The following is a 57,671-nucleotide window of genomic DNA, read 5'->3' on the forward strand; positions in this document are numbered from 1 at the left end:
GTGCCATACGCTTGTCGCGAGGGCCGGGGTTTCATCCCGTGCCCCCGGGAGGCCCAAGGGCACGCGCAAGGGGCCCCCAGGTCAAGCCGACCCCCAGGCTGGAAGCCCAGCGCCACACGCTGGAAGTTCAGCCGACCCCGCCGGAAGCCCAGCCGTACCCCCGCTGGAAGCCCACGCAAGCTGGAAGCCCAGCCAAAAGCTACCCCGTCACAAACCCAGTCGACCCTCGAACAACCAAATGCGACGGCAACACGACCTCCCCCCGTCCACCCCTCAACAACAAATCAATAGCCGTCCGCCCACAGTCCTCCCGAGGCGAAGCCAACGTAGTCAACGGCGGCGAACAAAAATCAGCCCCAAAAATATCGTCATACCCCACAACACTGATGTCCGAAGGCACCCGCCACCCCCGTTCCGCAAACCGACGCAACGTCCCAATCGCAAGCATGTCGTTGAACGCCACGACCGCCGTCGCGCCCCTACCAATCGCGGCGTCCGCGGCGGCGGCTCCGCCGGAGACGGTGGGGGAGAACGGGCCGATGCGGGTGACCCGCATGCCGAGGCGCCCCGCGGACTCCCGCAGCGCGGCCCAGCGGTTCGCGTTCGACCACGACGCGGGCGGCCCCGACAGGTAGGTGAGCGAGCGGTGGCCCAACGATGCGAGGTGCTCGACGACCTGCCGCGTGCCCTCGGTGTTGTCGATGACAACGCTCGGCACTCCGGCCACCTGCTTGTTGATCAGGACTACGGCGTTTCTCCCCGCAGCGGCGCGGATGTCGGCTTCGGACTGCCGTGACGAGGCGAGCACGAAGCCGTCGACCGCGCGCCCGAGCCGTTCCACGTTGTGCGTCTCGACCTCGGGGGATTCCTCGGTGTCCATCAGGATCAGGGTGTAGCCGGCCGCGTTCGCCTGGCGTTCGGCGCCGCGGATGATGCCGAAGAAGAACGGGTTGGTGACGTCGGGCAGCAGTAACCCGATGGTGGTCGTCCGCCCGGACGGCAGCGCCCGCGCGAGCGGGTTCGGCCGGTAGCCGAGCCGTTCCGCGACGGCGACGATGTGCTGGCGGGTGTGGACGTTCACCCGCCGCGGGTTGGAGAAGGCGCGCGAGACGGTCGACGCGGCGACCCCTGCCTCGCGGGCCACGTCGTGGATGGTCGGCATGCGTTGTCGCACACGACACCTCCCTCTCAGGCGGAAGCTTTCTAGTGGCGCGCGGCAACTTTTGGCAACCGGTTGCCATCACCTTTCGGGCTTCCTAGCGTCGGCCCATGCGGCGACGGCTCTCACTCGGACCGGTGGCACTGGGACTGGTCGCGCTGGTGCTGGCCGCCGGCGTCACCGGGTGCGCGAACGAGGACGACGACGACCTGTACGTGCTCGTCGGGACCATCGCCCAGTACCCGGCGGAGCAGCGCGTGTGGTTGGACCGCATCGCCGCGAAGTTCCGGCAGCGCACCGGAAAGGGAATCACCTTCGACACCTACGCCAGTTCGGCCGAGGAGCAGACGAAGCTCCAGACCTCGGTGATCACCGGCACCGGCCCGGACGTGTACCAGGTCGGCACGACGTTCACCCCGGCCGGGGACGCCGCGCGCGGGTTCCAGGTGCTCGACGAGGCCGACTGGCGGCGGATCGGCGGACGTGAGCAGTTCATCCCCGCCGCGCTCGGCATGTCCGGTCCCGACGCCTCGCGCCAGGTCGCCGTACCGATGTCCACCCGCCCGTACGGCCTGGTCTACAACACCGCGAAGTTCCGCGCGGCGGGCATCTCCGCGCCGCCCCGGACCTGGGACGAGTTCGTCGAGATCGCCAAGCGCCTCACCGATCCCGGCGCCGGGGCCTACGGCACGGCGGTGGCCTACGCCGACTCGTACGACCCGTGGAAGTACGTGTGGATGTTCGCGCTCCAGAACGGCGGACACCTGATCAGCGCCGACCTGAAGCAGGCACGGCTCGACACACCCCAGACCCACGCCGCGGTCGGAGCGTTGTTCGAGCTGCTCACGAAGCACCGCGTGGTGGACCCGGACGCGGTGACCTGGAAAGCCCCGGAAGCGTTGGCAGCGTTCGGCCGCGGCGAGCTCGGGATGCTAGGCATGGTCGCGCCGACCGTGGTGCCGAGCCTGGAGAAGTCGGCGGTCAAAGGTTCCTACGCCTTCGCTCCGATGCCGTTGATCCCGTTCGGTGCGACGGAGCGTCCGCCGGGCGGTGTCGCGGCGGGTTCGATCACGTCCGGCTTCAACCTCGCGATCTCCAGTACTACCAAGAAGAAAGACCTCGCGCTGGAGTTGATCCAACTCCTCGTCAGCCCCGAAGAGCAGAAGCGGTACGCGGAGACCTTCGGCGATCTTCCCGCTACCACGCGCGCCGCCGAGGAAGTTGCCGCGTCGCGGCCCTTGCTGGCGCCGTTCTTGGCGGCGGAGCGCGCATCGGTGCCGACCGCGTTCACCGGCGCGTGGTCGGATCTCCAGCTGGCGCTGACCAACGTCGTCACGCAGTCCCTGCCCGCGCTCGCCTCGGGTGGCTACGATCCCGTTGCCGTGCGCGGCCTGCTCACGGAGGCGAACCGGAAAGTGCAGTCCTCCCTTGACCGGCAGAGGCGTTGACGTGGGGCGAGAGCGACGGCCGCTGTGGCTGATGCTGCCGGGCGGAATCCTGCTCCTGCTCGTCGTCGGGGTGCCGTTCGCGCTGGCCGCGTGGATGGGGTTCTCCGGGCTCGACCAGTACTCGCTGCGCGAGTGGCTCCAGGCCCCGTGGGTCGGACTCGCCAACTTCGTCGAAGCGCTCGGATCGGCGGGCATGCCGCACGCGTTGTGGCTGAGCGTGTCGTTTTCCTTGCTCACCACGGTATTCGCGGCTCCGATCGGCATAGTCGCCGCGCTCACGGTGAACGGGCGGATGCGCGGCCGTGCTCTCGTGCGGTCGATTTACCTTGTGCCGTATGTGATTCCGCAGTTCGTCACCGCCATGTTGTGGCGGGTGATGTTGCAGCCGGACGGCGCGGTCAACCGTGCCCTGGAGTCACTGGGGTTGCCCGCCGGGCAGTGGCTCATCGGCCCGAACACCTTCTGGACGCTGGTTTTCGTCGATGTGTGGGCGTCGTGGGCGTTCATCTACATGTTGACGCTGGCGGGTCTCCAGACGATTCCCGCCGAGCAGTACGAGGCGGCCGACATGGACGGCGTGACGTGGTGGCAGAAGATCCGCTACGTGGTGCTGCCGCAGCTCCGCGGGCCGCTGAGCCTGGCGCTGCTGTTGTCGACCCTGCACCACTTCAACAACTTCACGTTGCCGTTCGTGTTGTTCGGGACGCCCGCGCCGGAGGCGGTGTCCGTGCTGCCGATCGCGATCTACCAGATCTCGTTCCAGGTCTTCCGGTTCGGGCTCGGCGCCGCGATGTCGATCCTGTCGCTGGTCGTCGTCGCCGTCCCCGCCGTGCTCTACCTGCGCAGCGTCGGCCTGATCGGGAGGCGTGACCATGAAGCGTGATCCGCACGCGATCCTGCCTCCGGCCGTGCGCGTCGGCGCCACGGTACTGATCACCGCGTTCGCCGCCGTGCCGGTGTTGTTCCTGCTGCTGATGTCGGTCACGCCGGACCACGAGGTCGCGGGCGGCACGCTGTGGCCGACCCGGTTCGCCTTCGAGAACTACCTGCTGATGTGGGAGACCGTCGAGCTGACGACCGGGTTGGCCAACAGCCTGGTGATCTCGTTGCTGGCGGCGGTGATCGCGACCGTGTTCGCGGTGGGCACGGCCTACTGCCTGACCCGGTTCGTCTTCGTGGGCAGGCGCGCGTACCTGGCGAGTCTGGTGACGCTCCAGTCGGTTCCGCACGTGATGCTGCTGTTGCCGCTGTTCATGGTCTTCGCCTCCGCGGGCGCGTACCTGGGGTTGAGCGTGGTCGGCACCAGGACCGCGATGGTGATCACCTACCTGACCTTCGCGCTGCCGCTGGCGACCTGGGTGATGGTCACCTACCTCGACAAGATCCCGAGGACGTTGGAGGAGGCGGGCCTGATCGACGGGCTGTCGCGGTTCGGCACGCTGGTCCGGATCGTGCTCCCGCTGGCGTGGCCCGGCATGGTCGTCGCGCTCGTGTTCTCGTTCCTGAGCAGCTGGAACGACGTCGTGTTCGCCAGTGTGCTGAGCCGACCGTCCACCCGCACCGCTGCCGTCCAGCTGCACGTGTTCGCCCAGAGCGTCGAGGGCGGGGCGCTGCCGCTCTACGGGCAGCTGATGGGGGCGTCGGTGGTCAGCGCGGTGCCCGTCATCGTCCTGTACCTGGTCTTCCAACGGCATCTCGTCAGCGGGCTGACGTCCGGCGGCGTGAAGAGCTGACCCGACTGGAGGGAAGCAGTCCTATGTGGACTTTGTCCGGATTCGCCGACGAGATCTCGCCCGAGCTGGACGTGCAGTGCCGCGTGCTGCGCGAGCTCGGCGTCGGTCACGTCGAGTTCCGCAGCGCCTGGGACACCAATGTGCTCGACCTCGACGACGTCGAGCTGGAGCTGGTGCGGGAGACGTTGTCGCGCAACGAGCTCGCCGTGTCCTCCATCGGCTCGCCGATCGGCAAGATCGGGGTGCGCGACGACTTCGAGGAGCACCTGCTCCGGCTGGACCGGGCGCTGCACGTGGCGAAGGTCCTGGCGGCGCCGTACATCCGGATCTTCTCGTTCTTCCTGCCCGCCGCCGACGACCCCGCCGCGCACCGCGACGAGGTGCTTCGTCGCATGACCCGGATCGCCGAGCGCGCCACCGGCCACGGCGTGATCCTGCTGCACGAGAACGAGAAGAGCATCTACGGCGACACTCCGGAGCGTTGCCTTGACGTCGTGGAAAGCGTGGGGTCGCCGTCGCTGCGCCTGGCCTGGGACGCGGCGAACTTCGTCCAATGTGGAGTCCGGCCGTACACCGACGGCTACCGGCTGCTCCGCCCGCACGTGGAGTACGTGCAGATCAAGGACGCGATCATGAAGACCGGCGAGGTCGTGCCCGCGGGCCACGGCGACGGCGAGGTCGCCGAGACCGTGCGAGCGCTGCGCGAGGACGGCTTCGACGGGTTCTTCTCCCTCGAACCGCACCTGATCGCGGCCGGGCCGATGGGCGGCTTCAGCGGACCGCAGCTGTACGGCGTCGCGCACCGCGCCTTCACCGACCTGCTCACCAACGAGGGGATCGACTACCGATGAGCATGCGATTCGCGATCATCGGCTGCGGCGTCATCGGAGTGCAGCACGCCGCCGCCATCGCCGCGCTGCCCGACCGCGCCACCCTCGTGCTCGCCGTCGACCCGGTGGTCGAGCGCGCGCGAGCGCTGGGTGCGGAATGGACCACCTCGGTCGAAGAAGCATTGGCGCGCCCCGACATCGACGCCGTCGCAGTGTGCACTCCGAGCGGCACGCACGCCGATCTCGCCGTCGCCGCCCTGGAAGCCGGAAAGCACGTCGTCATCGAGAAACCGCTCGACGTGAACGTCTCCGCCGTCGCGCGGGTCGCCGCTGCCCAGAAGCGCGCGGGCCGCACTGTCACCGTGATCAGCCAGCATCGCTTCGACCCGTCCAGCCAGGCTGTGTACCGGGCGATCCAGGACGGTCGCTTCGGCCGCATCACCTCCGGCGTCGCCAGCGTCGCGTGGTGGCGCGGTCAGGACTACTACGACTCCGGGGCATGGCGTGGCACGTGGGAGCTCGACGGTGGTGGAGCGCTGATGAACCAGAGCATCCATACGATTGATCTATTGGTGTGGATGCTGGGCGAGCCGGTCGAGGTCTTCGCGTGGTCCGCGTGCCTGGCCCACACCGGCATCGAGGTCGAGGACACGGCAGTGGCGAACGTGCGTTTCGCGAGTGGTGCGCTTGGGGTGATCCATGGGACCACTGCGGCTTATCCGGGGTTGAGCGCGCGGCTTCAGGTGCACGGGTCCTTGGGGTCGGCGGTGATCGACAATGATGCGTTGACCTATTTTGGTGATGCGGAGGTGGCTGGTAGGAGTTCGGTTGGGGCGGGATCTGATCCGGCTGCGTTGTCGGATGTGCATATTGAGCAGTATCGGGACTTTTTGGGTGCGGTGGAGGAGGGGCGGGAGCCGTTGGTGACTGTGGGGGAGGGTGGGCGGACGTTGGGGGTGGTTTGTGCGATTTATGAGTCTGTGCGGAGTGGGCGGCCGGTTTTGTTGTAGCTTTCGGGTTTCCGGCTTGTGTGGCTGTGCTTCCAGCGGGGCTGGGCTTCCAACTTGCGCCGGTACCAGCGGTGGAGTCGGCTTGACCTGGGGGCCCCTTGCGCGTGCCCTTGGGCCTCTCGGGGGCACGGGATGAAACCCCGGCCCTCGCGACAAGCGTATGGCACGCGCACCCCAGGTAAAGCCGACCCCGATTTCCAGCGGCGGCCTGCTGTTTCGCTGGGGTTGCGTTGTTTTGGCTTTTCGGGCGCCTGGGAATTCACCCTGTAGGGCCATGATCGACTATTATTACGCGATAGAATGGGGACATGTTTCCTGTAGATCCCGACCACTATTTGAGGGTCATGTTCACCGCGATGGGGAAAGCCTCAGCGGACTTCGCGGTCGCGTTGATCGACTACGTGTCTCGGCTTGAGTTGTGTGATCGTGAGTTTGCCGAGGAAATCCTCATGCGACTGTTGGCGGTCTCGAAGACGAAGGCCGCCCGGCTGTTGCAACGCGCAGAGGATTTGACCGGTCGCCCGGTGGTGTTGCGGGCGCTGGCCGAAGGCCGCGTCGACGAGGGCAAAGCGTTGATGATCGTCGATCTGCTCTCCACTCTGTCTGCTGTGCACGCAGCGATCGCTGAAGAGGACTTCCTCGCTTTCGCTGAGACGCACGACTACACCGCGACTCGTCGGCATGCGGTGCGGTTCATCGACAAGCTGGACCCGAAGGCTGCTGAGCGTCGCCATAAGGAGAAGCGCAAGGCGAGGTTGGTGGAGAAGATCCCCCAAGATGACGGCATGTGCCTGCTGCGGATGTTCTTCCCCGCCCTGCAAGCCTCGTTGATCTACGACCGGATCGACCGCATCGCTAGAGCCCTGCCCAAGGACCACCGCACCCTCGACCAGAAGCGGGCCGATGTGACGATGGATGTGTTGATGGGTAAGGAAACCGGGGCACCCCAAGGCCAGGTCACCGTCTACCTGACCATGCCCATGGGTTCGTTCCTCGGTCTCAGCGACGAGCCCGCGATCCTGCACGGCTACGGGCCGTTGCCTGCGAAGATCGCCAGGGATGTGGCGGCGAACGGGATCTGGAAGCGCATCCTGACCGACCCGGTGACCGGGATCGCTGAGGACGTGACGACGTATCGGCCGTCTGCGAAGCAGCGGGAGTTGATCCACGTCCGCTACCCCACCTGCACCGCGATCGGCTGCAACCGACCCGCACACCGTTGCGATCTCGATCACTGCTGCCCCTTCGACGGGACAAACACCACGGTCGACAATCTGCGGCCGAAGTGCAGACGGCATCACCGGATGAAGCACGAATCCAACTGGAAGTGCGAGAACCTGCCGGACGGTCGGCACGTGTGGACGACACCGAACGGGAAGACCGCCGAAACCGAGGCCGAGCCGATCGCGGAACCGGCACCCTTCTAGTACTCCAGCCGCCCTAAAGAGTATCGCAGATGTCTCACATGTACTCGAAGTACCGGTCGTCCCAGTACGCCTTTCCCAGCTCATCGTCGTCGTCTTCGTCCAGTTCGCCAGCGGCCCTGAGCACCGCCACGAACTCCCGGGGCAGGCGCGCGTCGCCGCTGGGTGCACCCTCCCCGCCACTCATGTGCGCGGTGACGAAAAACCTGCCGAAATTGCTCATCATGCGAAACAGTCCCGCGAAGCATCCCGGTCGAAATCCGCGGGGCGTTCCAGGTTGCGGAAGTCGGGGTCGTCGTGCTCCCGCAGGAGCGCCCGGACCTGGTCCGTCGAGAGCATGTAGTGCCCTTCGGTCAGTTCCTGGCCGATCACCCTGATGAGACGGTGGCGGCAGAGTCGAGCTCATGGCCGGAGTACTCGCTAGAGTCAGAGGCGTGCGGGGGCAAGGCGGGCCGGAGGAGCTGCACAGCGCCACAGAGCAGCTCTGCTGCGACTACGCCTGGAAAGACCCACATCTGCTGAGCAAAGAGGCGAATCGGCTCCTGGTGAGAGCCGATGGCGAACAAGCGGGATGGCTGCACCTCCTCCTGGGCTGCGTGCACTACGACCTGAGGCACAGAGAACAGGCCGAAGCCCATCGCCGCGCGGCCTTTCGGCTGGGGCAGGAAGTGAACAACGGCGAGATCGTCGCGTGGTCCTTCGAGATGAGCGCGTGGTTCGCCCTCACGCAAGGTCGGCTGGACGAGGTCGCGGCCTATGCGGAAGCGGGGAAGCGGGCGGCGCCGAACTCCTCGGTCGCGGTCCAGCTCTGCGCGCAGGCGGCCAAAGCGGCGGCGCGCATGGGCGAGACGGGCGACCTCAGGAAAATCCTCGACGAGGGATATCGGCTCCTCGGACAGCACCAGAACCCGGAGCGGCCGGAAAACCACTTCGTGGTGGAGCCGGGGAAGTGGGACTCGTACGCATTGGACTGCTTCACGGTCGTGGGGGAGGACAAGCTGGCCGAGGAGCACGCGCGGGAAGTCTTGAAGACCGCGGCGAAAAGCCCGATGCGGGCGAGTGAAGCGCACCTCGCGTTGGCGACGGTGGCGTTGCGGCGCGGCGATATCGAAGGCGCGGCGGAGTGGGTGCACACGGCCCTCGCGGCGCCGCGGAAGTCGTTGGACCACCTGGGGATGCTGACGGCCGAGCTGGTGCGCGAGGTGCACGAGCGGTATCCGGGAGACCCGGCGGCGCGGCTGATCACGGAGCCGATCGAGCACCGCTGACATTTCCGGGGTGTTAGGTGCCGGGCGTGGCACCGGGGTTCCGCGCGGGGATACGTTGCGGGAACTGGATTCGACGCCATGAACCCGAACCCAGGAAGGGCAGCGGATCACGCATGGCTCAGGGATATCGACGCTTGTTCACCGTTCCCGGGGCGCGCGGTTTCGTCGCGGCCGGGCTGCTCGGCCGGTTCCCGATGTCGATGCTCGGGTTGAGCGTGGTGCTGATGGTGACCGCGCGCGGCGGATCGTTCTCGATGGCGGGCGGCGTGGTCGCCGCGCTGCTCGTCGGCCAGGCGATCACCGCACCGTGGATAGGCAGGCTCGCGGACCGGCTCGGGCAGGGACGCGTCCTGCGTGTGTGCGTGGCCGTGCATGTATTGGGGCTGCTGGGAATTCTGGCCAGCGGCACCTGGTGGACGGCGGTGCTGAGCGGGTTCTGCGCGGGGATCGCCTTCCCGCCCATCGGGTCCATGGTCCGGGCGCGGTGGGTGAGCGCGGTCGGCGGGACGAACATGCTGGAGACGGCGTTCTCGGTCGAAGCGGTCTCGGACGAGCTGGTGTTCGTGTTCGGCCCGCTGATCACGGTCGCCCTGTGCACGCTGGTCTCCCCGGAGGCCGGGTTGCTGTGCGTGCTGGTGTTCACGGTGATCGGCGGGATCGGGCTGGCGGCGCAGCGGAGCACCGAACCGGCCACGACGACGGCGAAGCCGGAACCGGTGATCACCAGGGACGGCATGCGCGCGCTCGTGCTGGCCTGCCTGGCACTGGGCACGATCGTCAGCTCGCTGGAGCTGGCGCTGGTCGCCGTCGCCACCGAGCGCGGCGGACCCTTCGCGGTGGGCGCGCTGGTCGCGCTCCTCGCCGCCGGAAGCCTGGTTTCCGGTGTGCTGTACGGAATTCTCGGCTGGCAGGCGCCCGTGCACCGGCGGTTCGTGATCGCGGTGGCGGCGATGTTCGTGGGAGTCCTGCCGATGCCGTTGCTGAACGGTCTGACGGTGCTGGGCGTGCTGGTGTTCTTCGTCGGCTTCACGTTGTCGCCCGCGCTGATCGCCTGCTACCAGCTGGTCGAACTGATGGTGCCAGCCCGCGCGCTCACCGAGGGCTTCGCGTGGTTGCAGACCGCGCTCGGCGCGGGCATGGCGATCGGCGCCGCGGTGACCGGCCAGATCGTCGATCTTGCGGGTGGACAACGTGCGTTCCTGGTCCCCGTGCTGGCCGGAGTCGCCGCGACAGCGGCGGTCGGCCTCGCGTACGGGGCACTGGGCCGGTGCAGTGAGGAGCGACATGTCGAGCAGCCCTAGCGAGATCCTGGACACCGACATCGCGATCGTCGGCATGTCGGGCAGTTTCCCCGGCGCGGCCGACGTGCCAGCGCTGTGGGCGAACCTGCGGGCGGGGGTGGAGGGCATCACCCGCTTCACCGCGGACGAGCTGCGCGCGGCCGGGGTGCCCGAGGAGTCCATCGCCGATCCGCGTTACGTGCGCGCGGGGGCGGTGCTGGACGGCATCGACCTCTTCGACGCGGAGTTCTTCGGCTACCCGCCGCGGCAGGCGCAGATCCTCGACCCGCAGCAGCGGTTGTTCCTGGAGCACTGCTGGCGGGCGCTGGAGGACAGCGGGCACGACCCCGCGCGGTTCCCAGGCGAGGCGGGGGTTTTCGGCGGGTGCGCGCTGAGCGGCTACCTGCTCAACAACCTGCTGCCGGACCGGCGGCTGGTGGAGACGGTCGGGGACCTGGCGCTGGGACTGGCCAACGACAAGGACTCGCTGGCCACCAGGGTCGCGCACGCGCTCGGCCTGTCCGGGCCGAGCTACACGGTGCAGAGCTACTGCTCGACGTCGCTGGTCGCGGTGTGCGCGGCGGCGACCAGCCTGAGCAGCGGGGAATGCGATCTCGCGCTCGCGGGCGGGGTCGCGGTGTCCGTGCCGCACCGGGTCGGCTACCGCTACGAGGAAGCGGGGATGACCTCGCCGGACGGGCGGTGCCGGGCCTTCGACGCCGAGGCCATGGGAACGCCGGTGGGCAGCGGGGTCGCGGTCATCGCCCTGCGCAGGCTGGGTGACGCGCTGGCCGACGGCGACCAGGTCTACGCGGTGATCAAGGGCTGGGCGATCACCAACGACGCCGGGCACACGCCCGGGTTCACCGCACCCGGCGTCCGGGGACAGGCCGCGGTGGTCGCGGAAGCGTTGGCCAGCGCGGGTTTCACCCCTGCCGACATCGACTACGTGGAAGCCCACGGAACCGGCACGGCGCTCGGGGATGCGGCCGAACTCGCCGCGCTGCAACGGGTTTTCCGCGGTGAGCGCTGCGTCATCGGCTCGGTCAAGACCAACGTGGGGCACCTGGACCGCGCGGCCGGGGCGACGGGCCTGATCAAGACGGCCCTGGCTCTGCGCAACGAGGAACTGCCCGCGACGCTGAACTTCCGAACACCCAGCCCGCACCTCGGCGACGGACTGGAAGTGGTCGCCGAACTCCGCCCGTGGCCGCGTCAGGACCGGCCGCGCCGCGCCGGAGTCAGCTCGTTCGGCATCGGTGGCACGAACGCCCACGTGGTGCTGGAAGAAGCACCTCTGCCGTCACCGAAGGAATCCACGCGCCGTCATCACGCGCTGCTGCTGTCCGCACGCTCGGAGATCGCCGCAGACGAAGCCGTTGCCAACCTGCGCGCACACCTCGATGACGCGCAGGACCTCGGGGACGTCGCGTTCACGCTGAGCACCGGCCGTGCGCGGTTCGAGCACCGACGAGCGATCCTGTCGTCCACTGTGGACGAAGTGCTGGCGGGCGAAGGAAACGTGGACGACCGGCCGGTCGGGTTCCTGATCGCCGGAGTCGGCGAGCACTTCCCCGGGATGGCGGCGGGCCTCTACCAGACGGAGCCGGAGTTCCGCCGGGTGGTCGACGAGTGCCGTGCGGTGCTGCGCGAGCTGACCGGTGACGACCCAGTCCAGGAGTTGATCACGCCGGGCGAGCGGGGTGGCGGCGAGCTGGCGCGGCTCCTCGGGCGCACGGACACCGAAGCGTCCGGCATGGTGCATCCGGCGCTGTTCACGGTGGAGTTCGGGCTGGCGCGGCTGCTGATGTCGTGGGGCCTGGAACCCAAGGCGCTGGCCGGGTACAGCCTCGGTGAGTACGTCGCGGCGTGCCTGGCCGGTGTGATGACGCTGCGCGACGCGTTGGCCGTGGTCGTCCGGCGGGCCGAGCTGGTCTCCGGGCTGCCCGCGGGCGCGATGCTCGCGGTCCCGCTGGGCGAGCGGGAAGCGGCCGACCGCCTGAGCGCGGGCCTGGACATCGCGGCGGTGAACGGCCCTGAGCTGACCGTGCTGGCCGGACCCGAGGACGCGATCGCGGAGCTGGCGCGGCTGATGACCGAGGAACAGTTGCCGTGCCGGAAACTCGACGTCGGGCACGCGTTCCACTCCCGCATGCTTGAGCCGATCCGTGACGAGTTCGTGGCTTGGTTGCGCGAAAACGTGGAACTGCGGGCTCCCGAGATCGAGCTGATGTCCAATGTGACCGGTCGGCCGATGACGGCGGAGCAGGCGTGCGATCCCGAGTACTGGGGCGAACACCTGTGCTCGGCGGTCCGCTTCCACGACCAGATCGGCGGCCTGCTCGGCCACGAGGACATGGCCCTGGTGGAGATCGGCCCGGGGCAGTCGCTCGGCGCGATGGTGCGCAGCCATCCGGACTGCCCGCGTTCGCGCTGGCCGCTGATGATCCCGACGCTGCCCTCGGCCGCCGATCGCCGCGAGGACGATGCCGTGCTGGCCGAGGCGGTCGCCCGGCTGTGGCTCGTCGGTGCGACGCTCGACTGGGACGCCTACTACGAAGGGCAGCACCCGCGACGCGTCAGCCTGCCGACCTATCCCTTCCAGCGGCAGCGCTACTGGGTCGAGCGGTCCACTGTGGACAAAGCAGCGGACAAAGCAGCGGACAAACCAGTGGTCGAGCCGGTGGACGATGTGGAGCTGCTGGCACCGAGCTGGCGGCCGGAGTCGTTGACCGGCGAGCGCGACCTCGGGCAGTGCGTGGTGTTCGCGGATTCCCAGGGCGTCGCGGACGCTCTCGGAATCGATGCTGTCGTTGTCCGCAGGGGGGAAGCCTTCGCGAAGACCGCGGACGGCTTCACGATTCGACCTGAAGAGCCTGAGGACTACGCGAAACTCGTTGCCGCGCTCGACAAGAACGTCAGCGTTGCCCACCTGTGGGCGCTCGACGGCGGGAATGAGTTCCTCGGGTTGGGTCGGCTGGCCGCCGCGCTCGGCGGCGCGTGCGACTCGGCCACGGTGATCGTCGCTACCCGGCGTGCTCAGCACGTGCTCGACACCGACGTGCCCGATCCGGTGCAGGCGATGCTCGCGCCGTTGTGCGTGGTCACCGGGCAGGAGTACCCGAACCTGGTGTTCCGCCCGGTCGACCTGGACGGCACGTCGGATGCCCAGAACATCGTCAACGAGCTGCGCGGCAAGGCTTCGCGGCTCGGAGTGTCCTATAGGGACGGTCAGCGCCGCGTGCCGGACTACACGGCCGCGACGGGTGGGACACCGCCGCTGGAGGTCCGTGCGGGCGGCACCTACTTGATCACAGGCGGGCTCGGCGAGGTCGGCAAGCTGCTCGCGGCGCACCTGACCCGCCGCGGCGCCGGGCGCGTCGTGCTGACCAGCAGGTCCGGTCGTCGAGACGAAACCCTTGGTGCGCAAGTGGAAGTGGTTGCGGCCGACGTCACCGACGTCGACCGCATGCGCGAGGTCGTGGCCGGGCTGGACCGGCTCGACGGCGTGCTGCACCTGGCGGCAGTGACCGAGCCGTCGACCTTCCGGGGCCTGGGCGAACTGGAACCGGACCTGCTCGCCGCGCAGTTCGCCCCGAAGGTCGACGGAACCCTCGCACTGGAGCAGGTGCTCGCCCAGCGCTCGCCCGACTTCTGCCTGCTCTTCTCCTCCATGTCGGCGGTGCTCGGCGGCATCGGGTTCGCCGGGTACGCTGCGGCGAACGCCTTCCTGGACGCGGTCGCGCACCGCAACCCGGGCTGGATCAGCGTCAACTGGGACACGTGGTCGGTGACGCTGGACAAGCTCGGCGACGGCGTCGGCGCGGAGATGATCGCGAACTCGATGTCGGAGGAGCGGGCCCTCGACGCCTTCGACCGGGTGCTGGCCCAACCACGGCCCAGGCTGCTCGCGACTGCCGGGGACCTGTCCGCGCGGCTGGAGAGCTGGGTGAGCACACCCGCGGTGACGGCCGTGCCGATCCCCAGTGAGCGCTTCCCCCGTCCCGCGATCGCCCAGGCGTACGTCCCGCCGACCGGCGCGACCGAAACCAGGCTGGCCGAGCTCTGGCAGGACATGCTCGGGCTCGACCGCGTCGGCGTGAACGACAACTTCTTCGACCTCGGCGGTACGTCGATGCTCGGGTTGCAGCTGCTGTCGTTGGTGCGCAAGGAGTTCGGCGTCGCGGTCCCGTCGGTGACGCTGTTCGAGGCGCCCACCGTGCACACGGTGGCCGCCTTCCTGGGCGGCGGCGAGGAAAAGCCGGAGGAAGCCCCCAAGGCGGTCGTCGCAGCGCCCAGTGACGCGATCGCGATCGTCGGCATGGCGGGCCGGTTCCCCGGCGCCGCAAACGTTGACGAGTTCTGGGCCAACCTCACCGCGGGCGTGGAGTCGATCAGCTTCTTCAGCGATGAGGAACTGCTCGCCTCCGGCGTCGACCCGAGTGCTTTCGGTGCCCCGAACTACGTCCGCGCCCGGCCGGTGCTGGCCGACGTGCGCGGGTTCGACGCGGCGTTCTTCGGGTTCAGCCCGCGCGCCGCGGCGCTGACCGACCCGCAGCAGCGGATCTTCATGGAGTGCTGCTGGGAAGCGTTGGAGCACGGCGGTTACGGCTCGCCGGAGCACCGCGACCGCGTCGGTGTCTTCGGCGGCACCAACATCAGCACCTACCTGCTGGGGCTGCACGAGCAGTTGCGCGCCGAGGCCGACGACTTCAACGACTACGAGATGGTGATCGGCAACGACAAGGACGCGCTCACCACCGCGGTCTCCTACAACTTCGACCTCGACGGGCCGAGCGTGGCGGTGCAGACGTTCTGCTCGACCTCGTTGGTCGCGGTGCACATGGCGTGCCAGAGCCTGCGGCGCGGCGAATGCGAACTGGCGCTCGCCGGTGGTGTCTCCGTCCGCGTTCCCGACAAGGTCGGCCACCACTACCAACCCGGTGGGATGGAGTCGCCGGACGGGCACGTGCGGACCTTCGACGCCGACGCCCACGGCAGCATGTTCGGCGACGGCGCGGCGGTACTGCTGCTCAAACCGCTGAGCGCCGCGCAGGCCGACGGCGATCACGTGTGGGCGGTGATCCGCGGCTCGGCCATGAACAACGACGGCGCGCGCAAGGTCGGCTACACCGCGCCCAGTGTCGCCGGGCAGGCCCGGGTGGTCGTCGACGCCATGGCCGACGCGGGGGTCAAGGCGTCCGACGTCTCCTACATCGAGGCGCACGGCACCGCGACCGAGCTCGGCGACCCGATCGAGATCGCCGCGCTGACAAGGGCTTTCGGCGATGCGGCCGGAAAGCAGTACTGCGCGGTCGGTTCGGTGAAGACCAACGTCGGCCACCTCGACCGGGCCGCGGGTGCCACCGGGCTGATCAAGACGGCGTTGTCGTTGTGGCACGGAGTGTTGCCGCCGACGCTGCACTACAAGGCGCCCAACCCGGAGATCGACTTCGCGGAGTCGCCGTTCTACGTCAACGCGGACCTGAACCCGTTGCCCCGCCGGGATCGTCCGCACGTGGCCGGGGTCAACTCACTGGGCATGGGCGGCACCAACGTGCACGTCGTCGTCGAGCAGGCGCCCCGTCTCGACGTGGGTGACAGCACGCGCCGCTACCAGGTGCTCGGGCTGTCCGCGCGCACCGCCACCGCTGCCGACGAGGCATCTCGCAGGCTGAAGGCGTACCTCGGCGCGCGGCCCGAGACCCCGCTGGCCGATGTCGCGTACACGCTCCAGGTGGGCCGCGCGACCTTCGAACACCGGCGCGCGATGATCACTTCGTCCACACTGTCCACAGTAGACGCTGTGCCGGTGCTGGAGCGGGTCGACCCCGTGCGCCGCAGGCCGGTCGCGTTCCTGCTCGGCGGGGTCGGCGAGCAGTACCCCGGCCTGGTCAGCGAACTCTACGAGCGCGAGCCGGAGTTCCGCGCCACGCTCGACGAGGCCGCGGCGATCGTGCACGAGCTGACGGGCACCGATCCGCTTCCCCTGTTGACGGGCGGGCGTTCGGCAGCAGGCAGCAGCCTCGCCGCCGCGCTCGGCCGAGCTTCGGACGCCGACCCCCGCTCGGCGGACCTCGCCCGCACGGAGATCCTCCAGCCCGCGGTGTTCATCGCGGAGTACGCGATCGCGTCCACGCTGATGTCCTGGGGTGTGCGCCCGGAGATCATGCTCGGTTACAGCCTCGGTGAGTACGTGGCGGCCTGCCTGTCCGGAGTGCTCTCGCTGCGCGACGCCCTGCGCCTGGTTTCCCACCGTGCCAAGCTGATCTCGGCTTTGCCCGAGGGTTCCATGCTGGCCGTTGGCCGCGCGCGCGAGGAGCTGGGAGAGCTGCCGTCCGATGTGGACTTGGCGGCGGTCAACGGTCCGCAGCTGTGCGTGCTCGCCGGGCCGACCGACGCGATCGGACGCCTGCGCGCGGAGTTGCTGAAAGCCGAGGTGCCGCACCGCGAACTGGAGACCACGCACGCTTTCCACTCGCGCATGTTGGCTCCGGTGGCTGAAGAACTGACCGCTTGGGTCGCGGCGAACATCACGATCAACCCGCCGCGGCTGCCGTACCTGTCCAACCTCACCGGCGAGCCGGTCACCGCCGAGCAGATCGCCGATCCCGGTTACTGGGCGCGGCACATGTGCGAGCCGGTGCTCTTCGCGCAGGGCGTGCACACGCTGCTCACCAACCCCGACATCGCCTTGGCGGAGGTCGGTCCTGGTCAGTCGCTCGGCGCGTTGGTGCGCAGTCACCCCGACTGCCCGCCGGAGCGCTGGTCGCTGGTGTCGGCGACCCTCCCGGGCGCGGCCGACCCGCGCCCCGACGACGAGGTCCTGACGGACGCGCTGGCCCGCCTGTGGCTGGCAGGCGTTCCGGTGGACTGGGTCGCCTACCACGGCCGCAAGGACGCGCGCCCCGGAGTGCGGCCGTCGCGGCGGGTGCCGCTGCCGACCTATCCGTTCGAACGGCAGGAACACTGGATCGAGGCCAAGGCGCCGCAGGTCGACGCGGGCACGGCCCTGTCCGCACTGCCAAGGCTCGCCGAGGAGGACTGGCTCCACTTGCCGGTCTGGCAACAGACCCCGTTCGCGTCGGGGGCCCTTGACCCGCGGGCGAAGTGGCTGGTGTTCACCGACGAAGACCCGCTTGCGGGGTCGAGCATGGGCACCGAAGACCCGGTTCCCGCACTCGGCGGGGGACAGGTCGTCGCGGTGCGGCCCGGTGGGCAGTTCGCGGTGGAGGACGAGGGATATCGCGTGCGGCCCGGCTCGCCGGAGGACATGGTCGCGCTGTTCCGGGAACTCCGCGACCGTGATCTCCTGCCCGACCGGGTGCTGCACCTGTGGTTGATGTCCAGTGAGCGGGACGCGATCGCGCGCGGCCTGAACACGCTGGCTTCGCTCGCGCGGGCTTCTGGCGAGGTCGGCAATGCCGAATGGACGCTCGACGTCGTGGTCACCGGCGCGCACCAGGTTCTCGGTGACGAGGACGTCCATCCCGCGGTGGCGACTGTGGTCGGTCCGTGCCGCGTGATCCCGTTGGAGTACGCGGGTGTGCGCGTCCGGCTGATCGACACCGACGGGGCCGCCGGGTTGCTTCGCGAGCTTGCCGCACCGCCCGCGGAGCCGGTTGTGGCTCTGCGGCGCGGAAAGCGGTGGGTCCGGGCGTTCCGGGGCATGCCGGGGGAGAAGGTCGAGAGCACGATCCGGGAACGGGGCGTCTACCTGATCACCGGCGGTCTCGGCGGGGTCGGCCTGGCGATGGCCGAACGCCTCGCCGAGGACCACCGCGCGCGACTGGTCCTGCTCGGCCGAACCGGGTTGCCGCCGGAGAGCGACTGGGATTCCGTCACCGACGCGGACGTGCGACGCAGGATCGACGGCGTCCGGATGCTGCGCGAACACGGCGCGGAGGTGGAGATCGTCGTTGGCGATGTGGCCTCCGAGTCCGCCGTCGAACGTGCGGTTTCTGTTGCCTACAAGCGTTTCGGTGCGTTGAACGGGGTGTTGCACGCGGCAGGGCTTCCTGGGATCGGTCTGATCCAGCTCCGGCATCCCGACTCCTTCGCCGACGTGCTCGCCCCGAAGGTCGCGGGCACGCTCGCGCTGGAGAAAGCCTTGCACGGAAAGGAAGTGGACTTCGTCGCGCTGTTCTCCTCGATCACCTCCGTCACCGGTGGCGGGCCGGGGCAGATCGACTACTGCGCGGCCAACGCCTTCCTGGACGCGTACGCGCACAACGCCGATCGCGTGGTGAGCATCGGCTGGGGTGAGTGGACGTGGAACGCGTGGGGCCACGGGCTGGACGGTTACGACACCGAGCTCCAGCAGTTCTTCCGCGCGCACCGCGCTCGCTTCGGCATCGAGTTCGACCAGGGGTGGCGATCGCTGCTGCGAGCACTGGCCTCCGGTGAGAACCACGTGATCGTGTCCACACAGGACTTCTCCGCGGTGACCGAGCTCAGTGATCAGTTCACTGTGGACAGTGTGCGACCCGATCAGGGCACCGCGATCGGCAAGCACGCGCGGCCCGACCTGGCGACCGCCTACGCCGCGCCGAACACGCCGACCGAGCACGCGATCGCCGAGATCTGGGCGGCGGCACTGGGACTGGACCGGGTCGGCGTGCTGGACAGCTTCTTCGAGCTGGGCGGTAACTCGCTGATCGGCGTGGACGTGATCGCCCGGATTCGCGGCGCGGTCGGGGTCGCGGAGCTGCCGCCGCACGTGCTCTACGAGGCACCCACGGTGCGTGCGCTCGCGGCGTCCGTCGACGGCGGTCCGGCCGACAGCGCGGACGAGACCGAGGAACGCAGGAAACGGGCGCAGCGCAAGCGGGGCGCCGTGCGGAGGGGGAGAACCTCATGAGCGAGCGCGATCCCGATTCCCTGGTGGCGATCGTCGGCATGGCGGGCCGGTTCCCCGGTGCCCGCGGCGTCGACGAGCTGTGGGCCAACCTCATGGCCGGGCGACCCGGGCTGCGCCGGGCGGCCGGTGAGCACGAAGAGGGCTTCGTCCCGGTGTCCGGGCGCGTCGAGGGCATCGCCGAGTTCGACGCGGGTTTCTTCGGGCTCACCCCGCGCGAGGCCGAGATCACCGACCCGCAGCAGCGGCTGTTCCTGGAGTGCTGCTGGGAAGCGCTGGAGGTCTCCGGGCACGATCCGGCGACGACCGCGGGCCAGATCGGGGTGTTCGGTGGCTCGGGATATCCCGACTACCTGGACCGCTACCTGCTCACCCGGCCCGACCTGGTGGCGTCGGTGTCCAAAATGGAGTTCGGTGCGGGGAACGACCGGGATGCCTTGTGCACCATGGTCTCCTACCGCCTGAACCTGCGCGGGCCCAGCGTGAGCGTGCAGTCGTTCTGCTCCAGTTCGCTGGTCGCGGTGCACATGGCCGCACAGAGCCTGCTCGGTTTCGAGAGCGATATCGCGTTGGCGGGAGGCGTTGCGCTCGATCCCGCGCAGCCGGAGGGATACCAGTACCACGAGGGCGGGATTGCTTCGCCGGACGGCGTTGTGCGCACCTTCGACGCCGAAGCGTCCGGGACTGTGCTGGGCGACGGGGTCGGCGTGGTGGCGCTGAAGCGGTTGGCTGACGCGCAGCGCGACGGTAATGAGATCCACGCGGTGATCCTCGGCTCCGCGATGAACAACGACGGCCGCGCGAAGGTCGGGTACGCGGCGCCGGGAACGGACGGTCAGTCCGCGGTCATCCAGGATGCCTTGCTGGTGGCGGATGTTCCTCCGAGCACCATCGGTTACGTCGAGTGCCACGCGGCGGGAACCACGCTCGGGGACTCGGTCGAGCTGACCGCACTGGAGCGGGCGTTCTCGGCGCTGGACGAGTCGGGTGAGGTCTGCGTTGTCAGCTCGTTGAAACCGAGCATCGGGCACCTCGACCGGGCGTCCGGGGTCACCGGGCTGATCCGGGCGGCTCTGGCGTTGCGGCACGGGATTCTGCCGGAGACCCCGAATTTCCGCACGCCGAATTCGGCTCTGGGCAAGCGATTCGAAGTCCTGACGGAGAACAAGCCGTGGCCATCGAATCCGTGGCCTCGGCGCGCTGGGGTCAGCTCTTTCGGACTCGGCGGGACCAACGCGCACGTCGTCCTGGAGGAAGCTCCTGCGCCGTCGCCACGTCCTGCTTCGTCGGGACCACAGCTGATCACCCTGTCCGCCAAGGACCCTGTGGCTTTGGCGGAGGCTTCGGAGCAGCTTCGCGCTTATGTCGCCGCGAATCCTTCGCTTGATCTCGCCGACGTGGCGTTCACCTTGCAGCAGTCTCGGTCTGGTCATGCCGTGCGGCGCGCTGTCGTGTGTTCGAGCCTCGACGCGTTGGACGGGCCTGTTCACACCGTCTCATCTCCTGATCCGTTGGTGCGGATCGATTTGCCCGCGCCGGACTCCGTGCCCGCGTCCGCGTGGTCGGCGCTGGCCTCGGCGATGAATGTCGACGCGTCGGAACCAGCTGAGATCCAGCAGGCGTTGCGGCGGCTGTTGCTCGATTCGGGTTTGCGGGAAGGGGAAGGCGCGCTCTCGCTTGTGCTCGCGCCGGATGCGGACGACCCGGTCGGCTGGTGGTGGGCACAGCTCGGCAGGTTGTGGGAGCAGGGCGTTCAGTGGGACTGGCCTGCCTTCCACGACGGTCATCGGCGGCGCGTTTCCTTGCCCACGTATCCGTTCCAGCGGCACCGTCATTGGGCAGAGCCGGAAGGGAAGACCAAGCGTGCGGACATCGCCGACTGGTTCTACGTTCCGGGTGCGCGACAGCATCCCTTGCTGGTCACCGATCTCGACGCTCGCTTGCGCGCGGCGGGGCCTTGGTTGGTGGTGTCCGACAATCCGGTGCTCGATGAAGCTGTGACCCAGCTGCGCGCGGTCGGCGCTTCAGTGACCGTCGCCCGGCCCGGCGACGACCTTGCCGGGGTCGCGCCGCGTACGGTGCTGCACGGCTGGACGGCGGAATCCGGGTTTCACGGAGCGCTGGATACCCTTGCGGCGCTTGTGAAAGGGCCGTCCGGTCCGGTCGACCTGCTGCTCGTCACCTCCGGTGCTGTCGGCATCACGCCCGCTGATCTCACCAATCCCGCCGGGGCGACGATGAGCGGTCTGGCGCCCGTGATCAGCCAGGAGAATCCCGAGATCACCTGTCGGCACGTCGACATCGACGGCTTCGGCCCGGCGCCCGAACTGGCGCGACGGCTGCTCGCAGAGGCGTGCGCGGGCAGTGGTGGGCCGGTCATCCTGCGCGGCGGCGAGCGCTGGGTTCGCGACTACACCGCCCTGCCTGTCCCGCCTTCGCCGAGCGACCGCCATCCGGTGCCGGAAGGCGGCGTCGTGCTGATCACCGGTGGGCTCGGCGATGTTGGGCTCGCGCTCGCCGATCACCTCGCGCGCACGCGGCGGGCCAGGCTCGTGCTCACCGCGCGCACCGAACTACCGCCGCGTGACACGTGGTCGAGCCGGGCGGATGGCGATGACCGGGTGGCGCGGCACATCCGCAACATCCTGGCGCTGGAGGAACGCGGTGCCCAGGTGCTCGCCGCCTCCGCCGACGTCGCCGACGCCGCGCGCATGTTCGAGGTCATCGCCGAGGCGCAGCGGTGGTTCGGTGAACTCGACCTCGTCGTGCACGCCGCCGGGGCTTCGGACGCGTCGTACTTCGCCCTGGCCCACGAGACCGAGCGCGCCCAGGCCGCCGCCCACTTCCGGTCCAAAGTGGACGGACTGCTCGCGCTCCGCGAAGTCGTTCCCGCGCAGACACCCGTCGTCGCGGTCTCCTCGCTGTCGGCGATGCTCGGCGGCCTCGCCTTCGCCGGTTACGCCGCTGCCAACGCCGCCCTCGACGCCTACTGCCGCCAGGCCCGCGCGTCCGGGCTACCGTGGTTCGCCATCAACTCCGATGGCTGGCAGATCCGTTCCGAGGAACACTTCATGCCCGGCGACACCATCGCCAGCTACGGCATGTCCGTCGCCGAGGGCAACGCCGTCTTCGACCGCCTCCTCCCACTCATGGGAGAAGTCGGCCAAGTCGTCGTGTCCAGCGGCGACCTCCACGCCCGCCTCTCGGACTGGGCGCCCGCCACCGCCCGTCCCCGCCCCGTCGCCGCGCGGCACCCACGCCCTCCGCTGACTACCCCGTACGTGGCGCCCGCCGGGGAGATGGAGAGTCGCGTCGCGGCGTTGTGGGAAGAGGTGCTCGGCATCTCAGGGGTGGGCGTCGACGACGATTTCTTCGAGCTGGGCGGGCATTCGCTGGTCGCGGTGCGGTTGATCGGGTTGTTGCGGGAGACGGTGGGGGACGCCGTGCCGATCACCGCGTTGGCGGTGTACCCGACTGTGCGGCGTTTGGTGGCCGGGCTGTCGGCTTGAGCTTACGGGGCTGGGCTTCCAGCGTTCGCGGGCTGGGCTTCCAGCGGAGTCGGCTGGGACTTCCAGCGGGGCTGGGCTTCCAGCCCACGCCGGTACCAGCGTGGGGTCGGCTTGACCTGGGGCCCCTTGCGCGTGCCCTTGGGCCTTTCAGGGGCACGGGATGAAACCCCGGCCCTCGCGATGAGCGTATGGCACGCGCTCCCCAGGTAAAGCCGACTGTTTCGTGTGCGGCCTGCGGCGGGGTGGCGCCTGGGTTTTTCCTTGTGGCACAACGGATTTGTGACTGTCAGAGAACACGATATAATGGAGGTATCCATCGAGGGGAGGTGTGATCATGTTGGATACCAAGGCAATCAAGGATCTACTCGCCGCGCAGCTGGCGGCCAACGACTCGTATCAGTTGTCCGAGAACGATCATCTAGAGTTCCTGTCGGAGTTGGAGACGATCGGCAGACTGCTGACCGCCGTGAAGACCGACGCCAATACTCAGGCTGATGAGCGTGTGCTGCACTCCACGTACAGGTGTAAGGACCTGTCGATGTTGTTGTGTAACAAGCTGAAGATCCATCCGGGTGAGGCCAAGCGGCGAACGCGGTTGGTGCGGGAGTTGCCGGGACTGCCCCACACCCGGGAGGCGATGTATGCCGGGGAGATCAGTGGTGAACACGCGCTGGTGATCTCCGATGCCATCAAGCGTCTGCCTGCGGAGCATGTGGAGGGTGCGGAGCGGGTGTTGGCGGATGTGGCGCCGACGTTGGACCCGGAGTTCCTGAAGCGCGCGGGGAAGTATGTGCGGACGGTGGTTGACCCTGATGGTGTCTATCGGGATGAGCGGGAGGCGGTGGAGCGGCGTGCGGCGCGGATGTCCCGTGGCAAGGACGGGAGCGTGCGCCTCAGTGCCACGATGGGTCCGCTCGAGGGTGAGAAGGTCTCCACCTTCCTGCTCGGGATGGCCAAACCCCGGTCCGTGGACGGGGAGAAAGACCCGCGTACCTTCGAGCAGCGGTTGGCCGATGCCTTCATTGAGGCGATGACGATCGCTATGGCCCACCATGACATCCCGGGCTTGCCCCGCTCGCTGCTGGTCATGACGATGAACGCGGACAACCTCAAGGACAAGACCGGGTGCGCCCGAACCGACACTGGACAGCCGGTGTCCCCGGACCTGGCCCAGCATGTCGCCTGTGATGCCGATATCGCTGAGGTCGTGCTCGGGGAGAAGGGTGAACCCCTGGCCTACGGGCGCGGACGACGACTCGCCTCACTCGCTCAGCGGAGGGCGTTGGCGGTGCGGGACAAGGGATGTGCCTTCCCCGGATGTGACCGGCCTCCTTCGTGGACAGAAGCTCACCATGTGGTGCATTGGATCGACGGAGGACCGACCGATCTCGACAACCTCGTGCTCCTGTGCGTGTACCACCATCACGTGATCCACGCACAAGAGTGGGTGATCATCTTCGAGCATGGGATACCGGCGTTCATCCCGCCGAAGTGGATCGACCCTGATCAGGTGCCGTTGCGGAACATCAGGGTGGACTGCCCATTGGTGCTGTAGCCCCGGGACGTCCACAGTGGACGGACGTCCCGGAAGCCACGCAGGAACGTGACGGTTCCAGCGTGGTGCAGGCGCGGGCTGAAAAGGTAAGGGGCACAAGGGAACCGAGGCTTTACCTGGGGTGCGCGTGCCATACGCTTCCCGCGAGGGCCCCAGGTCAAGCCGACCCCACGCCGGAAGTCAAGCGCGAGAGGAGATCGGGATGATCGGCGAGCTCGGCGCGCATGGCTCGGCGGATCGGCTCGGCCAGGGCGGTGGTGTCCACGGTGTTCCAGTCCAGCGGGCCGAGCGGAGGCTCGGGGTCGTACTCGATCGCGAGCTGGACGTGCCGCGCGACCTCGGGCCCGGCGAAGCGCTCGGCCAGGTGCAGCGCGAGGTCGATGCCCGCGGACACGCCGGCGGCGGTGATCACGTTGCCGTCCTCGACCCACCGCTCGGCGACGGGGATCGCGCCGAACGCCGCCAGGGTGTCCCGGACGGCCCAGTGGCTGGTGGCCCTGCGGCCCTCCAACAACCCGGCGGCGCCGAGGATCAGGGAGCCGGTGCACACGGACGCGGCGTGCTCGGCGCCGCGGACGTAGTCGAGCAGCGCGTGGTTCGCGAGCTGGCGGTAGGTGCCGAGGCCACCCGGGACCACGACGGTGTGCGGACGGGGCACGTCCTCGAAGGTGTCGCTCGCGGTGAGGAGCAGCGGAAGGTCGGTGCGCGTGGAGCCGATGCGCTCACTGACGACGACGGTCCGGTACTCGGGCGCGAAAGCGCTCAGCGTCGTGAGCGTCTGGAGCGGCCCCACGAGGTCGAGCGGAGTGAGGCCGGGGTAGAGGACGAAGGCGACGATCTTGGTCATGGGACGAGCCTGACAAGCCGGGGGCCGTGTGCGAGGGGCGATGTCCGGAGCCCTGCGATCCTGGGCCGAAACTGTGCGGTGTGGAAGCTGACAACGCGAGGCGGGTGCTCGTCGTCGCCTACGAAGGCGCGGAGTTGCTGGACATCGCCTGCCCCACGGACGTGCTCGACGCAGCGAACCGGCTCGGGGCGCGGCCGGGGTACCGGATCGAACTGGCGACGCTGGGCGGAGCGGCGGTGCGGTGTTCCTCCGGGCTGGTGCTGACCGCGCAGCAGCGGCTGGAGCTGGTGACCGGGTCGCTCGACACGGTGATCGTGATCGGCGGCTGGGGCCACGAGAACGCGGCGGCCGACCATCGGATGACCACGCACCTGCGCAGGCTCGCCGCGTGCAGCCGCCGCGTGGCGTCGGTGTGCACCGGGGCGTTCGTGCTCGCCGCCGCGGGACTGCTGAACGGCCGTCGCGCCACGACGCACTGGGCGTTCGCGGAACGGCTCGCGGAGACCTATCCCGCCGTGCACGTCGACGCCGGGCCGATCTTCGTCCGCGAAGGCGAGGTCTACACGGCGGCCGGGGTCACCAGCGGACTGGACCTGGCGCTGTCCTTCGTCACCGACGACCACGGGCCGGAGCTGGCGCGCGCGGTCGCCCGATCCCTCATCGCCTACCTGCAACGGCCGGGCGACCAGGACCAGGTCAGCATGTTCCTCACCGCCCCGACACCGGAGAAGGACCTGGTGCGGTCGGTCACCGCCTACGTCGAGGCCAACCCGGCCGAAGACCTCGGAGTCGCCGCGCTCGCCAAGCGCTTCGGCCACAGCGCGCGCCACCTGACCCGGCTGTTCTCCGAACACCTCGACACGAGCCCGAGCCGCTACGTGCGGACGGTGCGGTCGGAACTGGCGTGCAGGCTGCTCGTCGGCACCGGACTGCCGTTGGCGGCGGTGGCGCGCAGGTGCGGGTTCGGCTCGACGGAGACGCTGCGGAAAACCTTCGTCGACCAGTACGGCACCTCGCCGTCGGCCTATCGGAAACTGCGGGCCTGAAGCGCCTCGTCGACGGAGTGGAACAGCGCCAGCTCGCGGTCGAGCCCGGTGATCTCGATCGGCCTGATCACCGCGTGGTTGCCGTCGACGACGATGCGCAGCGAAGCCCGGCGCGCCCGCGCGCGGACGGTCGCGTCGAGCAACGCGGTGAGCCCGGCGGAACCGAGGAACGTCACCTCGGTCAGGTCCACGACGCAGACCTCGTCACGGCACGCGGTGACCGCCTCGTGCAGCGACGGAGCGGTGTCCAGGTCGATCTCCCCGCCGATCGTGAGCACCGCGGCGCCCCCGATCTGGCTCCGCGAGACCTCCAACCCGATGACACCGCGCACGCGGGCCTCCTCAGCTCGAACGCGCCAGGTGCGGAGCCCGGCCCCGCACCCCCGGACGCCCCAGGTCGACCTCGGCCCACACCGTCTTCGCGTGCTCGCGCCGCGTCGCGCCCCAGGCCGAGGCGATCCGGTCGACCAGCAGCAGGCCGCGCCCACCGCTGTTGTCCGGCGGGCGGATCCGCGGCAGATCGAGCGAACCGTCGTCGACCTCGACCCGCAGCCGGTCGCGGCCCACCAGGCTGATGCGGCAGTTCCTGGGCGCCGCACCGTGCCGGTGGGAGTTGCTGACCAGCTCATCGACGACCTGCACGGCGTCCTCGACCGGAACCCCGGTCCCGCCCGCGAGCAGGCCCCGTACCTGGTCCCGGACCTCGCGCATGCTCATCGCGTCGAGATCGCAGGTGATGCTCGCCGAGATGTTCAGCGCGCCCAACGGTTGGGAGCACATAGGCAGACCACACCCTCGCTGTCCTTGTCACGTCCGCCAATCCGATACCCGGTGGCGCCGGACCGGAAACACTGACCACCATCAGGGCATTGCCAAGGGGTGAGGGCCGAATCCCGTAACACCGGTACTCCGGAATGCGTAAAGTCCGCACGGTGTCTTGTTCCTGCTTGATCTGCACGGATCGCACCGGCGGACGTGACGCGGCGACCGCGGAGGTCGTGCGCAAGTCCCGCTGGTGCGTGCTGAGGATTCCCGGGCCGGTGGACTTCACCTACACGGTCGGCCTCTGGCACAGCTTCCGGCAGCCGGAGCTGGTGATGTTCGGGCTGGGCGGGGAGGACATGCAGCACTGGCTCAACACCTGCGTGCAGCGGTGCGTCGAGCACGGCTGGCCCGCCGAGGGGGAGCCGTTCACCGGGGTGATCGAGGGCGTCGCGACGCAGCTGCGCGTCGTGCACCGGGACTGGCACGACCCGCTTTTCGGTACGGCGCACCGGTTCTACGGCGTCGACGTCCCGTTCCGCCAGGTGGTCTGGCCGGACAAGGACGGGCGCTGGCCGTGGGACGACCGGGCCACCAGCAGCTGCCGCACCCGGCAGGCGCGGACCTGGCTCCCGGTGACCGAGCACCCGGCGGGCGGGTGGCGGCTGGTCGGCGAGCTGGAGCCGGGTTTCCCGTTCGCCTCCGGGCCCGACGTGTGGGCGCTGACCAGCAGGTCCGTCCTGAACGGGGCGTCGCCGACGTGGGTGCTCAACGAGTCGGGCTGCTTCGACGTGCTCGACGACCGCCGCTACGACGCGGACGACCTGTGCCTGGCCTACCTCGGGGAGCTGGTGGTCCGGCATCCCGGTTTGGTTGAGCGCGCGGACCTGGCCGAGGGCCATTCGGCCACCGCGGGCAACGCGTGGAAGAGCGTGAAGCTCACCAGCGACGATCTTCGGCGCAGCGAGGACGCCTGGCAGGCCGCTACGCCGTGAGCCTGCTCCGCAGGTACGCGACGGAGTCGGTGACGAGCGCGCCGACGTCCCGGTGCCCCTCGAAACCGTGCCCAGCCCCGGCAATTGCCTGATAGGTCGATTCCACCCCCGTGTCGAGCAGCCGCGCGTGCATGCGGGCGCTCTGCGACGCGGGCACGAGCGCGTCGGCCGTCCCGTGGACGAGCAGGCACGGTGGCGCGTCCGCGGTCACGTGCGTGATCGGGCTCGCGTCCGCGACCCGGTCCGGGTTCGTGGCGGGCCAGCACCCGAGCCACGGCGAGTAGAAGTCGTCGTCCATCGGCATCGCCGCGATGTCGGTGATCGGGTACCAGGCGACCACTGCCCGAACGTGCTGACTTGTCATTCCGGCCGTCAACGCCAACTGCCCACCGGCGGAATCCCCCCACACGCCAAGGCGATCCGCGTCGAGCCCGTACTCGTCGGCGTTCGCGAGGAGGAAGGCGATCGCGGCGGCGACGTCGTCGCGTTGCGCGGGCCAGGTGGCCTCCGCGCTGAGCCGGTAGTCGATGGTGGCGCACGCGATTCCGGCGCTGGTCAGGGACGTGTAGACGGAGTTGCGCGGGAATGTGCGGTGCAGCCGGCGCCGATCGCCGGAGTGGAAGTCGCCGCCGTGGATCCAGATCACGATCGGCGCGCGCTCGGCGTTGTCCGGTAGATGGAGGTCCAACAGCAATGGCCGGAAACCGCGAATGACGGAGTAGGTCAGCTGCTCGTGAATCACCCTCGCATCGTTTCACGGTTGACCCTCACGCGACGTGAGTCCCTAACTTCGTCGGCATGGCAACAGTTATGACGAACATCCGCGTCTTCGACGGCGAGAGCGTGACCGAGGACTCGGCGATCCGTTGGCGGGACGGCTTGATCGTGGCCGTGGGCGGCGCCGAACTGCTGGAGCCGGGGGACGAGCACGTCGACGGCCGCGGTGGCACGGTGCTGCCCGGGATGATCGACGCGCACGTGCACCTGCTGCCGGGCTCGCCTCGGCAGGCGGTGACGTTCGGGGTGACGACCGTGCTGGACATGTTCAGCAAGCCCGATCTCGTGCGCGAGGCGACGGCCCAGGGAGCCGGTCCCGACGCCTCCGACGTGCGCTCGTCGAGCGTCGGAGCGACCGCGCCCGGCGGGCACCCGTCGCTGATGTACGCGCCATTCCCTTACGTCTCGGGCCCGGCGGACGCGGAGGCGTTCGTCGCCGACCGGGTCGCGGAAGGCGCAACACATCTGAAGGTCCTCTACGAAGACGGCACGGTCGGGCCGATGTCGTGGCCGTCGCTGGACGTGCCGACCGTCGCCGCGCTCGTCAGGGCCGCGCACGGTGCGGGGCTCCTGGTCGCGGCGCACATCAGCACGGCGCAGGCCGCGATGGACCTCCTGCCGACCGGCGTGGACGTGTTCGCGCACGTGCCTTTCGACGCGCTCACCGACGAGCAGGTCCAGGCGATCGCCGACGCAGGTATCGCGGTGATCGCCACGCTGTCGATCGCGGACGGTTTTCCCGGTGCGAACGGCCACATGCCGTTGCTGGACGAGCTGACCCTGAAGCCGCGGCTCGGCCCGGCGTGGTCGGAAGTCGTGAAAGCGCAAGGGGAGCGGTGGTTGCCGCCGGAGTTCCCGGACTTCAGCGTGCCGCAGGACAACGTGCGACGCCTGCGCGCGGCTGGAGTCCCGATCCTCGTGGGGACCGACGCGCCGAACCCCGGTGTCGTGCACGGGGCGAGCGTGCACCGCGAACTCCAACACCTGGTGGCGGCCGGTCTTGACCCGTTGGACGCCCTGAAAGCGGCGACCGCGCAGACCGCGGACGTGTTCGGCCTGGCCGACCGGGGCCGCATCCGGCCGGGGCTGCGCGCGGATCTCGTGCTCGTCGAAGGACAGCCGGACCGCTACATCTCCGACTCGCAGTACGTGGCGGCGGTGTGGAAGCAGGGCGCGCGCGTCGACCTCGACGGGTACGTGGGCTCGGCCGATGAGCGCGCGGGCATTGCGTTGCTGCAAGAGATGACCAACAAGGTGATTGCCGCTATGCAGAAGGAGTTTGGCCGATGACCACCGGAACGAGCCCGATCCCCGTGCACCGCGACGACGACGGTGAGGTCCTGGGCCATCTGGTGCCGACGACGGGCGGCTGGCAGCCGATGACGGTGTTCGCCGCGGCGCTCGCCGGGCCATCGGACTTCGAACAGGCCGAGAGCGTCCTCCGCAACGACGGCATGTCCTGCCTCGCCGACCCGTGGTGGGTGGAGCACGAGCCGGGCCAGTGGCGCGAGGCCCGCATCCAGGAGGCGCGGCCGGACCGGCTCCGCGTCTGGTGGGCGGACCCGATGATCGAGCAGTCGGCGCACGGGCAGTGGATCGACCCGCGTGCGATCAAGGTGCAGCGACACCGTCCATAGTGGATATCGCTTGCGCCGCGGTGAATCCTGGTTGCGTGAGCAGCAGATTGCGGGCGATCGCCCGCGAGACCGTGTCCATCGCCGAGCGTGGCTGGTATCAGACCGCGTCCGGTGGCACGGTGGACATCAGCGCCGGTGTAACGAGTGCGGTGTCCGGAACGCGTATCTACCAACCAGAAGACACCGTGTCGGCCCCGCGGGAGGCGGAGCCGTTCGTCGAGGTCGTCAACGAGTCCAGCCTGGACGCCGCGCGGCGCCTCGGCGGGGACTTGGCGTGCCTGGTCTTCGCGTCGGCGCGCAATCCCGGTGGCGGGTTCCTGAACGGGGCCCAAGCGCAGGAGGAGTCGCTGGCGCGCGGATCGGCGCTGTACCCGTGCCTGCGCGCCGCGTGGGACTTCTACGTGCACCACCGCGGCGATCCCGATCTCACCTACAGCGACCGCGTGATCTACTCGCCGGGCGTTCCGGTGTTCCGGGACGACAAGGGGAACCTGCTCGATCAGCCGTACCCGGTGTCGTTCCTGACGTCGGCGGCGCCGAACCTCCAGGCGATCGCGCGCAACCAGCCGGAGCGGGCAGCCGGTGTCCCGGAAGCGTTGCGCCGCAGGGCGATGCGTGTTCTTGAGGTGGCCGCGGACAACGGTCACCGCAGGCTCGTCCTCGGTGCGTGGGGCTGTGGGGTCTTCGGCAACGATCCGTCCACTGTGGCCGATGCGTTCGCCGAGGCGCTGCGGCGTGGCCCCTGGTTCGAGCACGTCACGTTCGCCGTGCTCGACCGGGGCCGCGACGCGCCGATCTACACGGCCTTCCGCGACCGGCTGAACTGAGCGACCCAACGGCGCTGCCACGGTGTCTCGACGGCCTTGGGGTGCAGGTGTTCCCTGGTCCACGCGATCGCGTCGCCGGGTTCGACACCGGCCAGGACGGCGAGGCAGCTGACCACGGTGCCGGTGCGGCCGACCCCGCCTCCGCAGGCGACCTCGACCGCCGCGCCGGAGCGCGCTTTCTCGTGCAGCTCATGGATTTGCCGGATGGCGAAGCCCCTGTCGCGGGGTAGGAGGAAGTCCGGCCACTGGATCCACGTGTGCGGCCAGTGCAGCGTTTTCTCCTTCTCGCGGCGGAAACGGCCCGCGCCCAGGTAGAGGCCGAAGTCGGGCAGGGGCCCGTCCGGCATCGGGCGCCACAGGCCGCGGCCACGAATCCAGCTGCCGTCCGGGAGCTGGATGGCTCCGGTGAGTCGGGTCATGCGATCACGCTCCCTGCCTGGCGTCGTGCTCGGTGGTTGGCGACGTTGAGCCGGTTTCCGCACAGCTCGGGCATGCAGTAGCGGCGCCGCCCGGCCCGGCTCGTGTCGGCGAAAACCCCGCGACAGCCAGGGGCCGCGCACGCGCGGAAGCGCTCGTGGCCGAGGGTGCGCACCACGCCGAGCAACGCGGTGCTGATGAACGCGGCCAGCTCGTCGGCCAGCGACGCCCCCGGGGCGGTCGGCACGTGCCACTGCCACTTTCCTTCGGCGCGGAGCAGCACCGGGGCGAGGCCCGCGCGCCGCAGCAGCACCCGGCCACCGGCAACTGCCTGGTCGGCAGTCTCCGTTTCCATGATGCCGCGCACCTCACGCCGCAGGAGTTGCACCTGGAAGACGTCGTCGGTGGTCGGCGGCAGCGCGGCGTCGAGCCGGAGTTCGTGCGCGGCGAGGAAAGCCGCCAGGGCCTCCGGTGTCGGCAGCGCCTCGCCCGTGCTCTCGCGGACGGTGGGCGAGGTGGTGACCAGGCCGGTCGCCACCGCCGCCCCGGCCGCGTAGTCGTCGATCGGGATGTGCACCGCTTCCTCCACGTGTAAGCGGTGAAAACGTAGCACAAGCCTTACGGAGGGAATGGCCGGACGAGACTGGCGACGCTTCTTCCCCGAGATCACTCCGTTCCCCGGTTGCCTGCCGCCCAGCCGGTGACCGGTCAGCACGTTTCCGGAAGCGCCTCGGGGCTCCGCGCGTGATGCTGGCCCGCATGGACACGACCGTGATCATCGTGGTGGGCGTTTTCTTCCTGGCGATGGGCGGCTACGCGCTGGCCGCCCCCGCGGCGCTGGCCCGCCCGTTCCGGATGAAGATCGACAGCCCGGAGGGCCGCTCGGAGATCAGGGCCGTCTACGGCGGGTTCGGGCTCGCGGTCGCCGGGGTGCTCGGCGCGGCCGCGGCCGACTTCGGCGGGATCCGGACGGGCGTGGTGATCGCGGTCGGCGCCGCGCTCGCGGGAATGGCACTGGGGCGCCTCATCTCGCGCGCGGTGGACACGAGGACCGCGTTCTACCCGATCTGGTTCTACTTCTGCGTCGAAGTCGCCGCCGCCGGACTGCTCTTCACAGTCGCCTAGCCGCTGTCTCCGGAGAACCCCGTTTCGTACTCATAACGGGAGTTGCGCCCTGAAGACCCGCTATGAGTACGAAACGGGACAAGCGCCGCCCCACCCACGCGCACACCCCTCATCCTGTGCTGAGGCCGCCAAGATCTTCCGTTTCGTACTCTTGCCGGGATTTGGGAGCGCTCTCTTCTCCGTTAAGAGTACGAAACGGGGTTACCTAGGTTGCGGCCGCCGGAGGTGGGGTGTGGGGGCGGTTGGGGCGCATGGGTTCAGTTTACGTGGTGCGCGTGGATGTGTTGCAGGACAGGGCGTTAGTCGATGATGAACCAGTTGCCGTCGCGGTAGGACAGCACGACGCTGCCGAGTTCCTGTTCGGCGAACGTGGTGCTGGAGCGGACCGCCTTGACCGGGACGTCGACGTCGCCGTTGGCCTTCTGCCGCACCAGTTTCGGGTCGACGGTCGCGGTCTCCAGCGCCTTGCGCTTGGCCGCCGGGATCATCTGGAAGGTGATCGGGAAGGTCTGGCGGCAGGTCCCGAAGCCCTGCCTCTCGGCCTGCTTCGCCGCGGGCCCGGCGATGTCGCAGACGGTGTCCAGGTCCTGCTTGCCCAGCCCGTGCAGGTACCTCTCGTAGCGCTGGATCGCCGCTTCCACGGTCTTCGGCACACCGGCGGGAGTGGTCGGGGCGGGGGTGGTGGGGGCGACAGTGGTCGTCGTCGTGACCGGCGGTGGCGGCGGAGTGACCGGGGCTTTCGTCTCGTCCTGACAACCCGTGAGTGCCAGTGCCAGCCCGGCCGCCAGGAAGATCGCCGACCTCATCGTGCCCCCGTCATCGTCGTGGAATCGATCAACCCTAGTACGACGCCTTCCGGGCTGAACATGTGTTCAGTATGCTGATCATATGTTCAGGATGAGCGAGGAGACGTGGCGGCGGCACGCCAACCCGTGGAGCGTGTGGACGCGCTTCGCCGCGATCCCGGCCATGCTGCTGGCGATCTGGAGCCGCACCTGGATCGGCTGGTGGAGCCTGCTGCCGATCGCCGTGGTGATCGTCTGGCTGATCGTCAACCCGTGGGCCTTCCCGCCGGTGCGGCCCGATTCGTGGGCGGCGCGGGGGATCTACGGCGAGCACGCGTGGGTCAGCCACCCCGACCGAGTGCCCCCGGACCACCGGCGCGTCGCGCGGCTGCTGATGGCGGTCGGAGCGTGTGGATTCGCGCTGATCACCTGGGGGCTGATCGCATTGGAGGTCTGGCCGACGGTGTTCGGCGCGACCCTGGTCGTCTTGGCGCAATTGTGGCGGATCGACCGATTCGGCTGGCTGTGGGAACGCGTTTCGCAATGAAGTCCATTCGCGTCGAAACAAAAGTCCTTATGTGGCCTCAGGGTTGTCCCCGATACGCGGTAAACACGCGAAGGAATACGGTCGCGATGAATCCGCCGCCGGGCAGTCGCAGCAGGACAACGGAGGACCTTTGACCCGCACAGCATTCGCCGCGTCGGCGGTGGTGGCGCTCGTCGCCACCCTGGTGACGGTGGTACCGGCCGCGTCGGCCGCCCCCGCGCCGGAGTGGAAACTCTGCAAGGAGATCGCCAACGGCTGGCCCGCAGGGGACGCGCGCACCGAGTGCGCCACCGTCGCGGTCCCGGTGGACCACGCGAAGCCGGACGGCCGCAAGATCAAAATCGCGATCAGCCGGATCACGGCGTCCGAGCCGGCCGCGCGCCGCGGCGTCATGGTGTTCAACCCCGGTGGTCCCGGCGGCTCGGGCATCTCGATGCCGCCGTCGATGCTGCAGAGCACCGTCAAGGACATCGGGCGCACTCACGACCTGATCGGCTTCGACCCGCGCGGCGTCGGCTACAGCGACAAGATGACCTGCCCGGTCCTGCCCGGTGACACCGAGCAGCCGCCCGCGTCGTGGTCGGTCAAGGAGAAGGCGCGGTTCATCTCCGCCCGCAACGGCAAGGCCAACCGGCGCTGCGCCGAGACCGACCTCGAGTTCGCCAGGAACCTGACCACCGACGCGATCGCCCGCGATATCGACGCGATCCGCGCCGCCCTCGGCGAGAAGAAGATCAACTACTACGGCATCTCCTGGGGCACGGCGCTCGGGGCGCACTACCGCAGCCTGTTCGACGGCAACGTGGACCGGATGCTGCTCGACTCGGTGATGCTGGCGAACTTCGACCTCAACGAGATCGACAACACCACGGTCGCGGCGAACGAGAACCTGTTCAACGACTTCGTCTCGTGGATCGCGCGCTACGACCGGGTCTACCGCTTCGGCACCACCCACGGCGAGGTGTCCAAGGCGCTGTTCGACCTGCGCAAGCTGCTCACCGAGTCCCCGAGGGTGGTCGGCAGCGGGCCGTCGCAGACCGTCATCGACGGCGAGACGATCACCAACCTGATCACCCAGAACCGCAGCTGGTGGTCCGCGGCCGCGGCCGAGCTGGTCAAGATCCGCGACAACGACGTGCCGGAGCGCGCGCGGCAGGCCGCCACCGCCGCCGGGGACCGGGCCGCCGCCCGATCGGCCTCACGGGGCTTCGAGGGCAGGCCGGAGTTCTTCAGCCGCTTCCTCAACGTCGCGGTGATCTGCAACGAGGCGCTGAGCACCCGGGACTTCGAGACCGCGTGGGGACACCGGATGGGCCGGATCGCCAAGTACCCGGCGGCCGGGGAGAGCGCGTCCTTCGACGGCATGTGCGCGAACTGGCCGCTGCCGGTGCAGCCGTGGCGGCTGAAGTCCGGGGCCAGCGCGCTCCAGCTGGTTGGCCACCTCTACGAGGGCGTCACGCCGATCGACTGGGCGGTGTCGATGCGCGCCAAGATCGGCGGCGCGCTGTTCACCATCGAGGACGACTGGCACGGCTCGCTGTCGCGGTTGCCTTGCGGCGCAACGGGTGTGGAGTTCTTCGCCACCGGAAAGGCCAGCACCGCGTCCTGTACGGGCGCCCCGATCCCCACTCCGGAGACGGCCGCGCCGTCCTCCGGTGACGGTCTCACCGTCGAGCGGTCCCCGTACGACAAGGAGCGCGTCGCCACCTTCGGCTGATGATCCGCGAGCCTGCCCGGTTCAGCCGGACAGGCCGCGCAGGCCGATCTCCACCCCTCGCCGCAGCGCCGCCCAGAACTCCTCCGGCGGCTGGTCCAGCTCCAGGCTCTTCAGCGCCGCCGCCTGCGCCCCGCCGCTCATGGCGCCGACCGCCGCCGCCGCGCTGATCGGGTCGAGCTCGTCCGGGAAGGCCCGCAGCAGGCCGTCGGCGATCTCCCGTTGCAGCTCGTGGCCCAGCTGCAACGCCCGTCCCTGCAACGCGGGCTCCGACATGATCACCCGGCGGAAGAGCTCCATGCCCTCCGGGTCCCGCCGCCCGACGCCCTCGGCGAGGTAGTCCGACACCATCGCCTCGTAGGCCCGCAGCAGCAGGTCCGCGACGGTCTCGCCGGGCTGCCGGTCGGCCAGCACTTCGAGCGGGACCGGTGCCCTCGGGCCGGAGTCGGCGAAGAGCACGTCCTCCTTGCTGCGGAAGTGGTTGAAGAACGTCTTGGTCGCCACGTCCGCGGCCGCCGCGATCTGCGCGACCGTCGTGCGGTCGTAGCCCCGCTCGCTGAACAACCGCAGCGCCGCGTCCGCGAGCTGCCGCCTGACCAGTCGCTTCTTCCGCTCGCGCCGGGACTCCTCTGCCACCCCGCGAACTTTACACCGAGGCTATGGTTACATTCGTTGTAAGTTTGCAGTTGATGTAGACGAGGAGGTCTGATGAGTCGGATAGCCCTGGCGGGGATGCCCGCGGCAGGTCACGTCAACCCGAGCGCGCCGATCGTGCGCGAGCTGGTCGGCCGCGGAGTCGCCGTCACCTACTACAGCAGCGAGGAGTTCCGCGACACCATCGAGCGCACCGGCGCCGAGTTCCGCCCGTACCCGTCGAACACGGTCTCCGCGCGCGCCATCGCCGAGGCCACCACGTCCGGCGGCCCGGTGCGCGTGGTCGCGACGCTGATGCCCGCCACCGAGACCCTGGTGCCGTTCCTGGTCGAGGAGTTCCGGGAGCTCCGGCCGGACGCGGTCGCCTTCGACTCCAACGCGCTGTGGGGCTACATGGCCGCGGCGCGCGCGGAGCTGCCGAAGATCTCGCTCATGACGACGTTCATGTTGGGCACCAAGGACTTCACGTGCCTCACCGCACGCGAGTGGTTCAGCTCGATGGTGCCGATGGTGCCCGACATCCCCGCCGTGGTGCGGGCGAAGCGCCGGTTGCTGAAGCGGGTCGGCAAGGACATCTTCCCGCCCCGCCCGGCCCTGCCGATGCGCGGCGACGTGACGATCTTCCCGATCCCCCGCGAACTCCAGCCGCCGAACCCGTTGCTGGACGAGCGCTGCCACTTCGTCGGCCCCACCATCGACCCCGCGACCCGTCCTCACGAGGCCGATCCCGAGCTGATCGCGTTCCTGGACAGCCCAGCCCCGGTCGTCCTGGTGTCGATGGGCACCCTGCACGCGGGGACGGACGAGTTCTTCAGTACCTGCTTCACCGCGTTCGCCGACCTGCCCGCGCGCTTCGTCCTCGCTGTGGGCCCGCACGCCCGCCCGGGAACTCCGCCGCCGAACATGCTGGTCCGCGAATCCGTGCCGCAGCTGGACATTCTCGCGCGCGCCTCCGCGTTCGTCACCCACGGCGGGATGAACAGCGCGTTGGAAGGACTGTTCTACGGAGTTCCCCTCGTTGTGCTCCCGCAGCAGGTCGAGCAGCTCATCATCGGCCTCGCCGTCGCTTCCCGAGGCGCTGCGGAAGTGTTGCGCCACAACCTTTCCAACCGCGCAGTCCCATCCACCGACCTGCGCGCCGCGGTTTCACGCGCCCTGACCGACCCGTCGATGCGCGACGCCGCGAAGGCGTTGTCCGATGTCATCAGCTCCTCGGGGGGAGCGAGCGCGGGTGCTCAGGTGATTCAGGATTTCCTCGCCGCAGCACGTTAGGCCGGGAAACCGCATCCTGGTACGAAAGCTAACAGCACAACCCCGCTCGCCCGCAATTAGACTCGATGCCACAAAGGGGGTCTGGTGGCGAGTGACCCGGCCGACCGGGCCGTCTGTGTGAGCGGTATGGCGTGGCACACCGCGCTGGGTACCGACCTGAACGACGTCTGGCAACGGCTCCTGCGCGGCGACACCGGCGACAGCACCGCGAGCGCGGACGCGACGGAACAGCTCGTGCGCCTGGCGACGCTGACGGCGAAGGCGGCGCTGCGAAACGCGGGGATCGGTGTCGACCTCCTGGTGCTGGGGAGCAGCCTCGGGGCGAGCTTGGACGGTGCGGCGGGGAACACGTGGACCGGCGAGGTGGCCGAAGCGCTGGGTGTGCGGCAGCCGCCGGTGTCGCTGAGCACGGCGTGTTCCTCGGGTTCGGACGCGGTGCTCACGGCGGCGGCGTTGATCCGGGCGGGCGTGGCGGACCGGGTGCTGTGCGGAGGTGTGGACGTGCTGAGCGAGGCCAAGCGGCTGGGGCACTCCGCGCTCGGCACGTTGTCCCCGACGGAGATCCGCCCGTTCGACGCGGATCGGGACGGCACGGTGCTCGGTGAGGGCGCGGGGTTCCTGGTGCTGGAGTCGCGGGAAGCGGCGCGGGCGCGGGGCGCGCAGGTGTGGGGAGAGGTGCGGGGCTGGGGCTCGTCGAACGACGCGTCGGGGCCGACCGCGCCGGACCGCACGGGCGGCGCGGCCGTGCTCGCGGTGCGACGTGCACTGAAGAAAGCCGGTGCGCGCGCGGAGGACATCGCGGTGATCAACGCGCACGGGACGGGCACGCCGAGCAACGACGCGACCGAAGCGGCCTGCTACACCACCTTGTACGGGGATGGCGCCGCCAAGCCGATTCTGTTCGCCACCAAGGCTTCCTTCGGTCACACGCTCGGCGCGACCGGAGCGATCGAGGTGATCGCGCTGCTGCTCGCGTTGCACCACGGGAAAGTGCCGCCGTTGGCGCGCACGCGCTCGGTCATGGCGGAGCTCCCCCTGCCGGTGGGGCCGTCGCCGGTCGAGGGAAAACTCGGGTTCAGCCTCACGTTGGGCTTCGGCGGCTTCAACACGTGCCTGGTGGTGGCCGCGTGATCAGGATCGAGTCGGCCGACCCCACCAAGGCGCCGCGCCGGATCTCCGGTGTCTACGCGGACCCGGTGGCCTGGTTGATCACCGACGCGGTGGCCGCCGTGCTGAACACGCGCGGGGCCCTCGATCCCACGACGGTCGGCGTGCTCGTGGTCAGCGAGCACTCGACCGAGCACACGCAGCGGCTGGTCGCCGAAACCGTTGCACAAGGCCGGATTTCCCCGATGCGGTTCGCCGCCGCCGGGCCGGGATCGCTGGTCGGAGTGGTGTGCGCGGCATTCGGGTTCCAGGGGCCGACGTTGATGTTGTCCATGTCCGCGGAGCACGCGACGCCGGTCGTGGACGCGCTGCTGAGCGACTGGCTGCACGACTCCGCCGAGCACGTGATCGTCGTGACGCACGACATCGCCGAGGACGGGCGGCATTCCGTGACCTGCTCCGTGGTCGACGGGAGGAGCGAACCCAGGTGAACGCACAGCAGATCGACGACTTCCTCCGCCGCGCCGTGCAGACGGAGCCGGCTCAGCACGAGGGCGACGTCTCCGAGGTGGTGGCGGCCCTGGACGCCGAGCCCGGCTCGGTCGTGATCATCGCGCTGCCCAACGGAATCCGGACGCTGCGAGTGTTCTTCGCGGCCCACCTCGCCGGTTACGTCCCCGTGCTGGTCTCACCGTCCACCCCGCCCGCCCGGGTGTGGGAGGTCGCCAGGTACCTCGGTGCCTGCGCGCTCGTGCGGGCCAGGATTCGGCCCGCGGACTTCGGCGAGCACGAGGTGTCGCGGCTCGCCGGCGTCGAGCTGCTCCGCTTCACCGGTCACCGCATGATCAGGCACGAGCCGGGGCACGTCATCCTGATGAGCTCCGGCACGTCCGGCCTGGCGACCGGTTGCCTGCACAGCATGTCCGCGCTGCTGCGCAACGCGCGCAGGCACACCGCCTCGATCGGCCAGAGCGCCGAGGACACGGTGCTGGTGAACCTGCCGGTGTACTACTCGTTCGCTCTGGTGGCGCAGGTGCTCGGCTGCCTCACCGCGGGCTCGCGGCTGGTCCTGTCCGGGCCGCCGTTCACCGTCTCGGACTACCTGGACGCCGTTACGCGGCACGGCGTCAGCATCTCGTCGCTGACCCCGATCCTGGCGAAGACGGTCGCCACGACGGGGGAGGAGCTGCCGAAGCCGTTGCGGGCGTTGACGATCGGCGGCCAGGCGCTCGATCCGAACTACGTGTCGCGTCTGATCAAGCTCAATCCCGACCTCGGCGTCTACCTCACCTACGGGCTGACCGAAGCCGGTCCGCGAGTGTCCACTTTGGCCGCTCACCTTGAGCAGCTGCACCGCTTCGGCACGGTCGGGAAACCGTTGGACGGCGTGGAAGTGCTGACGCGCGGCGAAGAGTTGCTGGTGCGCTCGGACACCGTCTACCGTGAGCGCGTCGGCGAGCCCGCGCCGTCCAAGCGCGGACAGCTGATCGAGCCCGGCCTGGTCGCCACCGGCGACATCGGGTTCGTCGACGACGACGGCTACGTGACCGTGCGCGGTCGCTCGACGGACTTCGCGGTGGTGCGCGGCGAGAAGGTGTCCATGGCCGGAGTGCGCCGCGTCGCCGAGTCGCTGCCCCACGTGGTGCGGGCAGCGACGCGGATCGCCGAGGACGACGGCACGTTGGAGCTGGACGTCTACGTGGACGATGTCGAGCTTCCCTCGGAAACCGAGATGCACCGACGGTTGCGGCCGTTGCTGACGCGCAACGAGCGCCCAGGCGTGGTGCGCGTGCACCCGTTGCCCGCCGGGGAGTTCCACAAGTGACAGAACCACTTCACGTGTTCTGCGTGCCGCACGCGGGCGGCTCGGCGCGCACGTTTCTGAAGTGGCAACGCACTTTCCCGCCGGAGCTGCGCATCGTGCCGCTGGAGATCGCGGGCAAGGGGCGGCGCAGTCTCGAACCGCGCCACGCGACCGTGCGCGAGGTCGCCGACGACCTCGTCCAGCGGATCGAGACGCCCGGTCGCTACGCGATCTTCGGGCACAGCATGGGCGGGCTGATCGCCTACGAGATGGCGCGGTCGCTCGCACCGGAGTTCGTGGTCGTGGCCGCGACGAGGCCGCCGCACCTGATCCCGTCGGACCACCGCGCGTCCCTGGCCTCGCTTCCCGACGACGAGCTGCTCGACGCGATGGCCTCCGCGGGGACCGTGCCGGAGTCGGTGCGGAACTCGCCCATGCGCGACCTCTTCGTGCCGAACCTGCGCGCCGACCTCGCGCTCGTCGCCACCTACCGCCCGGCTCCGGCCCCCGCGCCGCTACCCGTAGATCTCCACGTCTGGCACGGCACCGAGGACCCCACGACCCCTGCTCCGGTGATGGCCGAATGGCGCCGCTACACCGCGCGCGAGTGCCGGATGCGGGCCTTCACCGGCGACCACTTCTTCCCGCACTCCGCCCCGCACCTCGTCGCCGAAGCCCTCAGCGGGTGACGGGGCAGGTGCCGGGGTCGTGACGGGTGCCGAGGGTCCAGTAGGCCTCCTCGGCGGACCGCCACAGTTCGGGGAACAGCGGCACGTCGGACCGGGTTTCCAGGGTGGAGACCGATCGGCCGCCGAGGCTCTGCGGGAGCGTGGAGCGGCCTTCGTCGCGCAGGCCGGGCTGCCCGCCGAGCTGCGACCACACCATGATCAGGTGGGTGTGCTTCCACGACAGGAAGCCGCTGTCCAGGCGCAGCAAGCCTTCCCGCACGAGGGCGAGGGCTTGCGCCTGCTGAGACTGGCCTGACGTGTCGTCCTGCGCGGCGATCAGGTCGGGCAGCTTCAGGCCCGCGCGGTCGAGCGCGCCCTCGAAGGACTTCGACACCGCGCGCGCGACCCGCTTGAGGTTGCGGTAGCCGGGGGAGTCCAGGCCGGTGGCGTCGTCGGGCAGGGCGTTGCGCATCATCAGCAGGCTGTGCTGCGGCAGGTGATCGCCGATCATCCGCACCGACTGCACGGTGATGTCGCTGAGCCCGACCGCCCGTGCGAGCAGCCGCGACGCCTGCTGCGGGCGCGAGGCGTCGAGGTGCTCGATCACCCGGCGCAGCTCGTAGTGGATCTGCACCCACGCGTACTCGCTGATCAGGTGCACCACTTGGAAGAAGCGGTGGTCGGGGTGGCGGGTGTCGTCCTCCGGGATGAGCGCGGACAGCGCGGTGGTGAGGCGCAGCTCGTCCTCGTAGTTGCTGCCGCGGTCGTACTCGTAGGACAGCTGGCCGTTGGTCTCATTCGGGTTGAGCGAGCGCTTCACGAGCCCTTCCCTTCCGTGGTCACGAGAAAACGATGCAGGGCGACCAAGGTGTGATCGCGGGGATACGGCGACCGGGCGATGATCTCGGCCCGGTCGGCGGTGGTGCGGAACAGATCGACCACAGTGGACAGTTCGTCGCGAGCGGCCTTGATGAAGGAGAGCGGCACCGGTGTGCCGTGCCCGGGGATGATCGTGCCGAGCGCCGAATCGAGGAGCCGGTCCAACGCGGCGGGCCACTGCGCGGGCCAGGAGTCGGCGAACGCGGGCGCCATGCCCTCCTCCAGCAGGTCGCCGGTGAACGTGACGTCGGCGTCGGGGATGTCGACCACCAGGTCGTGGTCGGTGTGCCCGACGCCGGGATGCCAGAGCACGACCGTCCGGCCACCGAGGTCGATCTCGGCGCGCGTGTCCACGAGGTGTGTCGGCGGAGTGATCGTCACGTCAGCGCGGTCCGGCAGCGCCTTCACCACCATCGCCTTCTCCGCCTCGCCTTCCCGCCGCAGCCGCGCGGCGCAGAGCCGGTGGCCCCAGATCGCGGCCGGGAGGAACGCCTCGTTGCCGAAGCAGTGGTCGAAGTGGAAGTGCGTGTTGACCACGTGTCGCACGGGAACCGTTGTCAGCGCTTGGATTTCGGCAAGCATCTCGCGGCCTTCGCGCGCAGAGGACCGCGTGTCGACGACGAGCGCCGCCTCCGAACCCACGACGAGCCCGACGTTCGTGGAGAAGCCGGAGCAGGTCCGGTAGTAGACGCCCTCGGCCACCGAAGTCCACTGGTCAGCCACGGTCGCACCGCCGCGCGGCCAGGGCGCGGACCACGCTGGCGTTGGCCTCGCTGACGATCCGCCGCAGCCCGGCCGGACGATCCGCGGACAGCCAACGCGAAGCCAGGTCAATGGTTTCCTCGTTGACATGCCACTCCGGAAACAGACCGCGCACCACCGTCTGCGCGGACTCGCTGGACCGCCGCGCCCACACGCCGTCGACGTCGTCGAAATACCGCGCCACGTAAGGGCGAAGCAGGTGGGGCTGAGCGGGATGCCAGAAGCCGCCGACGATCGCTTCGCTGGTCGCGTTCGACAAGTTCCCCTGAATCAGCCGCAACCACGCCTTTTCCTTGGCCTGCATGGTCGGGAGGAGCGCGCTCGCCTTCTCAGCCGCCAGGTGACCGGTGGCCGTGGGATCGCGCTTCAGCTCCGCGGCGATCTCCGACGCATCGGCCGCCCCGTGCGCGACGAGGCCGCACAGGATGTGCCACCGCAGATCGGTGTCCAACGAGAGCCCAGGCAACGAGCCGGAAAACCACCCGCGCAGCACCTCGCTGTGCGAAGGGGACAACACGGAACCGGCCAGCGAACGCACGAACGCCAGCTGGTGATCGGAACCCGGCTCAGCCGAAAGGGCCAGCTCGACGAGCCGATCGCTGACGATCTGCCACCCCTGTGCTTCCCAGGCAGGATCGGCGAAGTACGACAGCGACGTGCCCGCCTGCCACAGGACCCGCGCGACGACGCTGACCTCGGTCTCCGCGCCGACGTGCCGCATCACCAGGTCGACGAGATCACGCGCTCGCAGCTCGGCGTCGCGCACCATCTCCCACGTGGCCGACCAGCACAACGCCCGGGTGAGCGGTCGATCGATGCTCGACAGCCCCTCCCGCACCGCCGCCAGCGATCCCGCGTCGAGCCGGATGTCGGCGTAGGTGAGGGCATCGTCGTTGAGCACCACCAGATCCCCGGCCGGAACACCCACCAGCGAGGGGACCTCCGTGCGCGGCCCGCTGATCTCCAGCTCCACCCGGCGCCGCGAAGCCCCGGAGTACACGCCGACCGCGAGCCGATGCGTGCGCGGAGCGGACTCCTGACAGACCGCGAAGCGCGTGTACTTGCCGTCTTCAACCGTGAAGTCCGGCCGCAGCACGGAAACCCCGATCGTCGTCAGCCACTCCGTTGTCCAGGAAGACAAATCGACGTCGGCCGCCTTGGACAGCGCGATGATCAAATCAGCCAGGGTGGCGTTGTCCCAGGCGTGCGCGCGGAAGTACTCGCGCAGGCCCACCAGGAACGTGTCCAGGCCGATGCGGGCCACGAGCTGCCGCAGCACACTGGCGCCCTTGGCGTAGGTGATGCCGTCGAAGTTCACCTCGGCCGCGTAGAGATCCGGTGTGGGACAAGCGATCGGATGCGCCGAAGGCAGCTTGTCCTGCCACCGCGCCCAAGCCTCCTCGTGCACCGCGAAAGTCGCCCACGCCGAGCGGTACTCGGTGGCCTCGACCAACGTGTGGAAGCCGACCCACGTGGCGAAGGACTCGTTCAGCCACAGATCGTCCCACCACCGCATGGTGACGAGGTCGCCGAACCACATGTGCGCCAGCTCGTGCAGCAGCGTCTCCGCGCGCCGCTCGTAGTCGGTGCGCGTGACCCGGCCGCGGAACACGTACTTCTCCGACAACGTCGTGCACGCGGCGTTTTCCATTGCGCCGCCGTTGAACTCCGGCACGAAGCACTGGTCGTACTTCGCGAACGGATACTGCGTGCCGAACGAGCGGGTCAGGAACTCCAACCCCTGCTTGGTTTCGGTGAACAACCGCGACGCGTCGAGGTGCTTGGCCAGCGACGAACGGCAGTACAGGCCGAGTGGCACCGAGCCGCTGTCATCACGGAACTCCGCGTACGGACCGGCCACCAAGGACACGAGATATGTCGGCAGCGGGGGAGTCTGCTCGAAGGTGACCTCGACGAAATCGCCAAGCAGACGCCGTTCGAGCACAGGCGTGTTCGACACCAGTGTCCAGGAAGGCGGCGCGACAACGGTCAACTCGAAGCGCGCCTTGAGATCCGGCTGGTCGAAGCACGCGAACACGCGCTGCGCGTCGGCGGGTTCGAACTGGGTGAACAGGTACACACCGTCATCCACCGGGTCCACGAACCGATGCAGTCCCGCACCCGTCCGCAGGTACTGGCAGTCGGCTCGCACCACCAAGTGGTTGTGCTCCTGGAGATCCTGTAGCAGCAAGTCATCCTGCGACTGTCCATTGAGGACAATCTCGTGCACCGTGTCCGCGACCAGGTCGACGCGGACGGTGGAGCCGGGACGGGTCGCGCGGAACCACACCTCCGTCGTGCTGGCGAAGGTGTGGTCCCCGGTCAGGTCAAGCCTGATCCGGTACTCGTCGACCTCGACCAGGCGGGCGCGCTCGCGCGCGGCCACCTCGGTCAGGTTGGTGCTCACCACCGCAGGACCACCTCTCAGGAACGGACGACGAACTCCAGCAACCACATTCCCGGCGTCTCGAACCGCAGAGTCTCGGTCAGTTCCAGGCCGACGCGCCCGCCGATCTCGCGGAAGTCGTCCGCCGTGCGCTCCCTCGCGCCCAGCAGCACCAGCATCAGCAGGTCGGCGTAGGCGGCCATCACCGGGTCCTTGCCGCTGTCCAGCAGGCGTTCGACGACCACGACGCGGTTGCCGGGACCCGCGGCCTCGACGCAGCGCCGCAGGATCTTCTCGGCGTTGTCGTCGCTCCAGTTGTGCAGGGTGTTGGCGATCAGGTAGACGTCGGCGCCCGCGGGCATCGGGTCGAAGAAGCTGCCCGGAGCCGTCTCGCAGCGGTCGGCAACGGGGGCGAGCACGTCGGCGGCCTGCTCCACCACGTTGGGCAGCTCCAGCAGTGTGCCGCGCAGCTCGGGGTGCTCGCCGAGGAGCTTGGCCAGCAGCGCGCCCTTGCCGCCGCCGACGTCGACGACGTGCTTGACCGAGGCCCAGTCGTAGATGCGCGCCAGCTCCGGCACGATCCGGTTGGCGGTGCGCGCGATGCCCTCGTTGAACGACTTGTCGATCTCCGGGTTCGCGGCCAGGTCGGACCAGAAGTCGCGGCCGTAGACCTTCTCGTAGACCGGCTGCCCGGTGCGCACGGCGTCCAGCAGCTCGTCCACGGCGGGCTCGAAGCGCTTCTCGACCAGGCGGCTGCGCTCCTCGAAGTCCAGCCACCGGCGCAGGCCGCTGGGGTGGTCGTCGAGCAGCACGCGGCCGACGTCGGTCACCTCGTAGGTCTTCTGCTGTGTCTGATCCTGGGCCTCGGTGAACACGCCGAGCAGGCTCAGGTAGTGCATCACCCGGCCCAGCGCGCTCTTGTCGCAGCCGGTCCGCTCCGCCAAGGCGTCCACAGTGGAGTGTCCATCCTGGACGAGTCCGGGCAGGCGCAGCGTGGCGGCGGTCCGCAACGCGACCGGCGTGAACCGGGACCCCAGTGCCATGATCGTGTTCAACGGGTCTTGACGGAACACCGTTCGCTCCTTAGTCGGTTTCGTGTGCGGGACAGCGGGACTCTGGTGCGGGCGCGAAGAACGACAGCCCCTCGCCGAAGCGCAGGATCGCCCTCCTGCCCAGTGAGGCGCAGTCCCCGGAGGCCAGGTACTGGCAGACGTCGTGCCCGAGCATCGCGGCGATGACGCTGTTCGACGGCCCGAAGGAGTACGGGGTCGGATCGGTGAGCGCCTGCCGCAGCTCGTGCTCCAACGGGCTCATCTGCGCTCGCTTCGCGTGGTCGAAGCAATCCAGGCAGCCGCCGCGCTCGGGCACCACCAACGGCCCCCAGTACCCGCTGCCCAGGCCGACCGCGCCGGAGACCAGCGGAACACCCGTCGGACCGGCCCAGCGCCAGCAGATCAGCGCGATGTCGGTGGGCACGTCCGCGGCGCACACCAACAGGTCCAGGTCGTCGGGGAGCACGTTCAGGTCTTCGGCGGAGCGCACGGCCAGCCGGATCGGGTGGTACTCGGTGTGCTCGGAGTGCGCGGTCAGCGCGTCCACCGCGGCCTCGACTTTGGGGCGGCCGAAGTCCTTGCGCGAGAACAGGTATTGCCGGTTCAGGTTGTGCGCGGCCACCACGTCGTCGTCGATCAGCCAAAGCGCGCCGACACCGGCGCCGACGAGGTGCTGGGCGACGAGCCCGCCGATCCCACCGACGCCGAGGATGCCGACCCGGGCAGCACGCAGGCGTTCCTGCATCCGTCCGGCCTCCGTGCCGAACAGCGAGAGGTAGCCGAGCTGGCGCTCCCACGGCATACCGGGGGCTTCGGGCGTGGAAAGCTCGCCGCTGAGCCAGTTCTCGGCGCCGAGCCGGGCCAGGAACGCGTCGATGACGTCCGCGGGGGCGTGCCGGGTCAGCTCGTCCCGGGTCGTCCCCCGTTCGAGCGCGGAGGCGATCCGGGTCAGGACCTCCTTGTCCCCCTTGACCCGCACGGCCTTGGTGTCCCGCAACAGGGTGAGCGCGTCGTCGTGGCACACCCACCGCAGCGTGGGCACCAGGCGGATCGGACGATCAGTCATCGTGGACCACCAGGTTCCGCATCGGCATGGTTCCGTCCATGGCCAGGTCGAGCCCGCCGACCCGCGGCGCGCGGAGGCAGTGCGCGCGCACCTGGAGCAGCGTGATCTTGGGCATCACTTCGCACCACCGCCGTGCCACGTCGATCCACCGGGCCGCCGCATCCGAGTCGGGCAGCGTGCACGCCTCGGTGACCAACGCGTCGAACCCCGCGTCCGCGAACCCGGCGTGCCGCGCTTGCGCTCCTGTCGAAGCCCAAGGCCCCAGAACCGCCGCGGGATGCGGGTACTCCGGCGCGGTCAGCGTGTAGAGCAGGCAGTGATCACGGGAAACGGCGAGCTTGATGTAGTCCTCGAACGAGTGCGAGGCGGTCGTCACCTCGACACCGATGGCCTCGCGCACCTGGCGGGCGATCTCTCCGACGACCTCCGCGTTGGGCGTGTAGTCGGCGTAGTCGATGTGCAGCCGCCCATCGGGACACGCCGCGCGAAGCTCCGCCGCGTCGAATCCGTCCTGTTCGGACACTTCGCCGAACCACGGTTGCAGTGGAGACCAGCACGGGCGCGCGGTCCCGCCGGTCGCAGCGGCGATCTCCGTGCGCCGCAACAACCTTCCGAGCGCGGCGCGCAGGTGGCCGGAGGTGCCAAGCGAACCGCTCCGCGACCCGAAGTCGAGCGAACCGTAGAGCAGGATGTCGCGCCGAATCAGATCCGGACGGTCCTTGATGACAGTGAGCTCGGCCGGACCGAAGCTGGTGATCGGCGTGACGTCGATCTCTCCGTTGGCGTAGGCGGCCAGGATCTCGTCGGGCTTCTCGGTGAGCCGGAAGACCAGGCGCTTGGGCTGATCGGAACCGAAGGCGTGCCAAGGGTTGCGCTCAAGCACGATCTCAGACGATTCCCACGACGACACCGCGTACGGGCCCAGCACGAGATCGTCCCGCACCGGCGCGAACCGGGTCATCGACAGCACATGCGGCGCGTACCCGACCGGCCGAGCGAACTGGTACTCGACGGTGTGGGCGTCCACGGCGCGAACCGCGCTGACCAGGCCGGGCCTGCGCTCGATCGCCCGAGTCGCCGCGCGCACGGCGTCCTCCGCGGCCAACGGCTGTCCATCAGACCATCGAAGCGAGTCGGAGAGCGTTACTCGCCAAAGCTTTCCGTCATCCAAAGACTCCGCATCCACGGCACTGCCGAAGCCGTCGTCCCACAGCGGACGCAGCAGCGCCCCGGCGAGCAACCGCCCGTTGACGTCGACGGGCCAGTGCGGGTCGCGGTTGACGGGCAGCGCGTCGAGCCCGAACACGATCTCGCTCATGCCGACCGCCTGGTGAACGCACGTCGATCGAGCTTCCCACTCGGAGTCCTCGGCAGCGCGGGGGCGAGATCGATGCGTGACGGCACCATGTAGTCCGGCATGCGATCCCGCAGCCGCGCGAACACTTCCGCCGTGCTGAGCGAGGACGTGCGCGGCACCACCACGGCGGCCAGATGTCTGTCCAAAGAGGACTCACCCGCCACGTACACGGCCGACTCGGCCACCCCGGGCACGTCGTTGAGCATGTGCTCGACCTCGCTGGGCTCCACGCGGTGACCGCGGATCTTGACCTGATCGTCCATCCGGCCAAGGCATTCGACCTCGCCGTACTCGTTGATCAGGCCCAGGTCCCCGGTGAGGTAGGCGCGCCCGTCAGGGGTGCAGGGATCGGGCACGAAGCTCGCGGCGGTGCGCTCCGGCAGGCCGTGGTAGCCACGCGCGACACAGGCCCCCGCGACCACCAACTCGCCGGACTCGCCCGGCAGCAGCGTCGCACCGGAAGCGTTGCGCACGTGCACGTGGATGTTCGGCAACGGCTTCCCGACCGGCGGGTGCAGCGGCCAGTCGGCCGGATCACCGGTGAGCCGGTGATTGGTCACGATCAGCACTTCCACCGTGCCCCACTGGTTGATCAGGTCGCACTGCGGCAGCGCGGCGAACATCCGCCGGACGTCGTCGTCGCAGCGCAGTCGCTCACCGCCGACCACGACCTCGCGCAGCGGGTACGTGGAGATGTCGCGGTCCTGTGCGAACACCGCCAGCGACTTGAGCCCGACGAAGGTCAGGAAGACCCGGCGGACACCCTCGCGTTCGATGAGGTCCCACAACAGATCCGGATCGAGCCGCTCGTCCTCCTCGCAGCACACCAGGGTGCCGCCGGAGCACAGCGTCGCCAGGATCTCCTCGTAGGCCACGTCGAACGAGATCGGGGTGAGCTGGAGAGTGCGGTCGCCGACCCCGCACACGCTGTCTTTCACTTGCCACTCAACGAAGTTCGCCACGGCGGCGTGCTCGTAGACCACGCCCTTGGGGCGCCCGGTCGAGCCCGATGTGTACGCGATGTAACAGGTGTCCTCGCCGACTGAGCCATCCATTGTGGACAGATGCGTGAAGTCGCCGAGGACCAACGCGCACTGGGCGTCCTCGCACATGTACCGCAGCCGGTCCTCGGGGTAAGCCGTGTCGAGCGCGACACAGGCGCTTCCCGAACGGAGGATGCCGATGAAGGACACCACGAGTTCGATCGACCGCTCGATGTGCAGCCCGACAGGACGTCCAGGGCCTCCACCCGACGCGAGGACCTTCTCCGCGATGTGCCCGGAGCGCTCCCACAGCTCGGCGTAGCTGATCGCCTCGCCCCGGAACCGCACCGCCTCGACATCGGGATGAGCGACGACGTGCCGCTCCAGCATCTCCAGCACGGTCGTCACAGGCCCACCTCGTCCAACGCGTCGAGGAACCGGGTCAGCGCTTCGCGCGTACCCAGGGAAACCCTTAGGTAGCCCGGAAAACCGAACAGCCCAGCATTGCGAACGAGCACACCGTGCTCGGCGGCGAGCCGGTCCTGCGCAACGGCCGGATCGGCAACGCGGACCGCGACGAAGTTCGTCACCGACGGCAGGTGCGCCCGTCCACGCCGGTCAAGCGCGTCGCAGAACCACGTGCGCGTCTCGGCGTTGGCCTGCTCCGTCTGGCGAAGGAACTCCTGATCGTCGAGGGCAGCGACGGCTGCGGCCTGCGCGAGCCGGTTGACGCTGAAAGGCAACGCCCGCAAGGTTTCGCGCAGCTCGGCCATCAGCTCGGCCGGGCCGAGCGCATAGCCGATCCGCAGCGCCGCGAGCCCGTACGCCTTCGAGAAGGTCCGCAGCGCGAGCACGGGCACATCCCGGTCCAGGTAGTCACGAGCCTGCGGTGTCCCGGCGCCCGCGAACTCCATGTACGCCTCGTCGAACACCAGCGGCACGCCGGACCGCTCGGCGGCCGACACCAGGGAGTCCATGTCCCGCCGGGACAGCACGGAACCGCTGGGGTTGTGGGGGTTGCAGATATAGCCGATGCCGTGTGCGGGCAGTTGCTCGACGAAGCCCGCACCGTCGAGCGGCACGACGCTCGAACCACGCCCGATGCGGTTCAGACAGGTGCGGTAACCGGGAAAGGTGCCGTCGGTGACCAGGCCCGCGGTGGTGCGGTCGCCCAACGTCAGAGCGGTGGCGAGCACGAGTTCGTCGCTCCCGTTGGCGACCGCGATCCGATCAGCGGGCAGATCCCAGTGCCGTGCAAGGGAATCCACCAGCTCATCGCGCTCCGGCGCCGGGTACACGCTGACCCGGGTCAGCTCCCGCTCAGCCGCCTTCACAGCCAACGCGCTTGCGCCGTAAGGGCTTTCGCTCAGGTGCAGCCGCACAAGATCATCGGCCCCGGCGACGCTCGCGTTGAAGCTCACAGCCCGTCTCCGACCAGCATGCCGAAGCAGTAGCTGCCCACCTCGGCCTCAAGGGTCAGGAAGCAGTGCTCGCTCCCGGCGGGGATGCGCATCGCGGCGGGGGAGCTCAGCTCGTGCCGCACGCCGTCCAGCAGCACCTCGATCCGCGCGCCACCGGGATTGGGGGAGACCAGCAGGTAGATCTCGTCGACCTCGTGGGTGTGCGGCGCGGCCACCGGCTTGCCGACCAGACCGCTCAGCTCGCCGCCCGCCAGCTGCACCGGCAGCCCGCCGAACATGTCCGCGGTCAGGTAGAACGGCGCGGGCTGGTGATGCCCGGCCACCGCGAGCGGGATCGGCAGGTCGGTGACGATGCTCGACCCCGCGAGCGGGTCTTCGGTGACGATCTCGCTCACTGCGCCTCCAGGACGAACAGGAAGGTGTGCGGGGCGCCGAAAGGCACGGTGCGGCGCACGGTCAACCCACCGCGCTCGAACAGCTCCTCGTAAGCCTCACGCGTGTGCAGGGGAACCCCCATCAGCGCGTGCGCGAGCTCGAAACCGCTGGAGAACACCGGAAGCGAGGTGCCACCGGCGTCGCGCGGGCGGATCACCGTGTCCGCGATGAGGAAGGTGTGCGCGTTCGGGAACGCCGCGCGAAGGAGGGGCACGACGTTGTCGCCGTGCACCGGGTCGGCCAGCAGGTCGTGGAAGAACATGAAGCTCATGACCACGTCGACCTCGTCGGCGCCGTCCACCCGCTGAGCCCCGGCGAGCACTTCGCGTACGTCCGCGCGAACCGGCTTCACCCGGTCGCCCAGGCCGTAGGAGGCCACGTTCTCCACCGCCAGCTCGGTGGCCGACGCGCTGATGTCGAGGCCGATCCCGCGACCGCCGTGCGCCGTGACCATCCGGCAGAGCCGATCGCTGGTCCCGCTGCCGAGGTCGGCGAGCACGGAGAAGTCGACGTGCGCCATCTCCTCGCCCAGCAGGTGCCGCATCAGCGCGGTGTCGGCCTGGGTGGAACCGAGCGCCACCATGGCCTCGTCCCGCAGCACGTCGACGCCGAACTTGCGCCGCCCGCTGGCGATCGCGGCCGCGCCCGCGAAGACGTCGTGGTAGCCGCCGACCGCCCAGGTGAAGAAGCCGACCAGGTGGCGGCACCGCCTGCCCTCCTCGGTCAGCGAGAACCCGCCCCCGTCCACCCGGACCAGGCCGAACGCCTCGGCAGAGGAGACCAGCGCGCCGAAGACCGCGTCGTCGAGCCCGTGCCGCGCGCAGAAGGCCGCGCTCTCCAGCGCCCCGCCCGCGTCCAGCTCGGCGAACACCCCCAGCCGGTCCAGCGCGAACACCACGTGCGTGCCGACGAACCCGTTGAAGGCGGTGTCCGCGGTGAGCGGGGTGAGCGCGGTGCCCCGCCATTCCGGGGGCTCGGCGATCCCGGTGTCGGATTGAGCGTGCACCGAAGTCACAGGCGTATCCTCTCTGTTTCCGGGCAGGCGCGGCGGCTAATTCGGAGTGGACTTCGAAATCACGTTGCCCGCCCCGGCCTTTTCCGCTAACGCGCTTGCCAGCCCGCGAATGGTCGGGTTGTCGAACACCGTCCGGACACCGACCGCGATGCCGGTCCGCCGACGTAGTGATCTCAGCATCAGCGTAGCTCGGAGCGAATGTCCGCCGACTTCGAAAAAGTTTGCTTCGTCATCGAAATTCCCGTGTTCGAGAACCTCGGTCCAGGCGTCGCGTACCAGGGGCAGCCACGGATCCTCCCCGGCGCATTCGGTCCTGACCTGCGCTGAAGCGTCCGATGGCGCCCGTGATGCGTCATCGAAATCGTTGATTTCTTTTCCCCAGTGTCATCACGTTGCCATCTCGGTCACCCGGTCGTCGGTGTGCGACGACAGGCGGGTCCCGTTTCGCACTGTAGGTCTGTGCTTTTGGTCGGTCAAGCGGGTGGGAGTGCTCTGCCCAGGTGGTTAATTACTAGTATTTTTAGTACTAGGATGCGGCTGCCTGTGCGTTTCCTGAAAATGAGATCGGGGGCTTGACCGTCGAATCGGGATCTGGGTAGCTTTTGTCCCGGCGGCGAAAGTGCTTTCGTCGCGAATCTGATCCTGGGGTAAAAGCCGTGGTGACGATTCATTCCTGTGATAGAAGGAGGATGTCATGGAGCGCATCGAGACGATCGAGCTGAACGAGGTCGCGGACCTGCTTCACCGCACCTGATAGCTCGGCCGGGGGCCCGGTTCCGGCCGGGCCCCCGGCACACGTTCTTCTTCCGAAGACCCGCTTGTCGGGGTCGAGCGTCAACACCGCCTGGGGGCACCGTGCGGCACGCGATTCTCGGGGCCGGTGGCGTCGGCCTGGCGCTGGGCGCCGCGCTGACTCGGGCCGGGCACCCGGTCACGCTGGTCATGCGGGAGTCCTCGCGCGCGGCCTACTCCGGCACCATCACCGTCCACAGTAGACTCAAGGGTGGCTCCGCGGTCCCCGTTCCCGCCGTCGACCGGCTCGACGAGGACGTGGACGCGCTGTGGCTGACCGTCAAGGCGCCCGCGTTGGAAAGCGCTTTGCGCCGGATCGGCCCGGCCGTCGCCACCGCTTCGGTCATCCCGTTGCTCAACGGGATCGACCACCTCGACCTCCTGCGCGCGCGGTTCGGTCCGCGCGTGCTCGCGGGCGCGATCCGGATCGAGGCCGAGCGCGGCGCGCCGGGGGAGGTCACCTGGAACTCCCTGTTCGGCTCGGTCGAGCTGGCCGGGGCGAACGAGGCGCTGCGCGCGGACCTGTACTCCGCCGGGATCGACTGCGAACTCGCGGCCGACCCGGCGAAAGTGCTGTGGCACAAGCTGATCCTGTTGCTCCCGTTGGCGCTGGCGACCACGGTCGCCGAGGGCCCGCTCGGCGTGGTGCGGCGTGATCGCGAACTCACCTCGCTCATGGTCGGCGCAGCTCGCGAGGTCTGCGCCGTGGCCGCCGCGCACGGTGTTCCCGTGGACGCGGCGGCGAGCGTGCGGGCCCTGGAATCGTTGCCGGGCCGGACGAACAGCTCGCTCCGGCGGGACGTGGCCGCGGGCGTCCGGCCGACCGAGCTGGACACCATCGCCGGTCCGGTGCTGCGGCACGGGACCGCGCCGTCGGTGGCCGAGCTGGTCCGGCTCGCCCGCGCGGCGGGGGCCTGACAAGCGTTCGACCGGACAAAGCCCCACTTGGACGAGCCCCACTTGGACGAAGGGAAATGCCATGACGATCGGAACCGACCGGACGTTGGAGGACGACGTCAGGGCCATCCTGGTCTTCGACGTCTACGTGGAGGCCTCGGCCGAGGAGATCGGGCTCGACGACGGGCTGCGGGACGTCCTCGGCCTGGACTCGCTGGGCTTCGTCGAGCTGCGCGCCCAGTGCGAGCAGCGGTTCGGCGTGAAGATCACCGACGCCGAGTTCACCCAGGTGCACTTCCGGTCCGTGCGCACCGTCGCCGACCTCGTCCGCAAGCTGCGGGACGGCCGCTCTTGAACACCACGCCGGCCTCGGTCGAGCAGAGCGAAGTGTGGCTGGCCTGTCAGCGCGAGCCGGAGTCCGACCGCTACAACATCACCGTCGACGTGGAGTTCACGCCCGCCGTTGACGTGACGGCGCTGCGCGCGGCCTTCGCCGACGTGGTGCGGGCTCATCCCACGCTGCGCAGCCGTTTCGACACCATCGGCGGCCAGCTGACCCGCGTGATCGAAACGGATCCGCCGCTGGCCCTCGTGGAGGAGCGCTCCGCCGATCCCTACGACCGCGCCCGCGCGCAACGGTGGGCGGTTCTCGTCGGCCGCGCCCCGCTGGACCTCACGGTCGCCCCGGTCGTCCGCGCCGCGCTGCTCGTGGCCGATGGCGGGGCGCTGCTCGCGGTCACGATGCACCACATCATCTCCGACGGTTGGTCCGTCGACGTCTTCACCCGCGAGCTGGTCGCCGCCTATCGCGCGCGGCTCGCCGGAGAACCGTTGCCCGCCAAGGAAGAAGTGCCAGCCCAGGAAGAAGTGTCGACTGAGGCGGAGCCGGGCAGCGAGGACTACTGGGCGGACCTGCTCAGCGAAGCCCCGACTCCCTTGACGCCGCTGCATGATCTGGCCCCCGAGGACGGCCTGCCCGGCGAGTCGGCCTCCCTGGAACTGCCGTTGCCCGCGGACGTCGTCGCTTCGGTGCGCGCGGTGGCCAAGGTCGAGCGCAGCTCCCCGGCCGTGGTGCTGCTCAGCGGCTGGTCGATCCTGTTGCACGCCTGGAGCGGGCGGGCCGAGGGCACCTTCGGCACGGTCTTCGCCGGACGCGAGCCAGGCAGCGAGGACCTGATTGACCTGCGCAGCCGCGTGCTGCCGATGCGCGACCGGCTCGACCCGGATCGCCCGTTCCGCGACGTGCTCGCCGCGTTGCGGAACCAACTCCTGGATTCGCTGGAGCACTCCGCGCTGCCCGTCGAACGGTTGCAGCACGTCGAGCGCACGGTGTTCATGCACACCCCGGCGCCCGCGGACGCGTGGCCGGTCGGAGATTGCACGATCCGCAGGCTCGAACACCTGACGGACACGACGAAGTACGAGTTCTCGCTCAACATCATCGAAGGCGCCGACGACATGCGGCTGCTCTTCTACTACGACGCGGCCCGCTACCGTGCGAGTTCGGTGCGGCTGTTCGCGGAGCAGCTTCGAGATCTCCTTGCCGCCGCGACAACGGAACCGGCCACGTCGTGCGGTGACCTCCTCGTCGCCTGTGACTCCGATCGACCGTCCACTTCGGTCACGCGAACGCAGTCCGAGCTGATCCCGGACCTCGTTCTGCAGTGCGCCGCTGAGCGCCCGAACGCCGTCGCGGTCCGCCACGGGGACGACACGATCACCTACGGCGAACTCGTCGACCGCGCGTGTGCGATCGCCAACTGGTTGCGGGACAACGGAGTTCGCGAAGGCGACATCGTCGCCCTGCTGCTGCCGCCCGGGATCGACCCACCCGTGTTCTGGTTGGGCACGGTGCTCGCGGGCGCCGCGTACGTCCCGCTCGACCCGGCCTATCCCACGGCGCAGTTGCAGCTGATCGTCGACGACGCCAAGCCGCCGGTGCTCGTGGTCGACCCGGAGTGGGCGGGCGAGGTTACTCTGGGCAGTGGAACCGTGATCTCCGTGTCGGACTTGCTCGCGCAGGCGCCGACCGGTGGCGAGCCGCCTGTGGTCGACCGCGACGGCGAGTCCACCTTCTGCGTGCTCTACACCTCTGGCACCACCGGGCGCCCCAAGGGAGTCGTTGTCCCGCACCGAGGTATGGCGCGGTTGATGGCACAGCCCGACTTCATCCCGCTGGACGACTCGGATGTCGTAGCGCAGTTGTGCCCGTTGAACTTCGACGGTGCGGCATATGAGGTTTGGGGCGCGCTGGCGCACGGTGCGCAGCTGGTCGTCTTCGACAAGCACCTCGTGCTGGACCCGCGTGCGATGCGCGCGATCGTCCGCGAGCGCGGAGTGACGACGTTGCTCGTGACCACACCGCTGCTGAACCGGATCATCGAAGACGCACCGGATCTGTTGCAGTCACTGCGCCGTGTGTACTTCGGCGGCGAGCTGATCTCCGTGTCGCACATGCGCCGCGCGCTGAACTGGTGCCGCCCCGGTGTGTTGCTGCACAGCTACGGCCCCACGGAGAACTCGTTCACCTCCACGTGGTTCCCGATCACCGAGGTCGACCTGAGGGCGCGGACGCTGCCGATCGGCGATCCGGTGCCGGGTACTGAGCTGTACGTCGTGCAGGAAGGCACCACCCGCCTGGCCCCGCGCGGTGTGGCGGGGGAGCTGCTGCTCGGCGGGACCGGGCTGGCCCACGGCTACCTCAACGATCCCGAGCTGACCGCGGCGCGGTTCGTCCCGAACCCGTTCTCCGCCGACGAGCGGGCTCGGCTGTACCGCACCGGCGATCGCGTGCGCTGGACCGCACACGGGCTGCTGGAGTTCATCGGCCGCACCGACAACCAGGTGAAGATCCGCAGCCAGCGAGTCGAACTCGGCGAGGTCGAAGCGGTCGTGGACGCGCACCCCTCGGTGCGTTCGGTCTTCGTCACCGCGCGCCGTAACCAGCGCGACGAGAAGGAGATCGTCGCCTATGTGGTCGGCGCGGCCGACGAGGCCGAACTGCGGCGGCACGCCCAGGCCCGGCTTCCCGGATTCGCCGTGCCGCGGCACTTCGTGCTGCTCGACCAGCTGCCGCTGACCCCGACCGGCAAGATCGACCGGCGTCGGCTGCCCGATCCGGAACACGTGGTGGTCGCGGCGGCTCCGAGCACCGGCGCCATCGAGGGCGTTCGCGCCGCATGGCGGGCCGTCCTCGGACAGGAGTCGTTCGGGCACAACCAGAACTTCTTCGACGCCGGAGGCCACTCGCTGTTGCTGGTGCGGCTCCAGGATGAGCTGCGCGCCGCGACCGGGGTGACGCTGTCGATCATGGATCTGATGCGGCACGCGACCGTGCGCGAGCAGTCCGATCTCCTTGCGGGGCAAGCGACTTCGCCGGACACCGCGCCCGTGGTGACGCGTGCTCGCACCACGGTCGTGGTGCCGAGCGCGGAACAGTCGGCCGATGGCCACGTGCCGCAGGTCATCGCGTTGTCGGCCAGTACGGGGCCGCTGCTCGACGCCGCCCGCCACCGCCTGGCCGAGCACCTCCGCGCCACACCCGGGCTGTCCCTGGACGACGTCGCGCG

General features: G+C 69.3%; 49 protein-coding genes (1 of these 49 running past the window's edge). 27 read left to right on the forward strand and 22 right to left on the reverse strand.

What is annotated here, in order from left to right:
* Positions 1-199 precede the first annotated feature (199 nt).
* Positions 200-1,162: a LacI family DNA-binding transcriptional regulator gene (locus NLX83_RS27820; RefSeq protein WP_254238154.1), complete on the reverse strand. Its 963-nt coding sequence runs from the start codon at positions 1,160-1,162 to the stop codon at positions 200-202.
* Between the two features lie 107 nt (positions 1,163-1,269).
* Here NLX83_RS27820 and NLX83_RS27825 point away from each other — a divergent pair, with 107 nt between their 5' ends.
* The 6 genes from NLX83_RS27825 (at position 1,270) to NLX83_RS27850 (ending at position 7,607) form a co-directional block, all read left to right on the forward strand.
* Complete coding sequence (locus NLX83_RS27825; protein WP_254238155.1) at positions 1,270-2,607, forward strand: ABC transporter substrate-binding protein; 1,338 nt, start codon at positions 1,270-1,272, stop codon at positions 2,605-2,607.
* Between the two features lies 1 nt (position 2,608).
* Positions 2,609-3,490: a carbohydrate ABC transporter permease gene (locus NLX83_RS27830; protein ID WP_254238156.1), complete on the forward strand. Its 882-nt coding sequence runs from the start codon at positions 2,609-2,611 to the stop codon at positions 3,488-3,490.
* Complete coding sequence (locus NLX83_RS27835) at positions 3,480-4,340, forward strand: carbohydrate ABC transporter permease (RefSeq protein ID WP_254238157.1); 861 nt, start codon at positions 3,480-3,482, stop codon at positions 4,338-4,340. The genes NLX83_RS27830 and NLX83_RS27835 overlap by 11 nt, the downstream gene beginning before the upstream one ends.
* A 23-nt stretch (positions 4,341-4,363) precedes the next feature.
* Complete coding sequence (locus NLX83_RS27840; protein ID WP_254238158.1) at positions 4,364-5,191, forward strand: sugar phosphate isomerase/epimerase family protein; 828 nt, start codon at positions 4,364-4,366, stop codon at positions 5,189-5,191.
* Positions 5,188-6,180: a Gfo/Idh/MocA family protein gene (locus tag NLX83_RS27845; RefSeq protein ID WP_254238159.1), complete on the forward strand. Its 993-nt coding sequence runs from the start codon at positions 5,188-5,190 to the stop codon at positions 6,178-6,180. The genes NLX83_RS27840 and NLX83_RS27845 overlap by 4 nt, the downstream gene beginning before the upstream one ends.
* A 308-nt stretch (positions 6,181-6,488) precedes the next feature.
* Positions 6,489-7,607, forward strand: coding sequence for an HNH endonuclease signature motif containing protein (locus tag NLX83_RS27850; RefSeq protein ID WP_254238160.1), 1,119 nt, complete (start codon positions 6,489-6,491; stop codon positions 7,605-7,607).
* A gap of 34 nt (positions 7,608-7,641) precedes the next feature.
* On the opposite strand, the gene NLX83_RS27855 is transcribed toward NLX83_RS27850, so the two are convergent.
* Positions 7,642-7,827, reverse strand: a complete 186-nt coding sequence (locus NLX83_RS27855) for a hypothetical protein (protein WP_254238161.1) — start codon at positions 7,825-7,827, stop codon at positions 7,642-7,644.
* Positions 7,827-7,976, reverse strand: coding sequence for a hypothetical protein (locus NLX83_RS27860; protein ID WP_254238162.1), 150 nt, complete (start codon positions 7,974-7,976; stop codon positions 7,827-7,829). Before NLX83_RS27860 ends, NLX83_RS27855 begins: the two co-directional genes overlap by 1 nt.
* A 62-nt stretch (positions 7,977-8,038) precedes the next feature.
* Here NLX83_RS27860 and NLX83_RS27865 point away from each other — a divergent pair, with 62 nt between their 5' ends.
* From NLX83_RS27865 to NLX83_RS27885, 5 genes are all read left to right on the forward strand, one after another.
* Positions 8,039-8,872: a hypothetical protein gene (locus NLX83_RS27865; RefSeq protein WP_254238163.1), complete on the forward strand. Its 834-nt coding sequence runs from the start codon at positions 8,039-8,041 to the stop codon at positions 8,870-8,872.
* 134 nt (positions 8,873-9,006) lie between these two features.
* Positions 9,007-10,173 carry an MFS transporter gene (locus NLX83_RS27870; protein ID WP_254238164.1) on the forward strand — a complete coding sequence of 389 codons (1,167 nt, stop codon included), beginning with the start codon at positions 9,007-9,009 and terminating at the stop codon, positions 10,171-10,173.
* Positions 10,157-19,012: a type I polyketide synthase gene (locus NLX83_RS27875; protein ID WP_254238165.1), complete on the forward strand. Its 8,856-nt coding sequence runs from the start codon at positions 10,157-10,159 to the stop codon at positions 19,010-19,012. The genes NLX83_RS27870 and NLX83_RS27875 overlap by 17 nt, the downstream gene beginning before the upstream one ends.
* Complete coding sequence (locus tag NLX83_RS27880; protein ID WP_254238166.1) at positions 19,009-22,518, forward strand: SDR family NAD(P)-dependent oxidoreductase; 3,510 nt, start codon at positions 19,009-19,011, stop codon at positions 22,516-22,518. The genes NLX83_RS27875 and NLX83_RS27880 overlap by 4 nt, the downstream gene beginning before the upstream one ends.
* Before the next feature lie 334 nt (positions 22,519-22,852).
* Complete coding sequence (locus tag NLX83_RS27885; protein ID WP_254238167.1) at positions 22,853-24,073, forward strand: HNH endonuclease signature motif containing protein; 1,221 nt, start codon at positions 22,853-22,855, stop codon at positions 24,071-24,073.
* Between the two features lie 157 nt (positions 24,074-24,230).
* Here the strand turns inward: NLX83_RS27885 and NLX83_RS27890 are convergent, their stop codons facing one another.
* Entirely contained in the window at positions 24,231-24,920 is a 690-nt protein-coding gene (locus tag NLX83_RS27890) for a DJ-1/PfpI family protein (RefSeq protein WP_254238168.1), read from the reverse strand.
* An 80-nt stretch (positions 24,921-25,000) separates the two neighbouring features.
* Here NLX83_RS27890 and NLX83_RS27895 point away from each other — a divergent pair, with 80 nt between their 5' ends.
* Positions 25,001-25,966 carry a GlxA family transcriptional regulator gene (locus tag NLX83_RS27895; RefSeq protein ID WP_254238169.1) on the forward strand — a complete coding sequence of 322 codons (966 nt, stop codon included), beginning with the start codon at positions 25,001-25,003 and terminating at the stop codon, positions 25,964-25,966.
* On the opposite strand, the gene NLX83_RS27900 is transcribed toward NLX83_RS27895, so the two are convergent.
* Both NLX83_RS27900 and NLX83_RS27905 read right to left on the reverse strand, forming a co-directional pair.
* Entirely contained in the window at positions 25,945-26,298 is a 354-nt protein-coding gene (locus NLX83_RS27900) for an STAS domain-containing protein (protein ID WP_254238170.1), read from the reverse strand. The genes NLX83_RS27895 and NLX83_RS27900 overlap by 22 nt on opposite strands.
* A 10-nt stretch (positions 26,299-26,308) precedes the next feature.
* Complete coding sequence (locus tag NLX83_RS27905) at positions 26,309-26,746, reverse strand: ATP-binding protein (RefSeq protein WP_254238171.1); 438 nt, start codon at positions 26,744-26,746, stop codon at positions 26,309-26,311.
* A 167-nt stretch (positions 26,747-26,913) separates the two neighbouring features.
* Here NLX83_RS27905 and NLX83_RS27910 point away from each other — a divergent pair, with 167 nt between their 5' ends.
* Positions 26,914-27,723 (forward strand): DUF4262 domain-containing protein, encoded by an 810-nt coding sequence (locus NLX83_RS27910; protein WP_254238172.1) that lies wholly within the window; start codon positions 26,914-26,916, stop codon positions 27,721-27,723.
* On the opposite strand, the gene NLX83_RS27915 is transcribed toward NLX83_RS27910, so the two are convergent.
* Entirely contained in the window at positions 27,713-28,465 is a 753-nt protein-coding gene (locus tag NLX83_RS27915) for an alpha/beta hydrolase (protein WP_254238173.1), read from the reverse strand. The genes NLX83_RS27910 and NLX83_RS27915 overlap by 11 nt on opposite strands.
* 56 nt (positions 28,466-28,521) lie before the next feature.
* On the opposite strand from NLX83_RS27915, the gene NLX83_RS27920 reads away from it, so the two are divergent.
* Genes NLX83_RS27920 through NLX83_RS27930 form a run of 3 tightly spaced genes read left to right on the forward strand, consistent with a single transcriptional unit; the run spans position 28,522 to position 30,964 of the window.
* Complete coding sequence (locus NLX83_RS27920) at positions 28,522-29,790, forward strand: amidohydrolase family protein (protein WP_254238174.1); 1,269 nt, start codon at positions 28,522-28,524, stop codon at positions 29,788-29,790.
* A complete protein-coding gene (locus NLX83_RS27925) occupies positions 29,787-30,137 on the forward strand; it encodes a hypothetical protein (RefSeq protein ID WP_254238175.1) in 351 nt (116 codons plus the stop codon). The genes NLX83_RS27920 and NLX83_RS27925 overlap by 4 nt, the downstream gene beginning before the upstream one ends.
* 35 nt (positions 30,138-30,172) lie before the next feature.
* A complete protein-coding gene (locus tag NLX83_RS27930; protein ID WP_254238176.1) occupies positions 30,173-30,964 on the forward strand; it encodes a TIGR02452 family protein in 792 nt (263 codons plus the stop codon).
* Here the strand turns inward: NLX83_RS27930 and NLX83_RS27935 are convergent.
* Positions 30,934-31,383, reverse strand: coding sequence for a phosphatase domain-containing protein (locus NLX83_RS27935; protein ID WP_254238177.1), 450 nt, complete (start codon positions 31,381-31,383; stop codon positions 30,934-30,936). The genes NLX83_RS27930 and NLX83_RS27935 overlap by 31 nt on opposite strands.
* Positions 31,380-31,958 (reverse strand): CGNR zinc finger domain-containing protein, encoded by a 579-nt coding sequence (locus NLX83_RS27940; protein ID WP_254238178.1) that lies wholly within the window; start codon positions 31,956-31,958, stop codon positions 31,380-31,382. The genes NLX83_RS27935 and NLX83_RS27940 overlap by 4 nt, the downstream gene beginning before the upstream one ends.
* A gap of 182 nt (positions 31,959-32,140) precedes the next feature.
* Here NLX83_RS27940 and NLX83_RS27945 point away from each other — a divergent pair, with 182 nt between their 5' ends.
* Positions 32,141-32,506, forward strand: coding sequence for a DUF4345 domain-containing protein (locus tag NLX83_RS27945; RefSeq protein ID WP_254238179.1), 366 nt, complete (start codon positions 32,141-32,143; stop codon positions 32,504-32,506).
* A gap of 299 nt (positions 32,507-32,805) precedes the next feature.
* Here the strand turns inward: NLX83_RS27945 and NLX83_RS27950 are convergent, their stop codons facing one another.
* Positions 32,806-33,312 carry a hypothetical protein gene (locus NLX83_RS27950; protein WP_254238180.1) on the reverse strand — a complete coding sequence of 169 codons (507 nt, stop codon included), beginning with the start codon at positions 33,310-33,312 and terminating at the stop codon, positions 32,806-32,808.
* An 82-nt stretch (positions 33,313-33,394) separates the two neighbouring features.
* On the opposite strand from NLX83_RS27950, the gene NLX83_RS27955 reads away from it, so the two are divergent.
* Both NLX83_RS27955 and NLX83_RS27960 read left to right on the forward strand, forming a co-directional pair.
* On the forward strand, positions 33,395-33,838 hold the full coding sequence (locus NLX83_RS27955; RefSeq protein WP_254238181.1) for a DUF6653 family protein: 444 nt from the start codon (positions 33,395-33,397) through the stop codon (positions 33,836-33,838).
* 130 nt (positions 33,839-33,968) lie between these two features.
* Positions 33,969-35,555 carry an alpha/beta fold hydrolase gene (locus NLX83_RS27960; RefSeq protein ID WP_254238182.1) on the forward strand — a complete coding sequence of 529 codons (1,587 nt, stop codon included), beginning with the start codon at positions 33,969-33,971 and terminating at the stop codon, positions 35,553-35,555.
* Between the two features lie 21 nt (positions 35,556-35,576).
* Here NLX83_RS27960 and NLX83_RS27965 read toward each other — a convergent pair whose 3' ends face one another.
* Positions 35,577-36,188, reverse strand: coding sequence for a TetR/AcrR family transcriptional regulator (locus NLX83_RS27965; RefSeq protein ID WP_254238183.1), 612 nt, complete (start codon positions 36,186-36,188; stop codon positions 35,577-35,579).
* A gap of 72 nt (positions 36,189-36,260) precedes the next feature.
* On the opposite strand from NLX83_RS27965, the gene NLX83_RS27970 reads away from it, so the two are divergent.
* The 5 genes from NLX83_RS27970 to NLX83_RS27990 all read left to right on the forward strand — a co-directional run bounded on the left by NLX83_RS27970 (position 36,261) and on the right by NLX83_RS27990 (position 41,078).
* Positions 36,261-37,478, forward strand: a complete 1,218-nt coding sequence (locus NLX83_RS27970) for a macrolide family glycosyltransferase (RefSeq protein ID WP_254238184.1) — start codon at positions 36,261-36,263, stop codon at positions 37,476-37,478.
* An 84-nt stretch (positions 37,479-37,562) separates the two neighbouring features.
* Positions 37,563-38,609: a beta-ketoacyl-[acyl-carrier-protein] synthase family protein gene (locus NLX83_RS27975; RefSeq protein WP_254238185.1), complete on the forward strand. Its 1,047-nt coding sequence runs from the start codon at positions 37,563-37,565 to the stop codon at positions 38,607-38,609.
* Complete coding sequence (locus NLX83_RS27980; RefSeq protein ID WP_254238186.1) at positions 38,606-39,076, forward strand: hypothetical protein; 471 nt, start codon at positions 38,606-38,608, stop codon at positions 39,074-39,076. The genes NLX83_RS27975 and NLX83_RS27980 overlap by 4 nt, the downstream gene beginning before the upstream one ends.
* Positions 39,073-40,410, forward strand: a complete 1,338-nt coding sequence (locus NLX83_RS27985) for a class I adenylate-forming enzyme family protein (RefSeq protein ID WP_254238187.1) — start codon at positions 39,073-39,075, stop codon at positions 40,408-40,410. Before NLX83_RS27980 ends, NLX83_RS27985 begins: the two co-directional genes overlap by 4 nt.
* The gene (locus NLX83_RS27990; RefSeq protein WP_254238188.1) at positions 40,407-41,078 is read left to right on the forward strand and encodes a thioesterase II family protein; all 672 of its coding nucleotides are present in this window, start codon (positions 40,407-40,409) and stop codon (positions 41,076-41,078) included. Before NLX83_RS27985 ends, NLX83_RS27990 begins: the two co-directional genes overlap by 4 nt.
* On the opposite strand, the gene NLX83_RS27995 is transcribed toward NLX83_RS27990, so the two are convergent.
* The 11 genes from NLX83_RS27995 to NLX83_RS42300 are packed head-to-tail and all read right to left on the reverse strand — an operon-like array spanning position 41,068 to position 52,782.
* Positions 41,068-41,877, reverse strand: a complete 810-nt coding sequence (locus NLX83_RS27995; RefSeq protein ID WP_254238189.1) for a hypothetical protein — start codon at positions 41,875-41,877, stop codon at positions 41,068-41,070. The genes NLX83_RS27990 and NLX83_RS27995 overlap by 11 nt on opposite strands.
* Positions 41,874-42,659, reverse strand: coding sequence for an MBL fold metallo-hydrolase (locus NLX83_RS28000; protein WP_254238190.1), 786 nt, complete (start codon positions 42,657-42,659; stop codon positions 41,874-41,876). The genes NLX83_RS27995 and NLX83_RS28000 overlap by 4 nt, the downstream gene beginning before the upstream one ends.
* The gene (gene pepN, locus NLX83_RS28005; protein WP_254238191.1) at positions 42,652-45,108 is read right to left on the reverse strand and encodes an aminopeptidase N; all 2,457 of its coding nucleotides are present in this window, start codon (positions 45,106-45,108) and stop codon (positions 42,652-42,654) included. The genes NLX83_RS28000 and pepN overlap by 8 nt, the downstream gene beginning before the upstream one ends.
* A gap of 14 nt (positions 45,109-45,122) precedes the next feature.
* The gene (locus tag NLX83_RS28010) at positions 45,123-46,157 is read right to left on the reverse strand and encodes a methyltransferase (RefSeq protein WP_254238192.1); all 1,035 of its coding nucleotides are present in this window, start codon (positions 46,155-46,157) and stop codon (positions 45,123-45,125) included.
* A 10-nt stretch (positions 46,158-46,167) separates the two neighbouring features.
* A complete protein-coding gene (locus NLX83_RS28015) occupies positions 46,168-47,202 on the reverse strand; it encodes a HesA/MoeB/ThiF family protein (RefSeq protein WP_254238193.1) in 1,035 nt (344 codons plus the stop codon).
* Complete coding sequence (locus NLX83_RS28020) at positions 47,195-48,520, reverse strand: ABC transporter substrate-binding protein (protein WP_254238194.1); 1,326 nt, start codon at positions 48,518-48,520, stop codon at positions 47,195-47,197. Before NLX83_RS28020 ends, NLX83_RS28015 begins: the two co-directional genes overlap by 8 nt.
* Positions 48,517-49,950 (reverse strand): amino acid adenylation domain-containing protein, encoded by a 1,434-nt coding sequence (locus NLX83_RS28025; protein WP_254238195.1) that lies wholly within the window; start codon positions 49,948-49,950, stop codon positions 48,517-48,519. Before NLX83_RS28025 ends, NLX83_RS28020 begins: the two co-directional genes overlap by 4 nt.
* Entirely contained in the window at positions 49,947-50,963 is a 1,017-nt protein-coding gene (locus NLX83_RS28030) for a pyridoxal phosphate-dependent aminotransferase (RefSeq protein ID WP_254238196.1), read from the reverse strand. Before NLX83_RS28030 ends, NLX83_RS28025 begins: the two co-directional genes overlap by 4 nt.
* Positions 50,960-51,358: a cupin domain-containing protein gene (locus NLX83_RS28035; RefSeq protein WP_254238197.1), complete on the reverse strand. Its 399-nt coding sequence runs from the start codon at positions 51,356-51,358 to the stop codon at positions 50,960-50,962. The genes NLX83_RS28030 and NLX83_RS28035 overlap by 4 nt, the downstream gene beginning before the upstream one ends.
* Positions 51,355-52,413 carry an SAM-dependent methyltransferase gene (locus tag NLX83_RS28040; RefSeq protein WP_254238198.1) on the reverse strand — a complete coding sequence of 353 codons (1,059 nt, stop codon included), beginning with the start codon at positions 52,411-52,413 and terminating at the stop codon, positions 51,355-51,357. Before NLX83_RS28040 ends, NLX83_RS28035 begins: the two co-directional genes overlap by 4 nt.
* A 36-nt stretch (positions 52,414-52,449) precedes the next feature.
* A complete protein-coding gene (locus tag NLX83_RS42300; protein ID WP_374118824.1) occupies positions 52,450-52,782 on the reverse strand; it encodes an acyl carrier protein in 333 nt (110 codons plus the stop codon).
* Between the two features lie 486 nt (positions 52,783-53,268).
* Here NLX83_RS42300 and NLX83_RS28045 point away from each other — a divergent pair, with 486 nt between their 5' ends.
* The 3 genes from NLX83_RS28045 to NLX83_RS28055 all read left to right on the forward strand — a co-directional run.
* The gene (locus NLX83_RS28045) at positions 53,269-54,123 is read left to right on the forward strand and encodes a ketopantoate reductase family protein (RefSeq protein WP_254238199.1); all 855 of its coding nucleotides are present in this window, start codon (positions 53,269-53,271) and stop codon (positions 54,121-54,123) included.
* Between the two features lie 61 nt (positions 54,124-54,184).
* Positions 54,185-54,457 (forward strand): acyl carrier protein, encoded by a 273-nt coding sequence (locus tag NLX83_RS28050; protein WP_254238200.1) that lies wholly within the window; start codon positions 54,185-54,187, stop codon positions 54,455-54,457.
* A protein-coding gene (locus NLX83_RS28055) for a non-ribosomal peptide synthetase (protein ID WP_254238201.1) crosses the window boundary here: on the forward strand, positions 54,454-57,671 show its 5' portion. Its footprint extends 304 nt past the window's final position; the window shows 3,218 of its 3,522 coding nt (coding positions 1-3,218); the start codon lies at positions 54,454-54,456; its stop codon lies beyond the right edge, outside the window. The genes NLX83_RS28050 and NLX83_RS28055 overlap by 4 nt, the downstream gene beginning before the upstream one ends.

It is taken from the genome of Allokutzneria sp. A3M-2-11 16, from assembly GCF_024213555.1.
GTDB lineage: Bacteria > Actinomycetota > Actinomycetes > Mycobacteriales > Pseudonocardiaceae > Allokutzneria.

Bases quoted from the DNA above. Each gene is read 5' to 3' on its own strand.
- NLX83_RS28020 (WP_254238194.1), bottom strand. From the start codon at position 48,520: ATGAGCGAGATCGTGTTCGGGCTCGACGCGCTGCCCGTCAACCGCGAC.
- NLX83_RS27945 (WP_254238179.1), top strand. From the start codon at position 32,141: ATGGACACGACCGTGATCATCGTGGTGGGCGTTTTCTTCCTGGCGATG.
- NLX83_RS27935 (WP_254238177.1), bottom strand. From the start codon at position 31,383: ATGACCCGACTCACCGGAGCCATCCAGCTCCCGGACGGCAGCTGGATT.
- NLX83_RS27850 (WP_254238160.1), top strand. From the start codon at position 6,489: ATGTTTCCTGTAGATCCCGACCACTATTTGAGGGTCATGTTCACCGCG.
- NLX83_RS27890 (WP_254238168.1), bottom strand. From the start codon at position 24,920: ATGACCAAGATCGTCGCCTTCGTCCTCTACCCCGGCCTCACTCCGCTC.
- NLX83_RS28050 (WP_254238200.1), top strand. From the start codon at position 54,185: ATGACGATCGGAACCGACCGGACGTTGGAGGACGACGTCAGGGCCATC.
- NLX83_RS27835 (WP_254238157.1), top strand. From the start codon at position 3,480: ATGAAGCGTGATCCGCACGCGATCCTGCCTCCGGCCGTGCGCGTCGGC.
- NLX83_RS27845 (WP_254238159.1), top strand. From the start codon at position 5,188: ATGAGCATGCGATTCGCGATCATCGGCTGCGGCGTCATCGGAGTGCAG.
- NLX83_RS27905 (WP_254238171.1), bottom strand. From the start codon at position 26,746: ATGTGCTCCCAACCGTTGGGCGCGCTGAACATCTCGGCGAGCATCACC.
- NLX83_RS28015 (WP_254238193.1), bottom strand. From the start codon at position 47,202: ATGACTGATCGTCCGATCCGCCTGGTGCCCACGCTGCGGTGGGTGTGC.
- NLX83_RS27840 (WP_254238158.1), top strand. From the start codon at position 4,364: ATGTGGACTTTGTCCGGATTCGCCGACGAGATCTCGCCCGAGCTGGAC.
- NLX83_RS27820 (WP_254238154.1), bottom strand. From the start codon at position 1,162: ATGCCGACCATCCACGACGTGGCCCGCGAGGCAGGGGTCGCCGCGTCG.
- NLX83_RS27950 (WP_254238180.1), bottom strand. From the start codon at position 33,312: ATGAGGTCGGCGATCTTCCTGGCGGCCGGGCTGGCACTGGCACTCACG.
- NLX83_RS27970 (WP_254238184.1), top strand. From the start codon at position 36,261: ATGAGTCGGATAGCCCTGGCGGGGATGCCCGCGGCAGGTCACGTCAAC.
- NLX83_RS27920 (WP_254238174.1), top strand. From the start codon at position 28,522: ATGGCAACAGTTATGACGAACATCCGCGTCTTCGACGGCGAGAGCGTG.
- NLX83_RS27885 (WP_254238167.1), top strand. From the start codon at position 22,853: ATGTTGGATACCAAGGCAATCAAGGATCTACTCGCCGCGCAGCTGGCG.
- NLX83_RS27875 (WP_254238165.1), top strand. From the start codon at position 10,157: ATGTCGAGCAGCCCTAGCGAGATCCTGGACACCGACATCGCGATCGTC.
- NLX83_RS27880 (WP_254238166.1), top strand. From the start codon at position 19,009: ATGAGCGAGCGCGATCCCGATTCCCTGGTGGCGATCGTCGGCATGGCG.
- NLX83_RS27955 (WP_254238181.1), top strand. From the start codon at position 33,395: ATGTTCAGGATGAGCGAGGAGACGTGGCGGCGGCACGCCAACCCGTGG.
- NLX83_RS27855 (WP_254238161.1), bottom strand. From the start codon at position 7,827: ATGAGCAATTTCGGCAGGTTTTTCGTCACCGCGCACATGAGTGGCGGG.
- NLX83_RS27825 (WP_254238155.1), top strand. From the start codon at position 1,270: ATGCGGCGACGGCTCTCACTCGGACCGGTGGCACTGGGACTGGTCGCG.
- NLX83_RS27925 (WP_254238175.1), top strand. From the start codon at position 29,787: ATGACCACCGGAACGAGCCCGATCCCCGTGCACCGCGACGACGACGGT.